Source organism: Flavobacterium sp., from assembly GCF_044341265.1.
In the GTDB taxonomy this organism is placed as follows: domain Bacteria; phylum Bacteroidota; class Bacteroidia; order Flavobacteriales; family Flavobacteriaceae; genus Flavobacterium.
In genome coordinates this window covers 1-47164 of the sequence record NZ_JBIISA010000031.1, presented here as the reverse complement: position 1 = coordinate 47164, position 47164 = coordinate 1, and the positions used below count along the sequence as shown (strand labels likewise).

Annotated in this window: 40 protein-coding genes, 1 tRNA gene and 1 pseudogene; 30 read left to right on the top strand and 12 right to left on the bottom strand. The window is 30.7% G+C overall.

Annotated elements, in window-relative coordinates; all coding sequences use genetic code 11:
• Window positions 1–353: 353 nt before the first annotated feature.
• A complete protein-coding gene (locus ACIQ06_RS13370) occupies window positions 354–1043 on the bottom strand; it encodes a DUF4294 domain-containing protein (RefSeq protein ID WP_396147130.1) in 690 nt (229 codons plus the stop codon).
• Window positions 1044–1124: 81 nt separating this feature from the next.
• Here ACIQ06_RS13370 and ACIQ06_RS13365 point away from each other — a divergent pair, with 81 nt between their 5' ends.
• The 5 genes from ACIQ06_RS13365 (at window position 1125) to ACIQ06_RS13345 (ending at window position 5174) form a co-directional block, all read left to right on the top strand.
• Entirely contained in the window at window positions 1125–2213 is a 1089-nt protein-coding gene (locus ACIQ06_RS13365) for a M42 family metallopeptidase (protein WP_396147128.1), read from the top strand.
• A 133-nt stretch (window positions 2214–2346) separates the two neighbouring features.
• On the top strand, window positions 2347–2889 hold the full coding sequence (locus tag ACIQ06_RS13360; RefSeq protein WP_396147126.1) for an RNA polymerase sigma factor: 543 nt from the start codon (window positions 2347–2349) through the stop codon (window positions 2887–2889).
• The gene (locus ACIQ06_RS13355; protein ID WP_396147123.1) at window positions 2886–3416 is read left to right on the top strand and encodes an anti-sigma factor; all 531 of its coding nucleotides are present in this window, start codon (window positions 2886–2888) and stop codon (window positions 3414–3416) included. Before ACIQ06_RS13360 ends, ACIQ06_RS13355 begins: the two co-directional genes overlap by 4 nt.
• On the top strand, window positions 3400–4452 hold the full coding sequence (locus ACIQ06_RS13350) for a hypothetical protein (protein WP_396147121.1): 1053 nt from the start codon (window positions 3400–3402) through the stop codon (window positions 4450–4452). The genes ACIQ06_RS13355 and ACIQ06_RS13350 overlap by 17 nt, the downstream gene beginning before the upstream one ends.
• A gap of 2 nt (window positions 4453–4454) precedes the next feature.
• Window positions 4455–5174 carry a head GIN domain-containing protein gene (locus ACIQ06_RS13345; RefSeq protein WP_396147119.1) on the top strand — a complete coding sequence of 240 codons (720 nt, stop codon included), beginning with the start codon at window positions 4455–4457 and terminating at the stop codon, window positions 5172–5174.
• Window positions 5175–5241: 67 nt separating this feature from the next.
• Here ACIQ06_RS13345 and ACIQ06_RS13340 read toward each other — a convergent pair whose 3' ends face one another.
• From ACIQ06_RS13340 to ACIQ06_RS13315, 6 genes are all read right to left on the bottom strand, one after another.
• Window positions 5242–5703 carry a hypothetical protein gene (locus tag ACIQ06_RS13340; protein ID WP_396147117.1) on the bottom strand — a complete coding sequence of 154 codons (462 nt, stop codon included), beginning with the start codon at window positions 5701–5703 and terminating at the stop codon, window positions 5242–5244.
• Between the two features lie 237 nt (window positions 5704–5940).
• Window positions 5941–6885, bottom strand: coding sequence for a phosphoribosylaminoimidazolesuccinocarboxamide synthase (locus ACIQ06_RS13335; protein WP_396147115.1), 945 nt, complete (start codon window positions 6883–6885; stop codon window positions 5941–5943).
• A 60-nt stretch (window positions 6886–6945) separates the two neighbouring features.
• Complete coding sequence (locus ACIQ06_RS13330) at window positions 6946–7749, bottom strand: SDR family NAD(P)-dependent oxidoreductase (protein WP_396147134.1); 804 nt, start codon at window positions 7747–7749, stop codon at window positions 6946–6948.
• A gap of 109 nt (window positions 7750–7858) precedes the next feature.
• Complete coding sequence (locus ACIQ06_RS13325) at window positions 7859–8314, bottom strand: hypothetical protein (RefSeq protein ID WP_396147113.1); 456 nt, start codon at window positions 8312–8314, stop codon at window positions 7859–7861.
• 220 nt (window positions 8315–8534) lie between these two features.
• The gene (locus tag ACIQ06_RS13320) at window positions 8535–9089 is read right to left on the bottom strand and encodes a hypothetical protein (protein WP_396147111.1); all 555 of its coding nucleotides are present in this window, start codon (window positions 9087–9089) and stop codon (window positions 8535–8537) included.
• Window positions 9090–9193: 104 nt separating this feature from the next.
• On the bottom strand, window positions 9194–10144 hold the full coding sequence (locus ACIQ06_RS13315) for a PhoH family protein (RefSeq protein ID WP_396147109.1): 951 nt from the start codon (window positions 10142–10144) through the stop codon (window positions 9194–9196).
• 118 nt (window positions 10145–10262) lie between these two features.
• Between ACIQ06_RS13315 and ACIQ06_RS13310 the strand changes: the two genes are divergently transcribed.
• The 5 genes from ACIQ06_RS13310 (at window position 10263) to dnaN (ending at window position 15044) form a co-directional block, all read left to right on the top strand.
• Window positions 10263–11087: an S-adenosyl-l-methionine hydroxide adenosyltransferase family protein gene (locus ACIQ06_RS13310; protein ID WP_396147107.1), complete on the top strand. Its 825-nt coding sequence runs from the start codon at window positions 10263–10265 to the stop codon at window positions 11085–11087.
• An 8-nt stretch (window positions 11088–11095) separates the two neighbouring features.
• Window positions 11096–11392, top strand: a complete 297-nt coding sequence (locus ACIQ06_RS13305) for a putative quinol monooxygenase (protein ID WP_396147105.1) — start codon at window positions 11096–11098, stop codon at window positions 11390–11392.
• Between the two features lie 66 nt (window positions 11393–11458).
• On the top strand, window positions 11459–12184 hold the full coding sequence (gene gldF, locus ACIQ06_RS13300) for a gliding motility-associated ABC transporter permease subunit GldF (protein WP_396147102.1): 726 nt from the start codon (window positions 11459–11461) through the stop codon (window positions 12182–12184).
• The gene (gldG, locus tag ACIQ06_RS13295) at window positions 12181–13863 is read left to right on the top strand and encodes a gliding motility-associated ABC transporter substrate-binding protein GldG (protein ID WP_396147132.1); all 1683 of its coding nucleotides are present in this window, start codon (window positions 12181–12183) and stop codon (window positions 13861–13863) included. The genes gldF and gldG overlap by 4 nt, the downstream gene beginning before the upstream one ends.
• Window positions 13864–13925: 62 nt before the next feature.
• Window positions 13926–15044: a DNA polymerase III subunit beta gene (dnaN, locus tag ACIQ06_RS13290; protein ID WP_396147100.1), complete on the top strand. Its 1119-nt coding sequence runs from the start codon at window positions 13926–13928 to the stop codon at window positions 15042–15044.
• Window positions 15045–15101: 57 nt separating this feature from the next.
• On the opposite strand, the gene ACIQ06_RS13285 is transcribed toward dnaN, so the two are convergent.
• Together ACIQ06_RS13285 and ACIQ06_RS13280 are read right to left on the bottom strand one after the other, a co-directional pair.
• Window positions 15102–16001, bottom strand: coding sequence for a hypothetical protein (locus tag ACIQ06_RS13285; RefSeq protein WP_396147098.1), 900 nt, complete (start codon window positions 15999–16001; stop codon window positions 15102–15104).
• Window positions 16002–16052: 51 nt separating this feature from the next.
• Window positions 16053–16883 (bottom strand): universal stress protein, encoded by an 831-nt coding sequence (locus tag ACIQ06_RS13280; RefSeq protein ID WP_396147096.1) that lies wholly within the window; start codon window positions 16881–16883, stop codon window positions 16053–16055.
• A gap of 179 nt (window positions 16884–17062) precedes the next feature.
• Here ACIQ06_RS13280 and mnmE point away from each other — a divergent pair, with 179 nt between their 5' ends.
• The 15 genes from mnmE to ACIQ06_RS13205 all read left to right on the top strand — a co-directional run bounded on the left by mnmE (window position 17063) and on the right by ACIQ06_RS13205 (window position 34691).
• The gene (mnmE, locus tag ACIQ06_RS13275) at window positions 17063–18451 is read left to right on the top strand and encodes a tRNA uridine-5-carboxymethylaminomethyl(34) synthesis GTPase MnmE (RefSeq protein WP_396147094.1); all 1389 of its coding nucleotides are present in this window, start codon (window positions 17063–17065) and stop codon (window positions 18449–18451) included.
• A gap of 218 nt (window positions 18452–18669) precedes the next feature.
• The gene (locus ACIQ06_RS13270) at window positions 18670–19041 is read left to right on the top strand and encodes a helix-turn-helix domain-containing protein (RefSeq protein WP_298391508.1); all 372 of its coding nucleotides are present in this window, start codon (window positions 18670–18672) and stop codon (window positions 19039–19041) included.
• A gap of 7 nt (window positions 19042–19048) precedes the next feature.
• Window positions 19049–20155, top strand: a complete 1107-nt coding sequence (locus ACIQ06_RS13265; RefSeq protein ID WP_221924525.1) for a site-specific integrase — start codon at window positions 19049–19051, stop codon at window positions 20153–20155.
• 1 nt (window position 20156) lies between these two features.
• The gene (locus ACIQ06_RS13260) at window positions 20157–20978 is read left to right on the top strand and encodes a hypothetical protein (protein WP_396147091.1); all 822 of its coding nucleotides are present in this window, start codon (window positions 20157–20159) and stop codon (window positions 20976–20978) included.
• A gap of 32 nt (window positions 20979–21010) precedes the next feature.
• Window positions 21011–22339 carry a hypothetical protein gene (locus tag ACIQ06_RS13255; RefSeq protein WP_396147089.1) on the top strand — a complete coding sequence of 443 codons (1329 nt, stop codon included), beginning with the start codon at window positions 21011–21013 and terminating at the stop codon, window positions 22337–22339.
• 230 nt (window positions 22340–22569) lie between these two features.
• Window positions 22570–22866: a helix-turn-helix domain-containing protein gene (locus ACIQ06_RS13250; protein ID WP_396147087.1), complete on the top strand. Its 297-nt coding sequence runs from the start codon at window positions 22570–22572 to the stop codon at window positions 22864–22866.
• Between the two features lie 3 nt (window positions 22867–22869).
• Window positions 22870–23148 (top strand): helix-turn-helix domain-containing protein, encoded by a 279-nt coding sequence (locus tag ACIQ06_RS13245; RefSeq protein WP_396147085.1) that lies wholly within the window; start codon window positions 22870–22872, stop codon window positions 23146–23148.
• Window positions 23145–25421, top strand: coding sequence for a DUF3987 domain-containing protein (locus ACIQ06_RS13240; RefSeq protein ID WP_396147082.1), 2277 nt, complete (start codon window positions 23145–23147; stop codon window positions 25419–25421). Before ACIQ06_RS13245 ends, ACIQ06_RS13240 begins: the two co-directional genes overlap by 4 nt.
• A gap of 92 nt (window positions 25422–25513) precedes the next feature.
• Entirely contained in the window at window positions 25514–26164 is a 651-nt protein-coding gene (locus ACIQ06_RS13235; protein ID WP_396147080.1) for an SAM-dependent DNA methyltransferase, read from the top strand.
• Window positions 26157–27731 carry an Eco57I restriction-modification methylase domain-containing protein gene (locus ACIQ06_RS13230; RefSeq protein ID WP_396147078.1) on the top strand — a complete coding sequence of 525 codons (1575 nt, stop codon included), beginning with the start codon at window positions 26157–26159 and terminating at the stop codon, window positions 27729–27731. Before ACIQ06_RS13235 ends, ACIQ06_RS13230 begins: the two co-directional genes overlap by 8 nt.
• 126 nt (window positions 27732–27857) lie before the next feature.
• Window positions 27858–28949: a Fic family protein gene (locus tag ACIQ06_RS13225; RefSeq protein ID WP_396147076.1), complete on the top strand. Its 1092-nt coding sequence runs from the start codon at window positions 27858–27860 to the stop codon at window positions 28947–28949.
• A 280-nt stretch (window positions 28950–29229) separates the two neighbouring features.
• On the top strand, window positions 29230–31731 hold the full coding sequence (locus ACIQ06_RS13220) for a GIY-YIG nuclease family protein (RefSeq protein ID WP_396147074.1): 2502 nt from the start codon (window positions 29230–29232) through the stop codon (window positions 31729–31731).
• 4 nt (window positions 31732–31735) lie between these two features.
• On the top strand, window positions 31736–33802 hold the full coding sequence (locus ACIQ06_RS13215) for a DUF262 domain-containing protein (protein WP_396147072.1): 2067 nt from the start codon (window positions 31736–31738) through the stop codon (window positions 33800–33802).
• Between the two features lie 204 nt (window positions 33803–34006).
• Window positions 34007–34165 (top strand): hypothetical protein, encoded by a 159-nt coding sequence (locus ACIQ06_RS13210; protein WP_396147070.1) that lies wholly within the window; start codon window positions 34007–34009, stop codon window positions 34163–34165.
• Window positions 34155–34691, top strand: coding sequence for a GNAT family N-acetyltransferase (locus ACIQ06_RS13205; RefSeq protein WP_396147068.1), 537 nt, complete (start codon window positions 34155–34157; stop codon window positions 34689–34691). The genes ACIQ06_RS13210 and ACIQ06_RS13205 overlap by 11 nt, the downstream gene beginning before the upstream one ends.
• A gap of 1302 nt (window positions 34692–35993) precedes the next feature.
• On the opposite strand, the gene ACIQ06_RS13200 is transcribed toward ACIQ06_RS13205, so the two are convergent.
• Window positions 35994–36797: a hypothetical protein gene (locus ACIQ06_RS13200; RefSeq protein ID WP_396147066.1), complete on the bottom strand. Its 804-nt coding sequence runs from the start codon at window positions 36795–36797 to the stop codon at window positions 35994–35996.
• 89 nt (window positions 36798–36886) lie between these two features.
• Here ACIQ06_RS13200 and ACIQ06_RS13195 point away from each other — a divergent pair, with 89 nt between their 5' ends.
• Window positions 36887–37378 carry a thermonuclease family protein gene (locus ACIQ06_RS13195; protein WP_396147064.1) on the top strand — a complete coding sequence of 164 codons (492 nt, stop codon included), beginning with the start codon at window positions 36887–36889 and terminating at the stop codon, window positions 37376–37378.
• A gap of 238 nt (window positions 37379–37616) precedes the next feature.
• A complete protein-coding gene (locus tag ACIQ06_RS13190) occupies window positions 37617–39590 on the top strand; it encodes a PAS domain S-box protein (protein WP_396147062.1) in 1974 nt (657 codons plus the stop codon).
• Window positions 39591–39593: 3 nt separating this feature from the next.
• Here the strand turns inward: ACIQ06_RS13190 and ACIQ06_RS13185 are convergent, their stop codons facing one another.
• Together ACIQ06_RS13185 and ACIQ06_RS13180 are read right to left on the bottom strand one after the other, a co-directional pair.
• Window positions 39594–40052 (bottom strand): RNA methyltransferase, encoded by a 459-nt coding sequence (locus ACIQ06_RS13185; RefSeq protein WP_396147060.1) that lies wholly within the window; start codon window positions 40050–40052, stop codon window positions 39594–39596.
• Between the two features lie 43 nt (window positions 40053–40095).
• On the bottom strand, window positions 40096–42060 hold the full coding sequence (locus tag ACIQ06_RS13180; RefSeq protein ID WP_396147058.1) for an endonuclease: 1965 nt from the start codon (window positions 42058–42060) through the stop codon (window positions 40096–40098).
• 161 nt (window positions 42061–42221) lie between these two features.
• Here ACIQ06_RS13180 and ACIQ06_RS13175 point away from each other — a divergent pair, with 161 nt between their 5' ends.
• The 3 genes and pseudogenes from ACIQ06_RS13175 to ACIQ06_RS13165 all read left to right on the top strand — a co-directional run.
• On the top strand, window positions 42222–43376 hold the full coding sequence (locus ACIQ06_RS13175; RefSeq protein ID WP_396147057.1) for a redoxin domain-containing protein: 1155 nt from the start codon (window positions 42222–42224) through the stop codon (window positions 43374–43376).
• Window positions 43377–43530: 154 nt separating this feature from the next.
• Window positions 43531–43612, top strand: a tRNA-Tyr gene (locus ACIQ06_RS13170).
• 125 nt (window positions 43613–43737) lie between these two features.
• A pseudogene (locus ACIQ06_RS13165) lies at window positions 43738–47164 on the top strand (hypothetical protein); the annotation flags it as partial.

The following is a 47164-nucleotide window of genomic DNA, read 5'->3' as shown; positions in this document are numbered from 1 at the left end:
CAAAGGTAAAACCTTTATCTATTCCGTGCAAATCTTTTTTAAAGTTTTTTTCAGTATTTGTTAAAGAACGTCTGCCGTATTGCGGGTGCAAAAGTACTCATCTTTTTGAATCTCGCAAACTTATTTATACCCTTTTTTGAAACTATTTTTTAATACACTGGTTTTGTGATTGTTGTTAATGAAAGTTTTTTTAATCTCTCAAGAAAATTGCTGAGTTACATATAAACATCTTTTGAAATACTAAATCTAATCAATACAGATACAACCTAGCCCTGATTGCAGCAGTTACCTTGTAACGCGGAAAGCAGGAATATGGATTGCAAGAATGCGCTGATGGTTCGCTTCTTAAAATATTAAGCTTTCTTTTTATTTAAATCTTTAGCTAAGTTTCGCCAATAATCATTCAATTCATCAATATCGACTGGATTAGCGGATTTTTGCTCGATGAGTCTTCCATTAATAAAAGCTCTATAAAGTATAGTTTCTATTAAGTAATCTTCATTACTTTTAAATGGTTGGTAGGTTTGCTTTAGATTTATATTAAATAGTCTGGCAGTATTATTAGACCAAAAAGCTTTCCATCCACTTTTGTAATCCTTAATAAGGTCAAAAGTTGATATACCTGTTTGGCGATGTATTAGCTTTATTAAAATTTGACCTTGTTTTGTAGATAATTTTTTAAGTTTTTCTTTGAATTCATTATCTAAATAATCTTCAACTATTTTAAAATACTTCTTTTTTTCCTTTTTTGACTTTAGTTTATCCATGGTTTTGTTCATCTGAATAAGTTTTTCAGAAGCCAATTTAGCGTATGGATATACTTTATAAACTCTATTTTGAAGTAATAGAAATTGTTTTTGAGCTTCTGGATCTAACTTGTCTTTTGAAAGAATGACTTCATCTAATAATATTGTATCTATAATAGTTGTATCAATTTCTTTCATATTAATTTCTTTTTCAAGTATCTCAGTGTCTTTTTCAACTTGAGCTAAAGAAATAAAAGAGGTAAAAAAAATAACTATTAATAATCGGTACTTGAACATGGCTGTTAATTTTAATGTAAAAATATAGAATATCCTTAACAAGTGTAGTGCCAAATTTATATTTTAGCAAAAAAATATTTTATGGCGACAAAATCGATACTTACAAAATCATCAATTTCCTTTTTGGAGAAATATTTGAATAATGCTTCACCAACAGGTTATGAATCTGAAGGACAAAAAATATGGATGGATTATTTAAAACCCTATGTTGATACATTTATAACTGACACTTATGGAAGTGCTGTTGGAGTTATAAACCCAGATGCTAAATTTAGAGTAGTAATTGAAGGACATTCTGACGAGATTTCTTGGTATGTAAACTACATTACTGACAATGGTTTAATCTATGTAATTAGAAATGGTGGTTCAGACCATCAAATTGCTCCATCAAAACGAGTTAATATTCATACTAAAAAAGGTATTGTAAAAGGTGTTTTTGGTTGGCCAGCTATTCATACTAGAAATCGTGGTAAAGAAGAAGCAGCAACTTTACACAATATTTTTATTGATTGTGGATGTGCAACCAAAGAAGAAGTTGAAAATTTAGGCGTTCACGTTGGATGTGTAATTACCTATCCTGATGAGTTTATGATTTTAAACGAAAATAAATTTGTTTGTAGAGCCATTGACAATAGAATGGGTGGCTTTATGATTGCTGAAGTAGCACGTTTATTAAAAGAAAATAAAAAGAAACTTCCATTTGGTTTATATATTGTAAACGCAGTTCAAGAGGAAATTGGGCTTCGTGGTGCTGAAATGATAACCCAAACTATCAAACCGAATGTAGCTATTGTAACTGATGTTTGTCATGACACTACTACTCCGATGATTGATAAGAAAATTGAAGGCGATTTACAAATGGGCAAAGGTCCTGTGATTGCTTATGCTCCAGCTACACAAAATATTCTTCGTGAATTGATTGTCACTACTGCTGAAGAGAAGAAAATTCCGTTTCAAAGACATGCAACTTCTCGCGTTACAGGAACAGACACTGATGCTTTTGCTTATAGTAATGGTGGCGTAGCTTCTGCTTTAATTTCGCTTTCTTTACGTTATATGCATACTACTGTGGAAATGGTTCATCGTGAAGATGTAGAAAATGTAATTAAATTGATATATGAAAGTTTGTTGAAAATAGAAGACAATCACAATTTTTCTTATTTCAAATAATAGACCTTAATATATATAGTATAGAAAATCCGAATTAATCATTCGGATTTTTTATTTTTATAAAAATTTATTTTAAAACTGTAACAATCCAAAAATCGATTTGTCTTTAGTATAGATTAACCACTCGACCAATTTGAAAAACCAAAATCTAGATATTGCTATTCTCCTAGAACGTTGCAAAGAGAATAATGAAAAAGCACAACTGACACTTTATAATCAATATTATAGAGCCATGTTTAATGTGTCGTATCGAATTGTTGGTGATTCTTATCTTGCTGAAGACGTTATGCAAGAAAGTTTTTTGAAAGCATTTACAAAATTAGATTCTTTTAGTGGAAATGTAACATTTGGTTCTTGGTTAAAGAAAATTGTTGTCAATACTAGTATAAACGAGTTAAAAAAATCGAACAAATACCAATTTGAGAGTTTGGATGAAAACATTGAAGTAATCGATTTTAAAGAAGAATCAGAAAATTATTCTGAATTAAAAGCTGAAAGTGTTTTAAAAACCATTCAAAGTTTGAAATCAAATTACAAAATCATTCTAACCTTATTTTTTATTGAAGGATATGATTTAGAAGAAATTACAAGCATTTTAAACATTAGCAATGAAAACTGTAGAACGATGATGAGCCGAGCAAAAGAAAGTTTAAGAAAAAAATTAAATGAATTATGAGTACCAATAATCTAAATCAACTTTTTGAAAACCAAAACAATTGGGATTTTGAAGAACCAAATCTTGGGCACGAAAAGCGATTTCTTGATAAATTAAAGAAACAACAACCAAAAAAGAAGAAATTCAATTGGTTACCAATGTCTATTGCGGCTTCACTACTATTAGGTTTTGGAATTTTAATTTTTAATTATACTAATAATCAAACTGAAGAAGTTGCCTTTTCACCTCAAGTGCAAGAAACTCACGATTATTTTTCTTCTGTTATTAATAATGAGTTGGCAACTTTAAAAAAGCAAGAAACTCCGCAAAGCAAAGCATTGATTAATGACGCTATGAATGAAATGGAATCGCTTGAGAAAGATTATCAAAATCTGAAAGATGAAATTGCAAAAAATGGTGAAAACAAACAGATAGTCTTTGCTATGATAACCAATATGCAAACTCGAATTTCCTTTATAAAATCGGTTTTAGAACAGGTTGAAGATATTAACAAAATAAATAAAATTGAAGATGAAAAACATTTATAAATTACTTTTTTTCGTTGCATTACTTCCAATTTTTGGATATGCATCAGAAGAAAAACACGCCTACAATAAAGAAAAAAACATCTCCAAAACCTATTCGGTTAACGATGATGCACAAGTAAATATTACCAATTCCTATGGAAATATAAACATATATTTATGGGATGAAAACAAAATATCCATTCAAGTTAACATCAAAGTTTCTGGAAATAACGAAAAGAAAATTAACGAACGAATAAATACCATTGATGTTGATTTTGCTGCAACAATGAATAAAGTTTCAGCTGAAACCATTTTCACAACTAAAGAATGGAGAGGCAATAACATTAGTTATGAAATAAATTATGTTGTAAAGATTCCACGAAATGGAAGCATTGATTTGGATAATAAATATGGAAACATATCAGTAGATAAACTAAATGGGAGTTCGGCAATTGAATGCAAATATGGAAGCATTATTTTAGGACAATTTAATAATAAAACTAACAATATAAGTATTGCCTATGCGCCAAATTCAAGCATAAACTCTATTGATAAAGTTAATCTTCAAAGTCAGTATTCTGAAGTTGATTTTCAGAAAGTAAATCAAATTAACATTGATGGAAATTATAATACATTTAGTTTTCAAAATGTTGGGATTCTAAATCTATCTTCAAATTATACCAAAATCAATTCAAAATCAATTCAAAAAATTGCCATTGATGGAAATTATCTTACGCTGAAATTAGGTGAAATTGGAAATTCCTTAATTGCTAATTCAAATTATAGCGATATTCAATTTTCTGCATCAAATAAAACCGATGCCATTACAATCAATGGAAATTATTCCAATTCTAAAATAACTTGTACATCAGACTATGCATTTGACATCAATGTAAGCCTAAAATATGGTTCGTTTGTTGATAATGTAGGACTAAAATACAGCTTAAAGTCAGAAAAAAACACTTCAAAATCTTACACTGCGTATCATATTAGTCAAGGAAAATCAAAAATAAGTATAACCACAAATTACGGAAGCGTTCAACTTTTAACAAAATAACAATGAGAAAACTAACAGTATTACTAGCATTAATTAGCATTTCAATTGCAAGTGCTCAAAATTGGGATAAAGAAAAAGTAAAAGGAAATGGAGTTCAAACCACAATTACAAGAACTACCGAATCTTATGATAAAATTTCAACAGGTGGTTCATTTAATGTTGAATTAGTCTCTGGAAAAGAAGGAACAATAACCATAAAAGGTGATGAAAACATTATAAGTCACATTGTTACTGAAGTAATTGGAAACGAATTAAAAGTGTATTTTGAAAAAAATAGAAGCTATAATTACAAACAAGACATCACTATTACAATTCCATTTGAAGAAATTAGCGAAATATCGTTTGCAGGTTCGGGAAATATGATTACAAAAAATGCTATAAACGCAACCGATTTTGAAGCAAAAATGGCTGGCTCTGGAGATTGCACTCTAGAAATTAATGCAAAAAATATTGTAGCAAAAATGGCAGGTTCTGGAAACTTAAAACTTTCAGGAACTGTAGAAAATTTAGAAGCTAAAACAGCAGGTTCTGGTGATTTGAATTGTAATAAATTAGTTTCCCAAAATGCAGATGTAGCTGTTGCTGGTTCTGGAAGTCTTGAAGTGAATTGCACCAATAATCTAATTGCTAAAGTAGCTGGAAGCGGAAATATTCAATACAAAGGAAATCCTAAAATTATCGATTCAAACGTTGCAGGTTCTGGTGATATTTCAGGAAATTAGAGGTTAGTTATAAATAAAAAAAGTCCCAAAACTTAATTGTTTTGGGACTTTTTTTTATTCAAGTTCTTTATGATTTCAAGGCATCTTTACTTCTAAATTCGTAAGTATTTATAGCTTGTTTACTATTGATTACTTCAAAATCTAAAGGATAAACTTCATTTGAAATTGTACTTTCAATTATTTGATTATCCAAATTGATCATTTCCTCAATTGATAAACCTAAATTTAATGGCAAATACTCTTCCTCTGGACTTTCTGTTATTTTTTTGTTTTCCTCTATAACTTCTTCAATTGATTTTACATAATTTGAAGAAATTACTGCAATTGATTCTTTGATTTTAGATTCCGATTCAAATTTAATTTCAGGTTTTTCAATTCTTGAATTTGAAATTAAATTAAAATTTGATTTTGATTCCGTTCTTACAATATCATTTTCGATATTTTGTTGGTCTAAAATAATTTCGCTTGCCGACAAAGTGTTTAGTAAAACTGTCGATAAAATTCCTAAATAAATGATTGATTTTTTCATGGTGATTTGTTTTTTTATTTTTTTGATGATTGATGATGATTATGTAATTTCTTAAAGATAATACCTTGTATTACATAGTAGATGATTCTGATTTTAATTAATTTTATACTTTCATGACTTCTAGTTATTTACGATTTATAACAATAAGACGATAGTTTTCCATTTTTGTTACACAAAGGTACAAAAAATAAAAAAGCCATGTCAAAAACACGGCTTAAATTCTATCTTAAAAAATGATTATTTTAGAAATTCCAAAACATTTTTTTCTATTCTTTCATTAATGTCAGAAATATCAGCTTTGACAAATTTTTCGCCTAAAATATTTTCATATAATTCAATGTAACGTTCAGAAACAGATTCGATATATTCGTCAGTCATGTTTGGAATTTGTTGACCTTCTTTTCCTTGAAAACCATTTTCGATTAACCAACGACGCACAAACTCTTTAGATAATTGCTTTTGCTCCTCTCCTCTATCTTGACGCTCTTGATAGCCATCAGCATAAAAATAACGAGAAGAATCTGGCGTATGAATTTCGTCAATCAAAACGATCTTTCCTTCTTTAGTTTTTCCAAATTCGTATTTCGTATCTACTAAAATCAATCCGCGGCTTGCTGCAATTTCAGTTCCTCTTTGATATAAAGCACGAGTATATTTTTCTAAAACTAAATAATCTTCTTCAGTAACAATTCCATTGGATAAAATTGCTTCGCGAGAAATATCTTCATCGTGTGAACCATTGTCAGCTTTGGTTGTTGGAGTTATTATTGGTGTTCCGAATTTGTCATTTTCCTTCAAACCTTCTTCCATTGTTACTCCACAAATAGTGCGTTTTCCAAGTGCATATTCACGAGCAGCATGACCAGAAAGATAACCACGAATTACCATTTCAACTTTAAATGGTTCGCATAAATGTCCGACTGCTACATTTGGATCTGGTGTTGCAATTAACCAATTTGGAACAATATCTGAAGTTAGCTCCATGAATTTTGTTGCAATTTGATTTAAAATCTGACCTTTATACGGAATTCCTTTTGGTAAAACCACATCAAAAGCAGAAAGTCTATCGGTTGCCACCATGACTAAAAGTTCGTCATTAATGTTGTAAACTTCTCTTACTTTACCGCGATAAACCGATTTTTGATTGGGAAAATTGAAATTAGTTGTAGTTATTGTATTCATTATAATTGTGTGTTGTTGTGTTTGGCAAAAATAGTTTCTTTTCAACACAAATACAATTATTTATTTGCTTAAAACATATCTTCTAATCAATCTATCAAATAATCGATATCCAAGAAATTTGCGCAAATATTTCATCAAATTAGCATCAAAACCAATAGAATATTTTTTGAATCTTCTCGAAGGATTTTCAGCAATTTTATACAGTTTATCTAAAATAGCTTCCGACAAATCGTGATTATCGCAGGTTTTCCTGTTCATGATTCCGTCAATACTTTGCATCATTTCTGCATAAGATTGTATTGTTGATTGATCACATTTAGTAACATTCTTCTGAAAATTGGATGGTGTATTACCAAACTGAACGGTTGAAACGCTAATGTTGAAGTCTAAAAGTTCATAAGCCATACATTCTGAAAAACTTTCAACGGCTTGTTTTGTTGGATGATAAAAACTTCCAAGAGGCAAATTCACCAATCCAGCAATAGAAGTGATGTTAATAAAATGACCTTTCTTTTGTTCACGAAAATGCGGTATAAATGCGCGGCATACTTTGACAACACCTAGCCAATTGACATTAACTATAGCATCAATTTTGTCATCTTCAGATAACTCTACAAAACTTCTGTAACCAATTCCTGCATTGTTGATTATAACATCTATAGATTTATAATCTTTTTGAATTTCATTTTTAGCTTTTTCAATACTTTCTGATGAAGTTACATTGAGTTCGTAACATTTTATATTTGGAATACCTTCAAAAGCATTACATTCTGATATACATATCATTGTAGCAATAACGTTCCAATTTTTTTTCGAAAAATGAATTGCAATTTCTTTGCCCAATCCTCCAGAAGCACCAGTAATAAGTATTGTTTTGATAAAGCTGCGTATAAATGATTATTTGAAAAATATAATTTTAACAAATATATCATTTTGAATCAAATAACCAAATGATAAATGTTTTTGTCGAAATTTAATTGATTTTTAGTTGTCGACTCAACTCTTCCAAAATAGCTAAACCTTTAGTATCTACTTTAAAAATTTCCTCAAAATCATCAATACCATTAGCGTTTCTGAATAAAATTTTCACTTTATCATTAGAAACATCGAAAGAAATAATTTTTGATATTGGAATTTTGTAGCGCTTTCCTGTTTCACGTTTTAAATAAAAAAAAGCAGCAAAACCTAAACCAGCGAAAGTTAGTGGAAAAAAAACATTTTCAGATTTTGTAATCATAAACAAACTAATGCAGATAATTACAAAAGGAAAACTATACATTTTAAAGGATTTTAAATCATTCTTTCTTATAGACTTCGGTGATTTCTCCAACAAATCATGAGTTTCCGACCAATTTCCAGAATTCGTTAGAAACAAATTTTCATCGTTAATGTTTAAATATCCGTTGGCATATTTGAAGTATTCTTTCATTTTTTGTGAATCACCATTTTTAAAATTTTTGAAATAACATTAATCAAAATCATAATTAGTAACGAAAACACGAATAACATAATCAAGATTATAAAAGTAATTTTCCAACCTGAATTAATCGTTGTGTTCCAACCAGGAATTATTGAAGCAAAATAATCAAAGTTGAAATAAATTAATAGTAGCGTTATAATTAATATGGAAAGCGTTAATAGAAATTTTTTCATTGTTTTTCCCTTTCTGAAAATCCTTGGGTTATTCCATTTGCTTTAAAAAAGTCTCTAATCAAATCAATCATTTTCCAAGATTCTCTCATCTGTCCAAAGATGTTAAAATAAGGAATTGTTTGTTCTGGTAATTGAGTAAATTGAAAACCTCCTGAGCATAATTCAATGTATGAGAAAACCTTATTATTTGAATTTAAAAATAAGATAGCATTTTTTGGATAAAAACTTGTTGGCATTAATGTAAAGTTTGATATTTTATTTTTCTTAAACTTATAGTTCAATAAAATATGACTCAAACTATCAATTTGATTTTGATTTAATTCAACAATTTCAGTTGCAAAATATTTCTTTTCACTTTGTGGTAATTCAAATGATTTGATAAATTTTATGTTCCATCTAATTAAATTTAAGCTATCAATTTTAAAAGTCTCACCTGAATCGCGATTCACAACATTCATATTCGGATCTGGAAATGCTACCAATAAAACTTTCTTTGCATCACTGAATGGAAAAGTTGCTCTTCGTTCTTCAACTGTTTTCTTCCCATACAAACCCCATTTTATTTTGGAGTTTTGTGAAAAACAATTAAATCCGATAAGGAAAATAAAAACAATTATATATCTAATATTTAATATCAAAAATCTAATATTTAAAATTAGTCATGATTCTCAATACTCTTATAAGCATCGATTACTTTTTTCACCAATCTATGTCTTACAATGTCTTTATCATCAAGGTAGATGATTCCAATTCCGTCAATGTCTTTTAAAACTAAAATTGCTTCTTTCAATCCAGAAATTGTTCTTCTAGGCAAATCTACTTGTCCTGGATCGCCTGTGATTATGAATTTGGCATTTTTCCCCATACGCGTCAAGAACATTTTCATTTGCGAATGTGTAGTATTTTGAGCTTCATCAAGAATTACAAAAGCATTATCTAAAGTTCTACCACGCATAAAAGCCAACGGTGCTATTTGGATAATTCCTTTTAATATATAGTCTTCCAAAGTTTGCGGAGGTAACATATCGCGCAAAGCATCGTATAACGGTTGCATGTACGGATCTAATTTTTCTTTCATATCACCAGGAAGAAAACCTAGATTTTCGCCAGCTTCAACTGCTGGACGCGTTAAAACAATACGTTTTACTTGTTTTTCTTTCAAAGCTTTAACAGCAAGAGCAACACCAGTATAAGTTTTACCAGTACCTGCTGGACCAACGGCAAAAACCATATCATTTTTAAAAACAGATTCTACCAATTTGTGTTGGTTGGGAGTCATTGCTTTAATCAGCTTTCCTCCTATTCCATGAACAAGAATTTTCTCATGATCGGGCATGCGTTGTTCTTCTTGTGAATTGCTTTGAATTACTCTATCAATAACATTGGTATCAATATTATTATATCGAGTAAAATGCAACATCAATCGATTAAAACGGTTTTCAAATTCGTCTAATTCGTCTTTTTCGCCAAATGCCTTCAGTGTTGTGCCACGAGCCACAATTTTTAACTTCGGGTAGTACTTCTTAATTGTTTCAAGATGAGTGTCTTGTGCACCCCAAAATTCTTTTGGAGCGATGTCGTGTAATTCAATGATACGTTCGTTCAAATGGAAGTGTTTTTTAATTAGTTTTTGGCTAAATATTATTAGCTTTGCAATCATTTCAAATTTAATGAAATTAAACAAGCCACTTGATTAATTTCACTATATAGTTATAAACAAATTTATGTCAATAATTACCCTTACTACCGATTACGGATTAAAAGACCACTTTGTAGGTGCTTTGAAAGGGAAAATTTTATCGCAAGATAGCGAGGCAAAAATTGTAGATATCTCGCATGATGTTGATCCGTTTAATGTTAGTGAAGCAAGTTACATTATTGGTTCTGCGTATAATAGCTTTCCGAAAGGAACAGTGCATATTGTCGGAATTGATATTGAATTAAGAGAAAACAACCAACATATTGCCATCGAATGGAATGGTCATTTTTTTATTGCTGCTGATAATGGGATTTTGAGTATGTTAATTGAAAAAATTAAGCCTCAAAAAATGGTTGTAATCAATATTCACGACAGACTTTTGCCTGAGGCAACTGATATGGACGTTTTGCTAACGGTAGCCATTCATATTTCAAAAGGTGGTTCGTTGAGTGTTATTGGTAAAGAAATCAAAACTTTGAAAGAAGTAACCGAGTTACAACCTGTTGTTTCTGACGATACCAATTCTATAAAAGGTTATATAGTATATCTTGACCGATTTGGAAATGCTGTGACCAATATTACCAGAAAAATGTTTTTAGATGTTTCAAAAGGAAGACCTTATGAAGTAAATTTTAAAAGCAAAAAAATAAAAAGTATTTTCGCAAAATATTCCGATTTAGAAGCCATTGACAAAAGGCCTTTGTCATCAATTAGTGGAAATGCAGTAGCCATTTTCAATGAATCAGGTTTTTTAGAAATTGGATTGTATAAAAGTAATCCGAAAGTGGCTACAGCGGCGAGTTTGCTCGGAATTACTTACAGAGATGCTATTACCATCAATTTTAATTAAAATTAACTATGTTCGTTAGAATAGTAAAAATGTCCTTTCACGAAGAAAATATTCCAGCATTTTTGGAAAATTTCGAATTAATGAAAAACCACATACGAAACTCGCCTGGAAATCGTTTTCTTGAATTGTATCAAGATAAAAATAATCCTAGCATTTTCTTTACTTATAGTTATTGGGAAACCGAAGATGATTTAGAAAATTATAGAAAATCAGCATTATTTGACGAAGTTTGGACCTTTACAAAAAAACTGTTCAATGATAAACCAGAAGCTTGGAGTGTAGATAAATTAGTTAGTTTAGAATAGTTGTCGGTTATCAGTTATCAGTTTTAAAAACAGACAACCGAAAACAGACAACAGACAACAAAAAATATGAAATCAATATTATTAAGAGAAATTAAATCCTTTTTTGGTTCGCCCATTGGATATTTAGTAATCGCCATTTTCTTATTACTCAACGGATTATTTCTTTGGGTATTTGAAGGCGATTTCAATATTTTAAATAGCGGTTTTGCCGATTTAACTCCGTTTTTTACCTTATCGCCTTGGATATTAATTTTCCTAATTCCTGCAGTAACCATGAGAAGTTTTTCTGATGAAAAAAAACAAGGAACAATTGAGCTTTTAATGACCAAACCAATTTCTATTTGGGAAATCGTTAGCGGAAAATTCTTTGGAGCTTTTTTACTAATTGTAATTGCTATCATTCCAACATTCATCTACGTTTACGTGATTTATGGTTTAGGAATGCCCGAAGGAAATATCGATATGGGAAGCACAATGGGTTCATATTTCGGACTATTATTCCTAATTGCTGCCTATACTTCTATCGGGATTTTTACCTCTACACTTTCAGAAAATCAAATTGTAGCTTTTATCGTTTCGGTTTTCTTGTGTTTTATTTTCTATTTTGGATTTCAAGGTGTGGCGTCTCAATTTAAAAGTATTGAAGACATCATTGCACTTTTAGGAATGGATTATCACTTTAAAAGTATGAGTCGTGGTGTTATTGATACTCGTGATGTACTTTACTTTGTAAGCATTACCATTGCATTTTTATCATTGACCGTTTATAAATTAAAATCGCTAAAATCATAATGGAAAATAAGAAGTCTAACTTAAAAGTACTACTTACAACTATTGCAATTTTAGTTGTATTAAATTTTGCTGGAAACTTTTTCTTTAAGCGTTTCGATTTAACTGCTGACAATCGTTATACACTTTCAGAAACTTCATTAAATATTATAAAAGAAGTTAAAGAACCTTTATATGTTGATGTTTTTCTTGAAGGAAATTTTCCAGGAGAATTCAAAAAACTACAAACAGAAACCCAACAATTATTAGAAGAATTTAAAGCATATAATTCAAATATCATTTTCCAATTTGTAAATCCTTTAGAAAATGAAGACGAGCGTGAAGCGGTGATGCAATCGTTTTACGAAAGAGGTTTGACGCCTTTAAATGTTACACTTGACGAAAAAGGAAAACAAACACAAGAAGTGGTTTTTCCTTGGGCAGTAGTTACTTATGGTAATAAAAGTACGAAAGTACCTTTGCTAAAAAATATGTTAGGAGCTTCAACTGCTGAAAAAGTTGTGAGTTCGGTGCAACATTTAGAATATGCTTTTGCCAATGGTTTTAATACCATCACAAAAACAAAAGAGAAAAAAATTGCTATCATTAAAGGAAATGGCGAATTAGACGATAGATCTATTGCTGATTTCCTGAAAACGGTTCGTGAAAATTATTACATCGGACCATTTACATTAGACTCTGTCGCAAAAGATGCTGGGAACACTTTAAAAGCATTAAAAAAATATGATTTAGCTGTTATTGCCAAACCTACTGAAGCTTTTACAGACCAAGAAAAACAAGTGTTAGACCAATTTATCATGAATGGTGGAAAAACTCTTTGGTTAGTAGATCAGGTCAATATGGAAATGGATAGTTTAATGGAAACTGGAGAAAATTTAGCTTATCCAAGAGATTTGAACTTGAACGATATGTTCTTTAAATATGGTGTGCGAATTAAACCAGATTTAGTCAAAGATTTACAAGCGACACCTATTTCATTAGCAACAGGTCAACAAGGTAGCGCAACCCAATATAGTCAATTTCCTTGGTTATATTCTCCAGCAGTATATTCTGAGTCAAAACATCCTATTGTAAGCAATTTAGATGCTTTAAAATTTGAATTTACAAACCCAATAGAAGTTCTTAAAAATGATATTAAAAAAACAGTTTTACTATCCTCTACCAAATTATCAAAAGCTGTTGGAACTCCAGTAGAAATTAATTTAAATATAGTTGCTGAAAAACCTGATTTCAAGGAATTTACTGGCAAAGGAAATCTACCAGTTGCTGTTCTTATGGAAGGAAAATTTCATTCGGTTTATGAAAATCGTGTATTGCCATTCAAAGAAAGTAGCTTCACTCCTATCGGAAAAGAAAATAAAATGATTATTGTTTCTGATGGCGATGTTGTTAAAAATCAATTGGATAAAAACTACCAACCATTAGAATTAGGTTATGATAAATGGACTAACAATCTGTATGCAAACAAGGAATTTATGATGAATTGCGTGAATTATTTGTTAGATGATAACGGACTTATTAACATTAGAAGTAAAGAAGTTGACTTACCAATTCTAGACAAAGAAAAAGTAACTGAGGATTACACATTTTCACAAATCATAACTGTCGGAGTTCCAATTGTAATTTTAGCAGTGTTCGGTTTAGTGTTTACTTTCCTTAGAAAAAGAAAATATAGTAAGTAATGTTAATAAAAATCTTTTTGAATTCTATTTCTTTAAGATATATTTGTAAAAAATAACAAAAGATGAAGTTTATTGTATCAAGCTCGTATTTATTAAAACAACTACAAGTTTTAGGTAGCGTTATTAATAGTAGCAATACCTTACCAATTTTAGATAACTTTTTATTTGAATTAGATAAAAAAGCGTTAACCGTTTCTTCTTCTGATTTAGAAACTACAATGTCGGCTACTTTAGAAATTGAGTCGACTGATAAAGGAAGTGTTGCTGTTCCTGCGAAATTATTATTAGATATTCTAAAAACATTTCCTGAGCAACCATTAACTTTCACAGTTGAAGAAAACAGTACTATCGAAATTAGTTCGAATTCTGGTAAATATGCAATTGCTTATGCTCCAGGTGAAGAATTTCCAAAATCAGTTTCTTTAGAAGATCCGTCTTCAACTCTTGTTCCTGCAGAAGTATTAGCAACAGCAATTAGCAAAACTATTTTCGCAGCAGGAAACGATGATTTACGTCCAGTAATGAGTGGTGTTTTCTTTCAGTTCTCACCAGAAGGTTTGATATTTGTTGCTACTGATGCTCACAAATTAGTGAAATATGCTCGCACAGATGTAAAAGCATCTCAAGTGGCAGACTTTATTATGCCAAAGAAACCTCTAAATATTTTGAAAAGTATTTTAGGAGCTTCTGATGCTGAAGTTAAAATTGATTACAATGATGCTAATGCAACGTTCTCTTTTGAAAATTATGTATTAACTTGTAGATTAATTGATGGAAAATATCCAAATTATGAAGCAGTTATTCCAAAAGAAAACCCAAATAAATTATTGATTGACAGAACGCAATTCTTTAGTTCAGTTCGTCGTGTGGCGATTTTCTCAAATAAAACTACACATCAAATTCGTTTGAAAATTGCTGGAGCAGAGTTAAATATTTCTGCTGAAGATATAGATTACTCAAACAAAGCAGAAGAAAGATTGACATGTGATTATCAAGGTGATGATATGCAAATTGGTTTTAACTCACGTTTCTTACTAGAAATGTTAAGTAATTTACAATCAGACGAAATCCAATTGGAAATGTCAATGCCTAACCGCGCAGGAATTCTAACTCCAGTTGATGGATTAGATGAAGGCGAAACTGTTACTATGCTTGTTATGCCTGTGATGCTTAACAATTAGAATACAATTAACTAACCCAACCGAAAAAACCGTCTCGATTAATTTCTTGACGGTTTTTTAATTAGTTGTATGGTAAAAATAGAATTTCCCATTAGTATTGCTTTTCAAGCTGTTTTTAGCTCTTCTGTGATTATCCTCAAAAGTTTCTAAATTTGTACCTTTACATATTCCATAGGAATAATGATATTTTAAAAGCTCTAAATCTTCAGTTGTTAGCTCTTTATCTAAACTAATACATTTGGACAACAGACTTTTACAATCTCTATCATCTAAAAGTGAAAAATAACCTAATGACCAAACAAAATGTTTTTTCATAAGCATTAACTGTTCCTTTTCGTTGTAAATAATTTGAGCATTAAGCTTCATTGTACAATTATATAATTCCTGTTTTCCATTCCAAGAAATATAACAGCCATCATTTGTTTTTATTCGATTATCCCAATCAATATCTGTTGGTTTATTCAAATAATAAATGAAATAATTTGATTTCTCTTTACTACTAACTACTTTAATTTTTAATGAATCAATTTCTTTATCAAGAAATTTCATAAATTTAATTAACTCCTTTTTATTTTTATAAGTAACCGTTGTATCGAAATAAACTCTTATTTCATCTTTCCAAATTTTCATTGTAGAAGTATTCTTTGAACTTTTTTGCTTACTAAAGTTTAATTTATTGTAAACTAAATTTTTATAAGTTTCTAAAAAAATTGAATCTTTTTGTTCATATTCTACATTAATTCCTTTAGGCAAAATAAAACCAGTAACTCTAATTAAAGTATCGTTGTTGTTCAATCTAAAACCAATAGAATCTATTTCCATTTTACCTTCTTTCTTCGCTTTCTTATAGGTTGAATAATTGATATAAGAATTGGATGTACTTTGTTCTGAACTTAAATTTTGAGCATTTAAAAAAGAGCAAAATAATAGTACAATGAGAATTAAAAGTGATTTCATAAATTTAATTTGAAATCAAATTTAGTGATAAAACTATAATAATTCAAAATTTTATTCTTGTAAAGCTAAAATTGGAACCTCGCTATTGTATGACATTTTTTCTGTAAAACTTGAAGAAAATAATGATTCGAAAAAACTTCGTTTATAAGTAAGCATTGCCAAAACATCTATTTCTTGATGCGTAATGAAATCAGATATTGATTCTTTTACGTCTTCATTTGGTAACACAAAAAAGGTAACTGGATCGTTTTTAAATTGTTCTTTCCACTCGACAAAAGTAGCTTCTGTGTTATCTGTAGCTTTTGTTTTTACATAAAGACACTTCACTTTTGCATTAGCAGATTTAGCAATTTTAATTACTTGTTTTAAAGCTTCTTTATCTTTTTCACGGTAACGAGTTGTAAATCCAATAGTTTCAATTTTGGTGTATTTACAATCTTTTGGAATACTTAAAACAGGAACGCTCAAGTTTACAATGGCTTCACCAGTATTTGTACCTAAAAAAGCTTCTTTCCATCCAGTTGCACCAGAAGTTCCCATGACAATATAATCAATTTTATCTTTTTTGATGATCTCTTTTATGTTGTACATTAAATCACCATCCATTATCATATGAGACATTTTTATATCTTCAAAATGATTTTCTTCAGCAATAGCTCTTAGTTTTGGAACTTCATCTTTAAATTTTTCAAAATTAGAAAGTTCCAATGAATCAAAAAGCAGTTGATAATTTTGTGGTGCAAATTGATTATCCACAATTGGAAGTTCATAAGTATGTAGTAAAATCAGCTCACCGTGAACTAATTTTGCTAAACCTAAAGCGTGAACAAAAGCGTTGTTTGCCACATCAGAAAAATCGGTTGGAAATAAAATCCTTTTCATTATTTAATATGTATTGGTTAACTTTTATAAAATTATATTATAAAAAACCAAAAAAACATGATAACTATCATATTTACAATTATTTAACATTTAAAAAAATCAAAAAAAATCAATTGAAATACAAATAGTTATAAAATTTTAAAATTGGTATCTTTGCAATCTTAAAACAAAAAACTGTTATGATTTACAATGATACAATCGTTGCATTAGCTACACCATCAGGTTCTGGTGCGGTTGCCATTATTAGAATGTCAGGAAAAAATGCTATTACAATTGCATCAGAAGCATTTCAATCAGTTTCAGGTAAAGATTTACTCAAACAAAAAACTCATACAATTCATCTTGGAACTATTGTAGATGGGACAAAAATTTATGATCAAGTTTTAGTTTCTATTTTCAAAAATCCAAATTCTTACACAGGTGAAGATGTAATTGAAATTTCGTGTCATGGTTCTGTTTTTATTCAACAACAAATTATTCAACTATTACTTCGTAAAGGATGCCGAATGGCTCAAGCTGGAGAATTTACACTTCGAGCTTTTCTAAATGGAAAATTAGATTTATCTCAAGCCGAAGCTGTTGCCGATTTAATTTCATCAGATAATGAAGCTTCACATCAAATAGCCATGCAACAAATGCGCGGTGGATTTAGTAATGAAATTGCTAAACTAAGAGAAGAATTATTAAATTTTGCCTCATTAATCGAGCTCGAATTAGACTTCGCTGAAGAAGATGTAGAATTTGCAGATAGAACACAATTTCATGATTTATTAAATCGAATTGAATTTGTTTTAAAACGATTAATCGATTCATTCGCTGTTGGAAATGTTATAAAAAATGGAATTCCGGTAGCTATTGTTGGCGAACCAAATGTTGGAAAATCAACACTTTTGAATGCTTTATTAAACGAAGAACGTGCTATAGTTTCAGACATTGCTGGTACAACTCGTGATACTATTGAAGATGAATTAGTTATCGATGGAATTGGTTTTAGATTTATTGACACTGCAGGAATTAGAGAAACAAAAGATGTGGTTGAAAGCATTGGAATTAAAAAGACTTTTGAAAAAATAGAGCAATCCCAAGTAGTTGTATATTTATTTGATAGTACCGAGTTTGTTACTTCTAGTTCTAAATTTAAAATTGAAATTGAAAAAATAAAAAATCAATTTCCATTGAAACCATTAGTCATCATCGGAAATAAAGCCGATAAATTAACAGAAAATGAAGTTATCCTTCTGAAATCTGAAATAGAAAATATCTTACTTATTTCTGCGAAAGAAAAAATTGGAATTGAAGATTTAAAAAATCAATTACTATCTTTTGTAAATACTGGTTCGTTAAGAAACAACGAAACAATCATAACTAATACAAGACATTACGATTCTTTACATAAAGCATTAGAGGAAATTCAAAAAGTAAAATTTGGATTAAGTTCAGGTATTCCTTCCGACCTTATGGCTATTGATATTCGTCAGGCACTTTATTATTTTGGAGAAATAACTGGTGAAGTTACAAATGACGAACTTTTAGGGAATATTTTCGCAAACTTCTGTATCGGAAAGTAATAATCATTCTTTTATTTGTTAACTACCTATTTTTGTTGACTTTATAATAAATATTCTTCTTTTATTTGTTGCCCGATAACCTTTTATTCGTTATATTTGTTGTTCTATTGTTGCCCAATGATAGATTTTGTTGCCCAAATTCAAAGGCAACAATCTTGGCGAAATGATGCTACATATTGCTACACTTCGCTACATTATGCAACACAATGCAACATATTATGAGTAGCAATATGGCAATTCCGAAAACCTGTTCTTATTGTGGTAAGGCTTTTATAGCTAAAACCACTTTAACCAGATATTGTGGCCATACTTGTAATTCCAGACACTACAAGCAAAAAGTAAAGGAAGACAAAATTCAAAACTCATTAGTTGAGCAACAGCAAACAATGCAAAGTTTGCCAACCTTGCAAACTGCAAACTCCAACTCTCTTACATCCAAAAACTTTTTATCCGTTCAAGATGCAGCAGAACTAATTGGCGTTAGCCGATGGACAATCAACAGAATGATAAAACGTGGAGAACTACAAATTCACAAGTTTGGCAGAAAGAAAATAATTCAACGCACACAAATAGATAAACTTTTTAATTGATGGTATTATGAAAGTTACTTTACGACAAAGACAGAAAGCAAACAAAATTAGCTTGTATCTGGACTACTATAAAAATGGTAAACGAGAATATGAATATTTAGGTTTATACCTCATCCCAGAACCCGAAAAAGGAAAGCTCACACAAGCGCAAAAAGACGAAAACAAAAAAATCCTTTCATTAGCGGAAAGTGTACGTTCCAAAAGACATTTAGAAATTCAAAATGGAATGTATGGTTTCAACGACCAGGAGAAGTTAAAAGGCTTCTTCATTATCTATATGGAAACATTAGCCGAAATGAGAATGGAAAGCAAAGGCAATTATGACAACTGGGATAGTACCATCAAGCATTTAAGAAAGTTTTGTCCAAAAGATATTTCCTTCGGGCAATTGGATAGAAAGTTTGTTGAAGGTTTCAAAGACTACTTAACCAAAACAGCAAAGACACCAAGCAATAAAAACCTTTCTGATAATTCGGCACACTCCTATTTCAACAAATTTAGAGCAGCTTTAAAACAAGCCGTTAAAGATGGAATTATCCGTTCCAATCCTGCCGAACAAGTAGACTGTTTGCCACAAGGCGACAGCGAAAGAGAGTTTCTAACGTTAGAAGAATTACAAAGCATACTCAAACACGAATGTGAAATTCCAATCCTAAAAACAGCGTTTGTATTCAGTTGCCTAACAGGTTTGCGATGGTCAGATATAAACAAGCTAGTTTGGTCAGAAGTGCAGCATTCAAATGATTACGGATGGTACATTCGTTTCAGACAAAAGAAAACTAAAGGAGCTGAAACATTGCCGATGTCAGACCAAGCTCGTGATTTATTAAAAGAAATCGGAGAACCCGAAGAAAGAGTTTTCAAAGGATTAAAATACAGTGCGTGGCACAATCTAAAATTACAACAATGGGTTATGAAAGCCGGAATAAGTAAAACAATAACTTTTCATTGTGCGCGTCATACTTATGCAACTTTGCAACTCACGTTAGGAACTGATATATTTACGGTATCAAAATTACTTGGTCATAAAGACATTAGAACCACACAAGTATATGCAAAAATAATTGACGAAAAGAAAATGGAAGCTGCTAACAGAATAAAACTTGATTTTTAAAATGGATATAAAACAAATAACTTTCGAGGTTATACCTCATTTGGAGAAACTTTTTTTTCCGCAATTATTGTTAGGTGAAGAGGTATCTTATACTCAGGACGAATTTGGTTTTTGGACACGTTCTAATAAAGACAAAAGCCCAGAGGATTATGATTATGTTCCTAATAGAATTATCAATATATCACCTTCCGAAAACTTAAGCCGTATTAAAACATATTTTGAATTAAGTTATTTCACTCCAAAACAATTAGAATATATCTTTAACCAATTAGACAAATCATTAATAAAATTTAACCAAATACCATTAGAAAAATTTATTTCATACGACAATTCAAAAATTAAATTTGAGCTCTTTGAAAAAGACTTAAGGTTTAAAAAAAAGGAACTTATTGACAACTATAATGATTACAAAAAATCAATAGAGAAACCTACAAACAAAATAAACGAGCTTAAAATAATAAATTCAGTCTATGCTTTTAAAATTAATGCTGGTGCATCAAAAAAAAATAAAGCTGCTAATTTATTTGAGACACTTGTCAAAGGCAACTATATTGATGTAGCTTCTAAAAATGATTTCATTGATGCGTTTATAGGTAAAAATCCAAATAAAAAAATCAATTGGATTGGGGCATTTGGCGATTTAAAGTCCTTTATTAAATATTGTATAAGTGAAAATTTAATTGAAAAAGTTTCTACAAAATGGATTTATACAACTCATCTTTTTACTTATAGAAATAACAAAATCACTAATAGTAGTCTAAATAACGCTAAGATTACAACCAATGATAGTAACATAAAAAAAATAGTAAAATCGATTTTATAATCTAATTTAAGTTAACTTTATTTGTAAAATATATGGAAAAAAAAGATTTTCACTTTTTTAAATTTGAGGAAGGAGAAATAATGATGAACCCATACGAGGTTTATCCTTTGGATGGCTACGAAGAACCAGAAAACTTTCCAAATTGTTGCACTTGGCATAAATCAATTGTTGATTTATCGATTGAGTTTTATGATAAATTCCCTAACTGTTGCGAGAAACATAAAAAGTTTGTAAAAGACTTTAACATTGATAAAACTCGCTATGAGAACATAAAAATTGACATAGTACGTAAAATGTGTTATACAATGCATTTTATCGAAGTAAAAATAAACAACGACAATTGGTACGAAGATACTTTACACTGGTTTGAATATATAGAAAGAAGCTTTGGACAACCCGAAGTCGGTCTATCTCCTTACCTACAAAATCTATCCACATCAATTGAAAACAGTAAAAAAATCCCTGATGAAAAAAAAGCAATCCTAAATAAATACTTTGAAGATTTGCATAAACCACCAGTTAAAGCTAATGATACGGACTTTAATATTCTTTTTGAAACATACTATACTTGGTTAAAGCTTTTTCCATTCGAGTTGTCAATATTCAAAAATTTAAAAGCTCATTTTGAAAAACAATTACCAATTGTTAAGGGTAAAACAGATTATAATCCATATACTGGCTTAACTGCCTTTAAAACAATAAATCAAACAGAATTAATTCAGAATTTAATAAACACAACTAATAGCATTTTATCAAAGGTTGACACATCGGTTATGGTTGAAAAAAATTTGAACGATCAAGCCAATATTCATAACCTAGAAATTTTAAACAAACTTCATAGAACAAAGCAAGAAACACTTTTAAAAGAATTTTCAAAGTCTGAAACCAAATACATTAAAACGATAAAAAAATGGTTACAAAATGAGAAGGAATATTTCTCAAATGTAGTACCTATTATTAATCAAAAAGTTTTGCCACAAACAACTAAAGTTGAACCTATAAAAGCTTTTAAACTTAAAGGGCTTCAAGCTAATATAAAAGACAAAGCAATTGATTTGCATAATTCATTAGTTACAAAACAATATCTAAATGAAGAATGCAAAAAAGACTTCATTAAACTTTTCACAGGAACACAGGCAGAAAATAAGATTTCGTGGCTTGGTCAAAAGGGTGAATTAAAATCTTTTATTGATTTTCTATTATCACTTGGTAAAATTGAAAATTGCCAATCCAACAAATGGACAATTGCAGCAGCTAATTTTAAATTCTTAAATGATGACTTTAATGCCAACACAATTAAAGACACTAAAAAAGCAAAAAACGACATAAATATAAAGCAAATAGTTCAAAGAATTAACTAACAAACTCCGCACCGCCTTTATTTATTTTAACTTTTTTCAAACTATCTTTCTTTTGTATGGTTTATAGTCACTAATCCCAACAAAATCAAAGCTCCGCCTTCACTCCGCCTCTCAAAGGCGGAGTTCTTTTTACGCTATATTTCGAGATAACTTGCACCTGTGTTTGAGGATAAAACCTCTCGTTCTCAAACACGAGAGAGGAAATTTTAACAACAAAATTTCAAAGCAAGATGGAAGAAATAATCCTTCAAAAATTAAGTAACATCGAAACAATGTTACAAGAGCAAAACCTATTAAAAAAGGATGTGCTAAACTTTAACGAAACTTGTACTTATATAGACATAAGTGCATCACACTTGTACAAAATGACAAGCCAAAAGCTAATACCTCATTTTTGTCCACAAGGTAAAAAACTGTATTTCAAACGTGCTGAATTAGACGAATGGCTACTACGAAACCGTCAAGACAGTGCCGACGAAATCGAGACAATGGCAGCCAACTATTTACTAACTCACAAAAGAAAATAAGAGATGCCATTTTACGAACCTTCAGAGAAAATGTTCCAAGAAATTCAAGAGCATTTAAAAGAGATTACTGTTATTCTCAAAAAGAAACAGCAATTGAACCCAGACGACTTATTCTGCGACAATCAAGAGTTTATGAAAATTATGAACATAAGCAAACGATTAGCACAAAGTTGGAGAGACAGCGGATTTATCGGCTATTGTCAATTAGGTAATAAAATCTATTACCGACTAAAAGACATTCAAGAGTTATTAAATGAAAACTATAAACCGAAGAAAAAATGAGTGAAGTAGCAAACAAACAGCTGATGGTAAGCGTTTATAAAGAGTTTAAATACAACTTAGGAGAAAGAAACCTTATTGATGTTCTTCAAGAAATCAAATCCGATAAATACCAAAGTGAAGTAAATTCAATTCGTTACGCATTACACAAAGGAGACGAGAAAACAGCCGATGAAATTAAAAGTGGCTTAAATGGTTTTACAATGTCCGGCACGTATGGAACAAGTAGAACCAAAGCCAACCTCAACACCTATTCTCAAATAATCGGATTAGACTTCGACCACATTCCAGTTACAGAACTCTACACATTGGTAAAGCTAATAAACGACTGCAAATACACGTTCGCATCGTTTATTAGCCCAAGTGGCGAAGGTATTAAAGTATTCATTAAAATCAACTCCAATGCAACACAACACACTACCGCATACAATCAAGTGGCAACTTTTTATAAAAACCTATCAGGTTATGATTTTGATGCAAAATGCAAAGACATTACCAGATTGTGTTTTGTTTCTTATGATCCAGAGATTTATATAAAGGAAGATGCAACAATATTTGAAGTTCAACAAGAAGCACTACCACTTCCAAAACCGCAAAAAGTGGAAACAAATTCTTTTGAAGCAACTGACACTTTATTGGACAAATGCCTAAAATTCACAGAGCAAAAAGAACAATACACTAACGGCAATCGAAATAACTTCATTCATCTATTTGCATCTAATGCCAATCGTTTCGGGATTTACGAAGCCGATACGCTAGACTATTGTACTACTAATTTCGATTTGGACGAAAAAGAAATCAAAGCATCAGTTCAAAGTGCATACAAAAATCAGTCGGCAGATTTTGCCAAGTTTGCCGACTTTGCCAACCGCAAACCTCAACAACATCCTGTTGCGAAAGCCAAAGCAAAAAATGAAGCTATTGACGATGAAAATTACTTATTAAACACACCAACCATTCCGCAATCAGTTTACGACAACTTACCTCCTATTCTTAAACAAGGCGCAGAAGCATTCACAGAACCAAGAGAAAGAGATACGTTTCTAACAGGTGCTTTAGCAATTCTATCAGGTTGCTTACCAAATGTAACTGGTGAGTATGGCGGCAGAACCGTATATCCTCATTTATTTTCTTTTATACTTGCTCCTGCTGCATCAGGTAAAGGTGCGTTACAATCTTCTAAAGAGTTAGCCGATAAATACCACGAAGAAGTCCTCAAAAATTCAAGAGAGCAAAAAAAAGAATACGACCTAAAAATGGCAGCTTACAAAAAAGCGCAACGATTCCAAAAGAAAGACGACAATACACAAGAAGAAATTCCAGAAGAACCGCCATTCAAAGTAGTATTCATTCCTGCCAATACAAGTAATGCAAAAATTATCCAACACTTACAACAAAATGACGGTACAGGTATTATTTGCGAAACCGAAGCTGATACATTAGGACAAGTATTTAAAAACGATTGGGGTTCTTATTCTGATTTGTTACGAAAAGCATTCCATAGTGAAAAAATATCCATTTCAAGAAAAACCAATAATGAGTATTTCGAAATTAACAATCCACGTTTAGCTGTTGCACTTTCGGGAACACCTCAACAAGTGTATAATATCATTGCATCTGCCGAAGATGGTTTATTCAGTCGTTTTGTATTCTATGTTTTCAAAACCAATAGCAAATGGATTGACCCTTCTCCTTATGGTTCAAGAGTAAATTTAACCGACCATTTTGCCAAGTTATCAAACATTGTATATGAAATGGTTTTGTATCTCGATAGTGGCAAAACAAAAATACATTTAACCAAAGAACAATGGGACAAATTCAACCCAACATTCAGCGAGTATTTAAGTCAAATCAGTGCGTTTGTTTCAGAAGATGCTCAAAGTATTGTAAAAAGATTAGGTTTAGTTTTGTATAGAATGTGTATGATTTTTACAAGCATTCGTAAATTCCAAGCCCAAGAGCAAGCAACTGACATTCAATGCTTAGACGAAGATTTTGAAACAGCATCGCAACTGATTGAAGTCTATTTAAAACACAACATTCTAATGTTCGAGAACTTACCAAAACAGGAAGACGAAGAAAATGGACCTTTCAAAAAAGGACAAAACAAAAAACTATTCTTTGATGCCTTACCAAATAACTTCACGCGAAAAGAAGCAGTTGAGTTAGGTGCAACTTTCAATATAGCAGAAAGAACGGTGGGTTCGTTTCTAAAATCTTGTTTAGGCAATTACTTACAACAACCTGAATATGGGACATATACAAAAACCATCTAAAGTAAAATAAAAACAAAAAAAAGAAGGTATTTTTTACTATTTTTGGTCTTCATTGTTGTAACTAAAATAACAACAAATATTTAAACAAATTAATGAACGACCAAGTAAAATCTAAAGAAAGAGTTACAGACCATGGCGAAGTATTTACTAATAAGCGTGAAGTAAATGCCATGTTAGACTTAGTAAAACAAGAAACAGAAAGAATAGATTCTCGTTTTTTGGAGCCTGCTTGTGGTACAGGTAATTTTTTAGTGGAGATTTTAGAGCGAAAACTAAAAGTAGTTGAAGCTCGTTACAAAAAAAGCCAATTGGAATACGAAAGAAATGCTATTACAGCAATTTCAAGTATATATGGTGTAGATATATTAGAGGATAATGTAGATGCTTGTAGAGATAGATTGTTAGGTATATTCACTAAGTATTACATCAATCATTACAAAAAAGATTGTAACGAAGATTTCTTAAAAGCAGCTCAATTTATTTTATCTAAAAATATCATTTGGGGCGATGCTTTATCTATGAAAACAACAGAAGGTAAACCTATTACTTTTTCTGAATGGAGTGCTGTAAATGGTAGTATGTTAAAAAGAAGAGATTTTCAATTAGATAAATTGTTAGAAAATGTGGAATATGATGATAATGAAATGAATTTGTTCTCTGATCATCAAGAACCTGTTTTTATACCACAACCAGTAGCCGAATTTCCATTAACGCATTTCTTAAAAATAGCCGAAAATGATTGAAACCAATTACAATCCAGATGTATTAACGTGCCTTGCTAATTTAAGCAATGACGAGGTATTTACACCTCCTACTCTGGCTAACCAAATGTTAGATACTTTACCTCCAGCATTATTTAGCAATTCCAAAACAACATTTCTCGACCCAGTTAGTAAGTCAGGAGTTTTCTTGCGTGAAATAGCAAAGCGTTTAATGATTGGGCTTGAAAAGGAAATACCAAACCAACAGGATAGACTAAACCACATTTTTAGCAAACAATTATTTGGTATTGCTATTACTGAATTGACTTCCTTATTATCTCGCAGAAGTGTGTATTGCTCTAAAATAGCAAACGGTAAATATTCTATTTGCGAAACCTTTACCAATGAGCAAGGAAATATCATTTTTGATAAAACCGAACACACTTGGAAAAATGGCAAGTGTACCTTTTGTAATGCCAGCCAAGAAGTCTATGAGCGTGAAGATGCTTTAGAAACCTACGCTTACCAATTTATACATACCAACAACCCTGAAAAAATATTTAAGAATATGGCTTCTGCCACGCAGAATACATTTCACCATAAAAAAACAAATAAAAACGACGAAATGAAATTTGATGTTATTATAGGAAACCCTCCATATCAATTGAATGTAGGAGTAGAACAAGAAAATTACGCTATCCCTCTATATCACAATTTTATACAACAAGCGAAAAAACTAAATCCAAGATTTTTATCAATGATTATTCCAGCTCGTTGGTATGCTGGTGGTCGAGGTTTAGATGAATTTAGAGCAGAAATGTTAAATGATAATAGAATTACCAAAATTGTTGATTTCCCAAATGCAATGGATTGTTTTCCTGGTGTAGACATATCTGGCGGAGTGTGTTATTTTTTATGGGAACGTGATAGAAAAGATGAGTGTGAAGTTAAAACTTTTAAAGGTAATGATGTAGTATCTATAATGAAAAGACCTTTACTTGAAAAGAATTGTGAAACATTTATTAGATTTAATCCAGCAATATCAATCTTAAGAAAGATTTCAAATCATTCTGAAAGTACTTTTGATACTTTAGTAAGTGCCCAAACTCCTTTTGGTATTATATCATCTTTTAGGGCTTTTAAAGATAAGCCATTCAAAGAGTCAATAAAAATACATACAGTAAAAGGTGTTGGTTATATTAGTGAAGATGTAGTAACTAAAAACAAGCACTTTATAAAAGAACATAAAGTTTACATTTCTAAATCTTATGGAGAAAGAGGTAATTATCCTTATCTCTTTTTAGCAAAACCATTTTACGGTGAACCTAATAGTTGCTGTAGTCAAACTTATCTACATATTGGACCATTCTCATCTAAAAAAAGATGTGAAAATGTAATAAGTTACATACAAACAAAATTTTTTAGATTTTGTATTATGCAAAGAAAGAATACTCAAGATGCTATGAGAAACGCTTACTCATTTGTACCAATTCAAAATTTTGATGAACCATGGTCTGATGAAAAGCTGTATAAAAAATATGGTTTAACAGATGAAGAAATAGCGTTTATAGACAGTATGGTTCGCCCAATGGTACTAGAAAAAGAATAGAGAAGTATAAAAATGTAAATGCCCAACGGTTAGGTCGGGCATCGGTCTAAGGATACTATCCTTAGAGCTGTACGGGTGCAAATATAAGCAGTATATTGACAAAAATAAATAAAATTTAGAAAACACATGACAAAATTTAATAAAGGTTTACCTTATAATAATTTGCCTGATTTACCTCCAAAAAACAATTTGGAAACCACTGCTATACTTAAAGCTACCATCAGAGCAAATAAATTATTAGCAGAGCTAAAAGGTTATTGTCAAACGTTGCCCTACCCTAAATTATTACTCAATACTATTGTTTTACAAGAAAGTAAAGAATCGAATGCTATCGAAAACATTGTAACCACCCAAGACGAGTTGTATAAAGCAACCCTAATGGGAGATGCTATAAAAAATCAAGCTGCCAAAGAAGTTTTGCAATATCGAGAAGCCATTTATTGGGGAATTGAAGAATTACAAAAAAACAATCTAATTACAACCAATTTATTGGTTGGTTTAATGCAGCGTTTACGAGGTTCGTCAGAAGGCATTCGTAAAAATACAGGAACAAAATTAGGCAATCCAACAAACAATCAAATAGTTTATACACCACCAGAAGGTGAAAATTTAATTCGAGACAAATTATCAAAACTAGAAATATTTATAAATGATACCGAGTTTTCTGATTTAGACCCATTGATTAAAATGGCACTCATCCATTATCAATTTGAAGCCATTCACCCATTTAGCGATGGCAATGGTAGAACGGGTAGAATATTAAATGTTTTGTATTTAATTCAACAAGAATTATTAGGATTACCAGTTTTATATTTAAGCCATTATATCATTCAAAACAAATCAGATTACTATCGTTTATTAAAATCTATAACCGAAGAAAACAATTGGGAAGAATGGATTTTGTTTGTAGTAAATGGTGTCGCAGAAACATCAAAAATGACTTTGCAAAAAATTAATGCCATTTTAGAACAAAAAGCATCCGCCCAAATTAAAGTTAAAGAAGTACTCAAATCTTCTTACTCCAAAGAGTTGGTCGATTTATTGTTTAGTCATCCATACATAAAAATTAAAGTTTTAGAAGACAATAACATTGCAAAAAGACAAACAGCTAGTGAATATTTACAAAAATTAGAAAAAGCAGGAATGTTAGTTTCTATGAAAATTGGTAAAGAAACCTATTATATAAATCACAAATTAATTGATGTACTATCAAAATAATTTTAATATATGATAATGATACTATCTAAAAAACTCATGTCGATTGAATCAACATATAAAAAAAACATGTCGATTTTTTCATTTTTTTTCGACATGTTAAAACATCGTGTCGATTCAATCAACATAAGAAACAAACATGCCGATTTTCATTATTATTTTAAACATATCGAAAGTAATAAAATAATGAATAAAAATCTTATTTGCAAAGTAAATCCTAAATAGACTAAACACATTGATTTTCAAGGTTTTTTTATTTGCAAAGTAAATACAAAGTAATACTATGAGTAAAAAATATTTTCCAGAAAAAAGCATTCCAAAAGTATATGCTTACACCGATACAAGGTTTCCTAACTGTCTAAAAGTAGGTTATACCACCAAAACAGCTCAAGAACGAGTTGCAGAACAATATCCTGTTAAATTACCTAATATGAGTTACGAAATCATATTAGAGGAATTAGCAATTCGTAATGATGGTACTTTCTTTACAGACAAAGATATTCATAGATTACTCTATGCTAAAAAAGTAAAACACATTAATGGAGAATGGTTTGAATGTTCTATCAAAGAAGTAAAAGCATGTATATTAGAAATAAAAACAGGTGTTGTAAACGAAGATAAAAGAACTTTAAGTTTTGGTTTACGTCCTGAACAAGCTGATGCTATAAACAAAACTGAAACGTATTTTAAAAGCTTTAAAAAAGAAAACAAAGATAAAATACCTCACTTCCTTTGGAATGCAAAAATGCGTTTTGGTAAAACCTTTACAACCTATCAATTAGCAAAAAAAATGGGTTGGACAAAAATATTGGTTTTAACCTTTAAACCTGCGGTTCAAAGTGCTTGGAAAGAAGATTTAGAATCGCATATCGATTTTGCAGGTTGGCAATTTGTTTCTAATAAAGAAGATGATTTAAGTTATGAAAATATTGATACCAAGAAACCGTTTGTATTCTTTGGTTCGTTTCAAGATTTACTAGGCACTAATTCAGCAGGAGGTATCAAATCTAAAAATGAATGGGTACATACTACTAATTGGGATTGTGTTGCTTTTGACGAATATCATTACGGAGCTTGGCGTGAAAATGCAAAGGAACTTTTTGAAGCAGAAAGTGCCAAAGAACAACAATTTGGTGAAGGAGTTGGAATAGAATACTTTGATGAAAGTATAATGCCAATAACAACAGCACATTATTTGTATTTATCGGGTACACCTTTTAGAGCCATATCATCAGGAGAATTTATCGAAGAGCAAATTTTCAACTGGACATATTCAGATGAACAAAGAGCAAAATCAGAGTGGAAAGAAGAAAATAATCCCTATGCCTCTTTACCAAGAATGGTAATGTTAACCTACCAAATGCCTGATACTATTGTAGAAGTAGCAATGAAAGGAGAATTTAATGAGTTTGATTTGAATGTATTCTTTTCAGCTGATGGCGAAGGAAGTAACGCTAAATTCAAATATGAAGATTACGTTCAAAAGTGGCTGGATTTAATTAGAGGTAACTTAGCAGAAACAACAATTGACAATTTAAAAATGGGTGCAAAAAAACCACCTATGCCTTTTTCAGATACTCGTTTATTAAATGTCTTACAACATACATTTTGGTTTTTACCAACGGTTGCTTCTTGCCATGCAATGAAGAATTTAATCGATCAAAAACAAAATAAATTCTATCACGATTATGAAGTGGTAGTAAGTGCAGGTACTGGAGCAGGTATTGGTGTTGAAGCATTAAAACCAGTAGAAAAAGCTTTAGGTAATCCATTGCTTACTAAAACAATTACACTTTCTTGTGGTAAACTGACTACTGGAGTTTCTGTAAAACCGTGGACAGGAATTTTTATGTTGCGTAATTCATCAAGTCCCGAAACCTATTTTCAAGCTGCATTTAGAGTGCAAACTCCTTGGACAGTAAAAAATCCAGATAAAAATGCACCAAATCGTGAAGAAATAATCAAACACGAATGTTATGTGTTTGATTTTGCACCTGATAGAGCATTAAGACAAATTGCCGATTATAGTTGTCGATTAAATGTAGGCGAAAGTAATCCAGAAAAGAAAGTAGAAGAATTTATCAACTTCTTACCAGTTTTAGCTTATGATGGTAGCTCAATGAAAGAAATTGATGCTGCTGGTATTTTAGATATTGCAATGAGTGGAACAACAGCAACACTATTAGCAAGAAGATGGGAAAGTGCTTTATTGGTTAATGTTGATAATTTTACTTTACAACGATTGATGGATAATCAAGAAGCTATGCAAGCATTGGCAAATATTGAAGGATTTAGAAATTTGAACCAAGACATTGAAACAATTATAAATAAATCCGAATCCATTAAAAAAGCAAAAGCAGAAGCAAACGAAAAAGAACTAACTAAGAAAGAGAAAAAAGAACTTTCTGAAGAAGAGAAAGAATACAAAAGTAAAAGAAAAGAAATTCAAGAAAAACTTATAAAATTTGCTACTCGTATTCCTGTGTTTATGTATTTAACTGATTACAGAGAAAGAAGTTTAAAAGATGTAATTACACAATTAGAACCTGCATTATTCAAAAAAGTAACAGGTCTAAATGTAAAAGATTTTGAATTGTTAGTAAGTCTTGGGGTGTTTAATAGTGCATTAATGAATGACGCAGTTTACAAGTTTAAACGCTACGAAGATGCAAGTTTATCATACACAGGAATAAATAAACATCCAGAAGATAAAGTTGGATTATACGATACGGTAATAAGTGTAGAAGAATTTAAACAAGAATTTGAGAATACCATAAAAAACTAATATTATGAAAGCCACAGAAACAGTATTTAAGAATTTCTTGACCCAAAATAAAACCCAATTTGTCATTCCTGTCTATCAAAGAAATTACGATTGGACAACGGCTGAATGCAAACAACTATTGGAAGACATAATCGAGGTAGGAAATAAAACCAGTAATGACGACACCCATTTCATTGGAAGTATTGTATTTATTCATGATGGTGTTTATACTTCTTCTGATGTAAAGCAATTAGTTATTATTGATGGACAACAGCGTTTGACTACAATGACATTATTATATCTCGCATTATACCGATTTGCATTGGCTAATAGTATGGATGAAAAGGCCGCAGAAATAAACGAAACCATATTAATAAATCGTTTTGTAAAAGAAGATAGTAGCAAATTAAAGCTAAAACAAACTGATGTAAATGCTAAAGCTTTTCGTTATTTGATGAGTGATAATAAACCAAGTGATTATACTGAATATTCAAGAATTATAGATAATTACAATCATTTTTTCAATGCAATTGATAAAGATAATTATACAACCATTATTGAAGGATTAAACCGTTTGCTATTTGTTGAAATTTCATTAGAACGCGGTAAGGATGATCCACAAAGAATATTTGAAAGTTTAAATTCTACAGGTTTAGAATTATCACAAGCTGACTTAATTAGAAATTATATTCTAATGGGTTTAGAACCAAGAGAGCAAGTACGGGTATTTGAAAATTATTGGGAAATTATAGAAAACAATGCAAAAATTGAAAACTCACAAGAAAGCAAGGTTTCCGAGTTAATTCGAGATTACCTAACATTAATCAACAAAAAAATTCCAAATAAAAGCAAAGTATACGAAGAATTTAAAACTAGGTTTAAAAAACGTGATGTTGATTTTTACCAAAATACATTACAAACTATAAAACAATATTCCATAATTTATAACAAACTTTTAAATCCATCAAACGAAAATGATTTAGAAATCCAACGAGAATTAAGAAGTATAAAGCAATTAGAAATAAATGTTTCTTATCCTTTCCTATTGCCTGTATATGATGATTATATTACAAATGACATAGACAAAAACACGTTCATTGAAGTATTAAGACTTATTCAATCCTATACTTGGCGACGTTTTATCGTAGGATTACCAACTAATGCTTTAAATAAAATTTTTATGACATTATATACTGATGTTGATAGAAGTAATTATTTAAAATCAATAGAAAAGGCATTAATTAAAAAGAGAAGCTCACAAAGGTTTCCTAATAACATTGAAATAGAAGCTGCTTTAAAAGATAAAGACTTATACAATACACAAGCAAAAAATAAATTGTATTATTTTGAGCAAATGGAACATTTCAGAAATCCAGAAAGAGTAGATTTAAGTTCTGCTGACATTACAATTGAACACATATTTCCGCAAAATCCAGATATAAAATGGAAATCAGATATTACTGATACGGATTATAAATTATTTTCTGAAAAATACTTAAACACTATAGCAAACCTAACCTTATCAGGTAATAATGGAGCTTTAGGAAACAAGTCATTCTCTGAAAAAAGAGATATGAATAAAGAAGAAGGACGACAAGGTTATGCATTCAGTAATCTTTGGATGAATGAAGCATTAAAAACTAAAGCAGTTTGGAATATTGAGGAACTAGAAGAACGCTTCAAATTACTGTACAAACGTTATACATCAATTTGGAAAAATCCAAGCATTACAATAACTGAAGACAACGACAACGAAGAATATACGTTGTTTGATGCACCAGAACCAAAGCATAAAAAATTAGAATACTATACATACAAAGACGAATTAGTAGTAACGAAAGAGTTTTCTAAAATGTACAATCACATTATAACTGATTTATTCACAGAAAGCCCATCAAAATTTCTATTAACTGATCTAAAAGAAGCATTAGGTCTTACAACAGACAAAGACAAACCAAGAAGCGCATATGCTATAAATGATACTTACTACATAGAAGTAAACACAGATAGTAATTCAAAATTTAGCAAATTAAAAAAAGTATTGTCAGCTTTTGAATTAGAAGATGAATTAGTAATTAAATATGAGGAGTAATATACAGTTTACAGTAAGAATGTAACTTATAATGATGTTTTACGTCTAAGAATAAAAGCAAATAGTAAAGAAGTTATTATTTAAAATTATGCTAAATAATGTAATGATAGTTAATTAGTTGCTAATAGAGATACAACTAATGCTATATTTAATATACTTTTGTACTCGAAACTTTTACAACTTAATAAACTAAAACTTAAAACTATGGCAAAACCTATCAAAGAAACTCCTTTTCTTTATGGTAAAGATGCTGATACTTTCGTGAAAGAAAACAAAGAAGTTAAAAAGGTATCTGAAGAAGAGAAAGAAGAAATAAATAAAAATTATGAAGCTTTAAAAAAAGTTGCAGAATTTGGATTTTGAGAATATAAAATTAATTAGGTTACAACCTGATACCGAGATATTGCCGTTTGATTGTGGAGACACAGATTTAAACGGCTTTCTTTTTGATGATGCAAAAAAATACGCTAATGATCTAATAGAAGTAACTTACATCATACAAGATAAAGAAAACACACTAGCTTACTTCAATTACCTTAACGATAAAATATCCCACACTGATTTAGATGGTAATCTAGCCAAATTTATTGAACGAGTTGGTGTTTATCTACCAAAAGAAAAAGGTGGACACAAAAGCTATCCAGCTGTTAAAATTGGTAGATTAGCAGTTAGTAAAGACTGTCAAATTGGAGGTTTAGGCAAAATGATAATTGACTACACTAAAGGAAACTTTACCAAAAACAACAAAACAGGTTGCAAATTCATTACAGTGGATGCCTATCGTAAATCATTGGGGTTTTACGAAAAAATGGGGTTCCAATACCTTTCAAGCAAAGACAAAAAATCCGATACGAGATTGATGTATTATAATCTTGAAGCAATTTCATAGATAGTTTTCATTATCTCATTCATCTGCACAAAAATCGCTCCTAGTCCAAGTATTCCTAGCATCAATGCTGCCGTTTGCTTCATTTCGCTAATTCAAAATAAATAAAATATACTTTGTGTGAATATTGGAATAAATAGAAACAACTGCTAGTAACGGTGGTTTTGCGCTATTGGGGCAGTTGTGGTAAATTGTCGTTTTATCTTGTTTTTGAACTAATCAACAAAGCAGAAAGTACGCTGCTCTTAAATCCCCAACAGACGCAAAGCCAGCCGTTACTAGCAATTGTATACCTCCGCATCACGTTTACGTTAAATACAACATTTTTCTTTCCGCATAACTACTTCCGAAACCAAACAGACGCAGACAATCGAACCGCACAAAAAGAAATAGGAAGTATTTTCATATTGACATTGTAAGTATAAAAATTGCTTTTAGTGTTTATTGTTTTTTTGGTTAAAGCAATTTTCTATACCCACAATCCCAATAGTGCCAGTAAGAGTATTCTTTTTTATTTGCCACAAAACCCCAAGTCATTGGCTTTCCGTCTGCTTGATACCTAGCGTTTTCAGTACAATAATTGTAGTAACATTCAAGTTTAATCTTTCTATTTACGTGCAGGCATCAAGCAGCCAAGAAAACCAATCAGAACATCCCAATAAGCAAATAAAAAAAAATACCCTTACTTCGAGCTTCTGCCACCGCACTAGGAAAGAGTTTTCATTGTTTTTTGAAGATGCCATAACATTTCCGAATAACATTTTGATAAAATAGAAAAACCTCATTTTGCAAGAACAAAAAGGCATCCTCAAAAATCAAATTTGCCCACAAGAGTATAGTTTTTCATTTGCCAGAACCACAAAATATAAATCAACAATCCGATAAGCAAATAAAAAACTACACACTTGTTTCGCTACTGCCAGCGCACTAGGTAAGTTCAGTTGGGGAAATCTTCCATTTCCCCAAACCCCATAGGATGCAATTTTTTTCAGAAAGAATGCCAGACGTTTTTCACTCCGATTGACGTTACTCGGTAAGCATTCTTTCTAAAAAAAACAGCTCAAGTTGAAGTCTTATCCGAATGTTGATTTTTGAATGGAAAGTTAAGGGCATACTTGGATTTTTTCTTTGGATAAAAAAACGATTTGTTCTTTTTCTCTCAATAGATAGATATTCCGCACTTGTTTGCACCATTAGCCCTATATAAGTCGCCATTATAGACAAACTGATGCAAAACAAAAAACCCTCTCTTTCGAAAGGGTAATTGGTTTTAAAGTAGTAAACTTTACAAACTGATGGTCTTTTTTAGAACACTTCTTGAATTTTCATTGCATTACCTGCATTAAATAAATAGTAGTTCACTCCTACTTGCTGATAAAATTCAATTCCAATACTTCCCAAAACCGCAACATTAGTAGTTAATGTTGGCGTACCTGGTAAAGTTGCAACAACATCAATTAAAGAAGTTACAGCATCAACAGGAGTATAAGCGGAATATGAAATGTCTGAAGTTTCATTTAACAATGGTTCTGCTGGCTCATAAGCTCCAGTTGCAGGATTGAAAACAAAATCCGAGATTACTGATAAAGCATTGATAATTCGGAAATGTGTTGCACCTGATGGAATATTCAAAAAGTTTAAAGGATTAAATACCGGAACACTTAAAGTACTTTCGTTTCTGTCTACGTTAGCCGTTAAAGTAAACGGAGCAGAAAAAATGCCATTGAAGGAAATATTTCTATTGAAATCCAAACCTTTTAAATATTGTGGCTGTTGCGAAACCAAAACAGCTCTTTGACCTCTTGCCTCTGAACCATCCTCAATATTTATTTTTTTCATAATAGCAGTTAGTCTTCCTGTAAATTGACTATCTGTCATTTGTTTCATTAAAGCAGACAAACCAATTCTCACTGATTTTCCAGCATTAGCACAAGCTGCAAACTCGGACATATTTTCACGAGTACGAATAAAGCCTGGTGCAGTTTTTACTTGCTCGGCGGTCGGACCACCTTTTAGACCTGCAAAGTAACCTTCATTACCTTTAATTTTGAAGTGACGAACTTCTCCTAACGTCCCAACATATTTAATATGTCCTTTTTGTTTTGCCATTTGTTGTGTGTTTTAGCAATTATACAATATTTTTTATTAAATTTACATTATAATCAATTGATAAACAACAACTTAAATAAAGCAATATAATGCAATTAAACGCTAAAGAAACCACCATTACAAAAAGTCTGCTCAAAATTGTAAAATTTGTTGATGGAGATGGAATAATTTTGGAAGATATTGTATCAAAAAAAGAATTTGAAGTTCGTTTATATGGCATTGATGCACCAGAAATAAACTACTGCAACAAGTTAAAAAAAGACGAAATAGAATTACAAGTTCCAGCTGCTTTACTAATCAAACTTGGTTATTTATCATTTAACTTTTTAAAAGATCAAGTTACTTTGGGTGATGTTTGCACATTAGTACAGGAACAAAATAATTTAGTTGATAAATACGGAAGACTTTTAGGCTATCTAATTCTAAATGATGGTAGAGTTTTAAACGAAATAATGATAAAAGAAGGCTATGCAAAGCCATATAATGAAGTATTTTGTGAAATGCTCCCAATGTATCAAGAATGGAATTTACAAGCTAAAAACAGTTCAAAAGGATTATATTCAATAGTAAACAAATTTTAAATATTTTGTCTATATTTGTCCTGTATTTATTGATGTTCAGACCATTTTGATGGCTATTTGTTGCCCAATCTTCGGCAACTATTGTAAATACTAAAACCTTCAAATATTGTATCGGAAAGTAATATTATATGCATTTCATCGATTTTATTAAGAATTTAATATGTTAAAATGTTAAATCATAAAGTTTTTTCTTATTTTTATGAAGTTATCCTCCATTTTAATTAAGAGTTAAAGTTTTATGCTAATAAAATTATTCAACAAAATATCTAATTGGTTTTTATTTCGTCCAAAAACTACTGGATTTATTGCATTTTTCGGAATGCTTTTAGTTGTAATATTTGTAATTTCACTTAGACATAAAATAATAAAAGAAAATGAAGGTCGTGAAATGTCAAATATTTTAAGAGTTGTTCAACAAAATTTTGAACAAATTTTAAAAAATAGCTACACTACAACGCTAACATTGGCAATGACAATTGATGACAATGGTGTCCCTCATAATTTTGAAAAAATAAGCGAAAAATTAGTTAATAATAATTCATCAGTTGATGCTGTTCAATTAGTTCCAAATGGTGTTATAAAATATGTTTATCCACTAAAAGGAAACGAAGCAGCGCTAAATTATGATATCTTAAAAACAAATACAGTAAGACAAGAAGCTGAAAAGTCTATTAAATCCAAACTTATATACTTCGCTGGACCAATGGAACTAAAACAAGGAGGAATAGCCGTAATTGGTCGCCTTCCTATTTTTAAAGATGATAAATTTTGGGGGTTTTCTGCAGTATTAATAAAGTTAGAAACTTTAATTAAAAATTCAGGAATAAACTCTATAAACCAATCTAAATACTATTTCCAATTTTCTAAAAAGAATCCTCAAACAGGTATTGAAGAATTCTTTCTCCCAAATAAAACTGATTTTTCTAAAAACTTTTATAAAACAGCATATATTCCAGAAGGAAATTGGAAACTTTACTTAATTTCTAACAGTAAAAATGTATTCTTTAATCAAATAATTACTTCTCTCGTTTTTGGTTTACTATTATCAATAATGTTTGGTATTTGGATTTATACTATCCTAAAAAAACCTGCCGAACAACAATTATTAATTTTAAGGCAAGCTAAAAAATTAATAGAAAGTGAGGTAGAGTTTAAAACTTTATTCAATCAAGCACCAGTTGGAATTGCAAAACTAGAAACTTCTACTGGCAAGTTTGTAGAAATTAATAAAGAATACTGCAGAATAACCGGTTACAGCAAAAATGAATTAAAGCATTTATCTTTTGAAGATATCACACACCCAGAAGATTTACAAAAAGATCTCGATTTAATGAAAAAACTGGTTAATGATGAAATAGACGAATTTTCATTAGAAAAAAGATATTACCATAAATCGGGGAAAATAATTTGGGTAAATATAATTGTTGCAAGATTATGGAAAATTGGAGAGGAAAAAACAAATCACATTGCTATTGTTGAAGATATAACTGAAAAAAAAGAGGTTGAAAAGAGTGTAAAAAAGTCATTCAATTTAGTTAATGAACAAAATAAAAGATTACTCAATTTTTCATACATAGTATCTCATAATTTAAGATCACATTCTAGCAACATAAATTCAATCTCAAATTTACTTGAAGATTCTGATGATGATGAGGAGAAAAAAGAATTGATTGCTATGTTGAAAAAGGTTTCAGAATCATTAAATGAAACCATGTCTAATCTGAATGATGTTGTAAATATTCAATCTAATGTTCATCTCACTAAGGAGAAATTAAATTTATATAATTATATTAAATCGACAATTCATATACTTTCTGAACAAATTTTTCAAAAAGATGCCATTATCAATAACCTTGTTGAAAAAGAGGTATTAATAATATACAATGCAGCTTATCTAGAAAGCATATTACTGAACTTTATTTCAAATTCATTAAAATATTCTCATCCTGAAAGAAGGCCTATAATAAATATAAGTTTTGATAAAGAGAAAAAGGAGCTAAAAATAGCCGATAACGGTTTAGGAATAGATTTAAAAAAACATGGATCAAGTTTATTTGGAATGTACAAAACTTTTCATAAAAATAAAGATGCTAAAGGAATTGGATTGTTTATAACCAAAAATCAAATTGAAGCTATGGAAGGAAGCGTAACTGTAGAAAGCGAAGTAAATATTGGAACCACATTTATAGTCCATTTAAAAACTAATTCATAATAATTATGATCTTGGTTTATTAATTCCTCTATCATAAAGCACTATACTTCCTGCAACAGAAACATTTAAACTTTTCTCTGATTTAAATTTTACCAAAAAATGACATTTTTCAATTGCTTGTTTACTTAAGCCATTATCTTCTGCGCCTAATAAATAGACACATCGTCTTGGATGATGAAACGTTTCTAAATCTTCGGCATTTTCATCTAATTCTACACCAACAAGCCTTGCGCCTTTGGGTAAATTTTTAAAGAAGTCCTCAAAATCTTCATAATGAAAATAAGGCATAGATTTCACAGCATTGTGAGTATCACAAGCTTGTTTAGCATATCTATTTCCAATTGTAAAAATAAAACTTGCTCCCAAATTTTGAGCAGATCGCCACAAAACACCAAGGTTCTCTGGAGTTTTTCCGTTTTGAATTCCTATACCAAAAAATTCATTTGTGAAATTATCATTCATAATGCAAGAATACAAATTGTTTTCAATGGGAAAATGTAAATAGTTACTCCACTATAATCTTCTTAACGACAGATTTAGAATCTGAAGTTATTTTAGCAAAATAAATTCCACTTGACCAATTGGTTTGAATTTGATTGTTGCCAACAAATTTAGATTCATATATTTTTGAACCTAAACTATTATAAACTTCAACAGAATACTCAGAATCTAAACCTGAAATTGTAAATTCTCCTTTACTTGGATTTGGAAATATAACAACTCTATTTTCTTCAAAACTTGTATTTGAAAGCGATGAAAACCATTGTTGTCCGGCATTTGCACCCCAAATATAATCAGCCAAATTTGGATAATCAATAAAAGGATTTCTATTGACTTGCCAAGTATAAATATAATTATTGCGATTCATTTCAAAATCATCTCTTGGATCTGAAGTATTCCATTGAAGCAAGGAAGCTAAATCTCCAATTTGCCCAACAGTAGTATCAGCTGGATTTCCATTTACTAAACTCAGCGCATTATAACGAACTGCCATATAAAATAATGAACGAGCTACATCGCCTTTCCAACTACCAAGATTTCCTGTAGGTCCATTATAATCTGAACCATAATCTCTGTTGCTTCTTAGACTATTTTCTGGACCATCTTCTGCTCTTATATGATGTGCATCTGCATGACCCGCTAAAATGTCGTCAGCGTTTGTTGGCAACCAAATATTAATTCCATCAGCAAAACTTAAAGACCCATCTTGAAATCCTCCACGAGATTGTGGAAAAATATGTTCTCTATTCCATTTGCCTGTATTACTATTAGAATCTTGAAAATCTAATTTAGAACGAGGCTGTTCTACATACATTAACCAAACTTGATTACTATTGGCCGGATTTTGATCAGCTACTTTCAAAATAGTTTCAATATCTCCATAATTGTGAGCATGAACTACCGATGGATTTGCAATAATATCTTGAATAGCTTGTTTTAAAGCAACACCAGAAAGTCCTTCTAATGAAGAATAATAACCATTTGGTGCTGTACTTGTAACGTTTCCATAAGTTGGATTCAAAGGAGTTCCAAAAGGTGATACAATAAAATTAATATCATTAACCCTAACTATTAAATCATTATTGTTGAAATAATAACCTACAGGAAGTGTATTTAAAACTACTTTCAATTCTTCATCACCTTCATTCAAAGAATCATCGAGTAATTGAATTGTAGCCAATCCAGTTGAAGAACCAACAGGAATTGTTACACTAGTTAAACCAGAAAAATCACTTGCATTAAAACTACCATTATTTAATAAAAAAGAAATTACAAGTGGTTGAGAAGTTACAGGTGCAGATGTAGAAAAATTTATAGTTAGTGTTTGTCCTTCAGATAAAGTGGTTTGGCTAGTCGAAGTGGTTACGTAATTAAAGAGTATTCCACTACCATCATTATTTACTCCAGGAGTTGGTGGTTTTACTTCATAAGTTCCGTCATTTTTTCTTTGAACAGAGTTTGAAGTTGAACCAAGTGGCTGATTATCAATAGAGCAAATAGTAATTCCAAATAGATTCATTAATGTAGTTGGAAAAGTTGTTGAAGTAGAATATGCCGCAGCACTAATCAAATTTAAATTACTTGCAGGTGTGTCTAAAGGATAATCTGTATCATTACCAGTAAAAATAGCAATTACATCGGGACCATTCTGAATTGCATTTAAGGGAAAATAAGGTGTTCTAGGTGATGGAGAAACTTGAGAGTTTCCAAAATGAATAATTCCATTAACATCAGTAGTATATCCGTCTAAATCTAATGAATAATAACTTAAAGTTCCTGCTCCAGTTTGTCCATTAAAAAAAACCATGACATATCCATTTAAGGAAAAATTTGGAGAACTTGATTTTAACTCAACGAATTCCTTATTATCAGAACCAGGATTATCAGCATCTATTTCGTTTATAACAACCTGAGAATAAGTTGAAAAAATGGAAAACAAGAATATAAAAAAGTATATTTTTTTTATCATTTTGAATAAAATTACCAACAAATTTACAATTTTATTAGTAAAATGATGTTAAATCCTTTTTAAAAAATAACTAAACAAAAGATTTCTAAAACATATTATAAAAAGGATGTAATTTGTTTTATTTTAAATACTTTTGCGAAAATTTAAATTAAATATAAATAATGAAAAAAATAGTTTTTTTAATTGCTTTATCTCTTTCGATTTTAAGTTGTAGTAAAGTAAAAAAAGGAGAGTTTTTAATCTCTGGTGAAGCAAAAGGAATACCAAATGGTAAAATGGTTTTTATTAAAACACAAAATGAAGTTGGACTCGTTTTAAATGTAGATTCAACAAAAGTAAAAGACGGAAAATTTGAATTTAAAGGTAAAGTAAAAGAACCTAGTATATTTGCATTGTATGTAAAAGATATTCAACAACCTGTTCCTTTTATCATGGAAAGCGGAGAAATTGTTATAAAAGTTGATAAAGATAGTATTTTCAAATCAAAAATTAGTGGAACCGATAGTAATGACTCATTTCAGGAATTTAATGATAAAACTAATGCAATCAACAAACGATTAGTTGATTATCAGAATAAAAACATTCAAAAGTTGATGGAAGCTCAACAAAAGAAAGATAATGTTACTATTGAAAGTTTAAAAAGTGGTTACGTAAAAATTCAAAAAGAAGTAGACGATTACATGAATCAATATCCTGATTCAAATCCAAATTCTTACATTTCATTGTTACTTGTTGAACGTTTATTTAATTCACCAGATTTTAAATATGAAAACGTTAAAAAAACTTTTGAAAACTTAAAAGAAGAATTAAGAAATACTACTAAAGGGAAATCAATTTCTGATAAGTTAAAAACTATTGAGAAAAACATGAAAAATCCTGCTGCTGCAGAAAAAAATAATTCACTTAAGTTAGCTCCAGATTTTTCTGCTAAAAGTCCAAATGGTACAACAATCTCACTTAAAGAGTCTTTAGGAAAAGTTACTATTATTGATTTTTGGGCTTCATGGTGTGGTCCTTGTAGAAAAGAAAATCCAAATGTAGTGGCACTTTACAATGAATTTCATTCAAAAGGATTAAATATCATCGGAGTTTCCCTTGATGATGATGCTACAAAATGGAAAGATGCTATTGCAAAAGATAAACTAACATGGAACCATGTGTCAAACTTGAAAGGATTTGAAGATCCAATCGCAACTCTATACGATGTTCAACAAATACCAACAACATTTGTTTTAGACGCTAAAGGAAATATTGTGGCAAAAGATTTAAGAGGAGACGAATTAAAAGCAAAAGTTCAAGAACTTTTAGCTCAATAAATAATAAAAGTCTTAAAAAATAAAAAAAATCTCCAATTGGAGATTTTTTTATTTTATTCATTACCAAAAGATTAAAAAATAAGATGAAATTAAATAAAAAATATATTTGGAAAATTTAAAAGTGTTCCTATATTTGCAACCTCGTTAAGCGAATGGGGAGATACTCAAGCGGCCAACGAGGGCAGACTGTAAATCTGCTGACTACGTCTTCGTAGGTTCGAATCCTACTCTCCCCACAAAAAAATTAAAATCTCAAGAATTTCTTGAGATTTTTTTTTATTTATACCCTAATATAAATTACTAATATTCAACTTTCAGTAAATTAAAATTCATTATTTTTGTTGCAAAATTTACAACCAAAATGATGTTTAAAAATTCTACAAAATATTTTTGTCTATTTCTTTTAACTATTCTATCATTTTTAAAACCAGAGGAAAGTTTCTCACAATGTTTTGAAATTGAAAGCATCTTGGTGGATGCGTGTTCTCCAAATAATCCAACAAATGAAGAAGGATTTAATGAAATGGTACGTTTTAGAGTTGGTGCCGCTAATATAAATGTAAGTAACTTAAACGTAACTTGGCCAAATAATCCTTGGTTAGGAGTTGTTCAAAACGCAACTACCGCTTCAAAAGTAGCGGCTTTAAATGCAAGTATTACTGCTGCAGGAAATTGTGGACAAATATTAGAACCTACAGGTGGTGTTTTGCCTGCGAATGCAACTGTAATATTAGTTTCAAGCTATAATGTAAATACTGCTTTCAATTCTTTTGGTTCATTAACAACCACAATCTACATGATTTTTCAAGATAATGCCGCCAATATTGGTGGGCATTTTGCAAATTATAATGTTATTCCAGGAACAAGAACACTTACAATGTCGTTTGGAGCTTGTACAGACTCTGTAACTTATGAACGTAGTTTATTAATTAACTCATTAGGTAACTATGGCGGAACTACTGCCGATAATGATGGTGCCACTGTAAACTTTACTCCTACTGGAACACCAAGCTATGCAAATACTGGTTGTAGCGCTCCAATTCCTCCATTTTTTACTAATGCAGGAAATACAATTACTGCATGTAAAGGTTCTACAATAAATTTGAATGGAATTGCGCAAGGTCATCAAAGTGTTTTGTGGACAGCTCCAATAGGATCGTTTTCTAATACTTCTAACCTAATAACTAATTACACAATTCCTGCAAATGCTACAGGAACTAGTGTAACATTAACATTAACAGGAACTAACATTTGTAATCTTACCACAAACTCAACAGTAACTATAAATTTTACAGTTGTAAATCCTCCAACTGTAACTAGTCCAGTAAATTATTGTCAGAATGCAACGGCTGTTCCATTAATTGCTAATGCTTCAGCAGGTGGTACTTTGAATTGGTATGGAACTAATGCTACTGGAGGCACAGCATCTTCTATTGCTCCCACACCATCAACAACCACACTCGGAACAACCACTTATTATGTTAGTCAAACTATTGCTGGATGTGAAAGTGTTAGAACTCCAATAACTGTAACCATTGCAAATACTGGTCCTTCATTAAATTTATTCTGTGATTTTGGAAGTCCAAATACAACACCTACTTCATTAAATTTTGATTTTAGTAATGTTGGTCAAACAAATTTCACTTATACCTATTCTATAGCTGGAGGTCCACCAGTAACCGGAACTTGGGTTTCTCCATCAAATTTTACAGTCACTGGTTTAAACCCTGGAACTTCTGTAACTTTTACATTAACTGCTAATGGAGTTTCTTGTGTATCATCAATGACAACTACTTGTAATACAGCTTGTCCTTCAATCACAGCTCCAAATTTTGCTGCAATTTCACCAATATGTATAGGTGGAACTGTACCTACATTATCAACAACATCTCCAAATGGAATTAGTGGAACATGGAGTCCTGCAACAATAAGCAATACTGCTAGTGGCACCTATACTTTTACTCCTAATTCTATACTATTTCCTTGTGCATCTAATCAAGTTTTGAATGTGAGTGTCGTAAATCCTATCACACCAACTTTTAATGCTATTACACCTATTTGTTTTGGAACTGCTGCTCCTACGCTACCTACAACATCTACAAATGGAATTACTGGAACTTGGTCTCCTGCAGTAAGCAATACTACTACCACTACATATACTTTTACACCCAATGTAGGTCAATGTGCAACAACTACAACATTAATTATTACAGTTAATCCATTAGTCGTTCCAGTCTTTAATGCTGTACCAAATGTTTGTTTTGGAGGAACTATTAATCCACTTCCAACCACTTCAACAAATGGAATCATTGGTACATGGTCTCCAGCTTTGAATAATTTAGCAACAACAACTTACACTTTTACTCCAATTAATAATCAATGTGCAACATCAACAACATTAACTATTAACGTTACTCCGAATGTAACACCTACATTTAATACTGTTAGTCCGATTTGCTCTGGTCAAACATTAAGCCCATTACCAACTACTTCAACAAATGGAATAACTGGAACATGGTCACCTGCATTAAACAATACTAATACAACGGTATACACTTTTACCCCAAACACTGGTCAATGTGCTACGACAACTACATTGACAATAACAGTTAATCAAAATGTAACACCAAATTTTGCATCAGTTGCTCCGATTTGTTCTGGTCAAATTTTAAGTCCATTACCAACTACTTCAACAAATGGAATAATTGGAACATGGTCGCCTGCATTAAATAATACTAACACAACAACTTACACTTTTACTCCAAATAGTGGCCAATGTGCTACTACAACTACATTGTCAATAACAGTTAATCCAAGAGTAACACCAACTTTCAATCAAGTTGCTCCAGTTTGCAGTGGAAATACAATTACTCCATTACCTACTACATCTATTAATGGAATAACCGGGATTTGGTCGCCTGCATTAAATAATACTGCAACTACAACTTATACTTTTACGCCTAATCCAGGTCAATGTGCGAATCCAACCACTATGATTATCTCGATTATTACAACAGCAACGACTCCAACATTTAATATTAATCCAGTAGCTTGCTCTGGAACTACAATAAATCCTCTTCCATTAGTTTCGCAAAATGGAATATCTGGTAGTTGGTCACCAGCTATCAATAATACAACTACAACAACTTATACTTTTACTCCAAATCCAGGACAATGTGCGAGTCCGACTACAACGCAAATTTCAATTATTGGAAGTCCAATCATCACTACACCAAGCAACTATGTAGTTTGTGATGAGAACAATGATGGTGAGAGTTGTTTATTTGATTTAACGACAAAGAATTCACAAATATCAACACAATCGGGTATTCAGATTAGTTATCATTTAACACCAACTGATGCACAAACAGGCTCTAATCCGATAAGTACAACAACGCCTTATTGTAATATTACTAATCCACAAACGATTCATGTGCGTGTTTTTGATCCATTAGCACCAGCATGTTCTTCGTTTACAAGTTTCCAATTAATTGTTACTCCAAAACCAGTTGCTGGTTCGGTTAACAATTATAATTTATGTGATAGTAATCCGAGTTTAACAATTACTGAGGCAGTATTTAATCTAACAGGAGTTGTAACTCCACAAGTATTAGGAACTTTACCATCGGCGAGTCATACGGTTACGTATTACACCTCACTAGCAGATGCTCAAGTGCCAACCAATGCTATTTCGGCAGTAGCTGCTTTGGCTTATACTTCTGTAACAAGAACATTATGGATACGAGTTCAAAACAACACAACAGGATGTTTTGATATTACTACGGTTA

What these genes read in the sequence shown, in the direction of transcription:
- ACIQ06_RS13370 (WP_396147130.1), bottom strand. Translation starts at nt 1,043, where the DNA reads ATGTTCAAGTACCGATTATTAATAGTTATTTTTTTTACCTCTTTTATT.
- ACIQ06_RS13365 (WP_396147128.1), top strand. Translation starts at nt 1,125, where the DNA reads ATGGCGACAAAATCGATACTTACAAAATCATCAATTTCCTTTTTGGAG.
- ACIQ06_RS13355 (WP_396147123.1), top strand. Translation starts at nt 2,886, where the DNA reads ATGAGTACCAATAATCTAAATCAACTTTTTGAAAACCAAAACAATTGG.
- ACIQ06_RS13350 (WP_396147121.1), top strand. Translation starts at nt 3,400, where the DNA reads ATGAAAAACATTTATAAATTACTTTTTTTCGTTGCATTACTTCCAATT.
- ACIQ06_RS13345 (WP_396147119.1), top strand. Translation starts at nt 4,455, where the DNA reads ATGAGAAAACTAACAGTATTACTAGCATTAATTAGCATTTCAATTGCA.
- ACIQ06_RS13340 (WP_396147117.1), bottom strand. Translation starts at nt 5,703, where the DNA reads ATGAAAAAATCAATCATTTATTTAGGAATTTTATCGACAGTTTTACTA.
- ACIQ06_RS13335 (WP_396147115.1), bottom strand. Translation starts at nt 6,885, where the DNA reads ATGAATACAATAACTACAACTAATTTCAATTTTCCCAATCAAAAATCG.
- ACIQ06_RS13325 (WP_396147113.1), bottom strand. Translation starts at nt 8,314, where the DNA reads ATGAAAGAATACTTCAAATATGCCAACGGATATTTAAACATTAACGAT.
- ACIQ06_RS13310 (WP_396147107.1), top strand. Translation starts at nt 10,263, where the DNA reads ATGTCAATAATTACCCTTACTACCGATTACGGATTAAAAGACCACTTT.
- ACIQ06_RS13305 (WP_396147105.1), top strand. Translation starts at nt 11,096, where the DNA reads ATGTTCGTTAGAATAGTAAAAATGTCCTTTCACGAAGAAAATATTCCA.
- gldF (WP_396147102.1), top strand. Translation starts at nt 11,459, where the DNA reads ATGAAATCAATATTATTAAGAGAAATTAAATCCTTTTTTGGTTCGCCC.
- dnaN (WP_396147100.1), top strand. Translation starts at nt 13,926, where the DNA reads ATGAAGTTTATTGTATCAAGCTCGTATTTATTAAAACAACTACAAGTT.
- ACIQ06_RS13285 (WP_396147098.1), bottom strand. Translation starts at nt 16,001, where the DNA reads ATGAAATCACTTTTAATTCTCATTGTACTATTATTTTGCTCTTTTTTA.
- ACIQ06_RS13280 (WP_396147096.1), bottom strand. Translation starts at nt 16,883, where the DNA reads ATGAAAAGGATTTTATTTCCAACCGATTTTTCTGATGTGGCAAACAAC.
- mnmE (WP_396147094.1), top strand. Translation starts at nt 17,063, where the DNA reads ATGATTTACAATGATACAATCGTTGCATTAGCTACACCATCAGGTTCT.
- ACIQ06_RS13270 (WP_298391508.1), top strand. Translation starts at nt 18,670, where the DNA reads ATGAGTAGCAATATGGCAATTCCGAAAACCTGTTCTTATTGTGGTAAG.
- ACIQ06_RS13265 (WP_221924525.1), top strand. Translation starts at nt 19,049, where the DNA reads ATGAAAGTTACTTTACGACAAAGACAGAAAGCAAACAAAATTAGCTTG.
- ACIQ06_RS13260 (WP_396147091.1), top strand. Translation starts at nt 20,157, where the DNA reads ATGGATATAAAACAAATAACTTTCGAGGTTATACCTCATTTGGAGAAA.
- ACIQ06_RS13255 (WP_396147089.1), top strand. Translation starts at nt 21,011, where the DNA reads ATGGAAAAAAAAGATTTTCACTTTTTTAAATTTGAGGAAGGAGAAATA.
- ACIQ06_RS13250 (WP_396147087.1), top strand. Translation starts at nt 22,570, where the DNA reads ATGGAAGAAATAATCCTTCAAAAATTAAGTAACATCGAAACAATGTTA.
- ACIQ06_RS13245 (WP_396147085.1), top strand. Translation starts at nt 22,870, where the DNA reads ATGCCATTTTACGAACCTTCAGAGAAAATGTTCCAAGAAATTCAAGAG.
- ACIQ06_RS13240 (WP_396147082.1), top strand. Translation starts at nt 23,145, where the DNA reads ATGAGTGAAGTAGCAAACAAACAGCTGATGGTAAGCGTTTATAAAGAG.
- ACIQ06_RS13235 (WP_396147080.1), top strand. Translation starts at nt 25,514, where the DNA reads ATGAACGACCAAGTAAAATCTAAAGAAAGAGTTACAGACCATGGCGAA.
- ACIQ06_RS13230 (WP_396147078.1), top strand. Translation starts at nt 26,157, where the DNA reads ATGATTGAAACCAATTACAATCCAGATGTATTAACGTGCCTTGCTAAT.
- ACIQ06_RS13225 (WP_396147076.1), top strand. Translation starts at nt 27,858, where the DNA reads ATGACAAAATTTAATAAAGGTTTACCTTATAATAATTTGCCTGATTTA.
- ACIQ06_RS13220 (WP_396147074.1), top strand. Translation starts at nt 29,230, where the DNA reads ATGAGTAAAAAATATTTTCCAGAAAAAAGCATTCCAAAAGTATATGCT.
- ACIQ06_RS13215 (WP_396147072.1), top strand. Translation starts at nt 31,736, where the DNA reads ATGAAAGCCACAGAAACAGTATTTAAGAATTTCTTGACCCAAAATAAA.
- ACIQ06_RS13210 (WP_396147070.1), top strand. Translation starts at nt 34,007, where the DNA reads ATGGCAAAACCTATCAAAGAAACTCCTTTTCTTTATGGTAAAGATGCT.
- ACIQ06_RS13200 (WP_396147066.1), bottom strand. Translation starts at nt 36,797, where the DNA reads ATGGCAAAACAAAAAGGACATATTAAATATGTTGGGACGTTAGGAGAA.
- ACIQ06_RS13195 (WP_396147064.1), top strand. Translation starts at nt 36,887, where the DNA reads ATGCAATTAAACGCTAAAGAAACCACCATTACAAAAAGTCTGCTCAAA.
- ACIQ06_RS13190 (WP_396147062.1), top strand. Translation starts at nt 37,617, where the DNA reads ATGCTAATAAAATTATTCAACAAAATATCTAATTGGTTTTTATTTCGT.
- ACIQ06_RS13185 (WP_396147060.1), bottom strand. Translation starts at nt 40,052, where the DNA reads ATGAATGATAATTTCACAAATGAATTTTTTGGTATAGGAATTCAAAAC.
- ACIQ06_RS13180 (WP_396147058.1), bottom strand. Translation starts at nt 42,060, where the DNA reads ATGATAAAAAAAATATACTTTTTTATATTCTTGTTTTCCATTTTTTCA.
- ACIQ06_RS13175 (WP_396147057.1), top strand. Translation starts at nt 42,222, where the DNA reads ATGAAAAAAATAGTTTTTTTAATTGCTTTATCTCTTTCGATTTTAAGT.